Origin of the sequence: Mesorhizobium sp. B2-4-1 (genome assembly GCF_006442185.1) — a bacterium.
In the GTDB taxonomy this organism is placed as follows: domain Bacteria; phylum Pseudomonadota; class Alphaproteobacteria; order Rhizobiales; family Rhizobiaceae; genus Mesorhizobium.
Genome location: NZ_VFVN01000003.1, coordinates 388,065 through 444,221 on the forward strand (window position 1 = coordinate 388,065; position 56,157 = coordinate 444,221).

At 63.7% G+C, this 56,157-nt stretch carries 54 protein-coding genes (2 of these 54 running past the window's edge); 20 read left to right on the plus strand and 34 right to left on the minus strand.

Going from position 1 to position 56,157, the window contains the following annotated elements; all coding sequences use genetic code 11:
• The 11 genes from FJ949_RS10415 to FJ949_RS10470 all read right to left on the minus strand — a co-directional run.
• Positions 1-1,411 carry the 5' portion of an ASKHA domain-containing protein gene (locus tag FJ949_RS10415; RefSeq protein WP_140495647.1) on the minus strand. Its footprint begins 719 nt before the window's first position, so only the first 1,411 of its 2,130 coding nucleotides appear in the window; its start codon is at positions 1,409-1,411; its stop codon lies off the left edge, out of view.
• Positions 1,362-2,336, minus strand: a complete 975-nt coding sequence (locus FJ949_RS10420) for a methyltetrahydrofolate cobalamin methyltransferase (protein ID WP_140495648.1) — start codon at positions 2,334-2,336, stop codon at positions 1,362-1,364. Before FJ949_RS10420 ends, FJ949_RS10415 begins: the two co-directional genes overlap by 50 nt.
• A gap of 80 nt (positions 2,337-2,416) precedes the next feature.
• Positions 2,417-3,508, minus strand: a complete 1,092-nt coding sequence (locus FJ949_RS10425; RefSeq protein WP_140495649.1) for a methylenetetrahydrofolate reductase — start codon at positions 3,506-3,508, stop codon at positions 2,417-2,419.
• Positions 3,505-4,125 carry a methylenetetrahydrofolate reductase C-terminal domain-containing protein gene (locus tag FJ949_RS10430; RefSeq protein ID WP_140495650.1) on the minus strand — a complete coding sequence of 207 codons (621 nt, stop codon included), beginning with the start codon at positions 4,123-4,125 and terminating at the stop codon, positions 3,505-3,507. Before FJ949_RS10430 ends, FJ949_RS10425 begins: the two co-directional genes overlap by 4 nt.
• Positions 4,118-4,420, minus strand: a complete 303-nt coding sequence (locus tag FJ949_RS10435) for a virulence factor (protein WP_140495651.1) — start codon at positions 4,418-4,420, stop codon at positions 4,118-4,120. The genes FJ949_RS10430 and FJ949_RS10435 overlap by 8 nt, the downstream gene beginning before the upstream one ends.
• A gap of 142 nt (positions 4,421-4,562) precedes the next feature.
• Positions 4,563-5,093, minus strand: a complete 531-nt coding sequence (locus FJ949_RS10440; RefSeq protein ID WP_140495652.1) for a GNAT family N-acetyltransferase — start codon at positions 5,091-5,093, stop codon at positions 4,563-4,565.
• Entirely contained in the window at positions 5,081-5,347 is a 267-nt protein-coding gene (locus tag FJ949_RS10445; protein ID WP_140495653.1) for a DUF6290 family protein, read from the minus strand. The genes FJ949_RS10440 and FJ949_RS10445 overlap by 13 nt, the downstream gene beginning before the upstream one ends.
• A 56-nt stretch (positions 5,348-5,403) precedes the next feature.
• A complete protein-coding gene (locus FJ949_RS10450) occupies positions 5,404-6,186 on the minus strand; it encodes a formyl transferase (protein WP_140495654.1) in 783 nt (260 codons plus the stop codon).
• A 93-nt stretch (positions 6,187-6,279) separates the two neighbouring features.
• Positions 6,280-6,855 (minus strand): DUF4893 domain-containing protein, encoded by a 576-nt coding sequence (locus tag FJ949_RS10455; RefSeq protein WP_140495655.1) that lies wholly within the window; start codon positions 6,853-6,855, stop codon positions 6,280-6,282.
• Positions 6,856-7,110: 255 nt separating this feature from the next.
• A complete protein-coding gene (locus tag FJ949_RS10460; RefSeq protein WP_140495656.1) occupies positions 7,111-7,737 on the minus strand; it encodes a DUF1638 domain-containing protein in 627 nt (208 codons plus the stop codon).
• A 285-nt stretch (positions 7,738-8,022) separates the two neighbouring features.
• The gene (locus FJ949_RS10470; protein ID WP_140495658.1) at positions 8,023-8,721 is read right to left on the minus strand and encodes a B12-binding domain-containing protein; all 699 of its coding nucleotides are present in this window, start codon (positions 8,719-8,721) and stop codon (positions 8,023-8,025) included.
• Positions 8,722-9,010: 289 nt separating this feature from the next.
• Here FJ949_RS10470 and FJ949_RS10475 point away from each other — a divergent pair, with 289 nt between their 5' ends.
• From FJ949_RS10475 to FJ949_RS30315, 6 genes are all read left to right on the plus strand, one after another.
• Positions 9,011-10,585 carry a trimethylamine methyltransferase family protein gene (locus FJ949_RS10475; RefSeq protein WP_140495659.1) on the plus strand — a complete coding sequence of 525 codons (1,575 nt, stop codon included), beginning with the start codon at positions 9,011-9,013 and terminating at the stop codon, positions 10,583-10,585.
• 89 nt (positions 10,586-10,674) lie between these two features.
• A complete protein-coding gene (locus tag FJ949_RS10480) occupies positions 10,675-11,364 on the plus strand; it encodes a 4Fe-4S dicluster domain-containing protein (RefSeq protein ID WP_140495660.1) in 690 nt (229 codons plus the stop codon).
• A gap of 105 nt (positions 11,365-11,469) precedes the next feature.
• A complete protein-coding gene (locus FJ949_RS10485) occupies positions 11,470-12,207 on the plus strand; it encodes a dienelactone hydrolase family protein (RefSeq protein WP_140495661.1) in 738 nt (245 codons plus the stop codon).
• A 147-nt stretch (positions 12,208-12,354) separates the two neighbouring features.
• On the plus strand, positions 12,355-12,915 hold the full coding sequence (locus FJ949_RS10490) for an RNA polymerase sigma factor (RefSeq protein ID WP_140495662.1): 561 nt from the start codon (positions 12,355-12,357) through the stop codon (positions 12,913-12,915).
• 2 nt (positions 12,916-12,917) lie between these two features.
• Positions 12,918-15,032 carry a VWA domain-containing protein gene (locus FJ949_RS10495; protein WP_140495663.1) on the plus strand — a complete coding sequence of 705 codons (2,115 nt, stop codon included), beginning with the start codon at positions 12,918-12,920 and terminating at the stop codon, positions 15,030-15,032.
• A 208-nt stretch (positions 15,033-15,240) separates the two neighbouring features.
• The gene (locus FJ949_RS30315) at positions 15,241-15,504 is read left to right on the plus strand and encodes a hypothetical protein (RefSeq protein ID WP_181165302.1); all 264 of its coding nucleotides are present in this window, start codon (positions 15,241-15,243) and stop codon (positions 15,502-15,504) included.
• A 16-nt stretch (positions 15,505-15,520) separates the two neighbouring features.
• On the opposite strand, the gene bmt is transcribed toward FJ949_RS30315, so the two are convergent.
• Both bmt and FJ949_RS10510 read right to left on the minus strand, forming a co-directional pair.
• Positions 15,521-16,543, minus strand: a complete 1,023-nt coding sequence (gene bmt, locus FJ949_RS10505) for a betaine--homocysteine S-methyltransferase (RefSeq protein WP_181171974.1) — start codon at positions 16,541-16,543, stop codon at positions 15,521-15,523.
• Between the two features lie 115 nt (positions 16,544-16,658).
• Complete coding sequence (locus tag FJ949_RS10510; RefSeq protein ID WP_140495665.1) at positions 16,659-17,516, minus strand: helix-turn-helix transcriptional regulator; 858 nt, start codon at positions 17,514-17,516, stop codon at positions 16,659-16,661.
• A 228-nt stretch (positions 17,517-17,744) separates the two neighbouring features.
• Here FJ949_RS10510 and FJ949_RS10515 point away from each other — a divergent pair, with 228 nt between their 5' ends.
• Both FJ949_RS10515 and FJ949_RS10520 read left to right on the plus strand, forming a co-directional pair.
• The gene (locus tag FJ949_RS10515) at positions 17,745-18,752 is read left to right on the plus strand and encodes a fatty acid desaturase (RefSeq protein WP_140495666.1); all 1,008 of its coding nucleotides are present in this window, start codon (positions 17,745-17,747) and stop codon (positions 18,750-18,752) included.
• Positions 18,753-18,843: 91 nt separating this feature from the next.
• Entirely contained in the window at positions 18,844-19,674 is an 831-nt protein-coding gene (locus FJ949_RS10520; RefSeq protein WP_140495667.1) for a PhnD/SsuA/transferrin family substrate-binding protein, read from the plus strand.
• Here FJ949_RS10520 and FJ949_RS10525 read toward each other — a convergent pair.
• The 4 genes from FJ949_RS10525 to FJ949_RS10540 form a co-directional block, all read right to left on the minus strand.
• Entirely contained in the window at positions 19,639-20,994 is a 1,356-nt protein-coding gene (locus tag FJ949_RS10525; protein WP_140495668.1) for a Xaa-Pro peptidase family protein, read from the minus strand. The genes FJ949_RS10520 and FJ949_RS10525 overlap by 36 nt on opposite strands.
• Before the next feature lie 9 nt (positions 20,995-21,003).
• Entirely contained in the window at positions 21,004-23,586 is a 2,583-nt protein-coding gene (locus tag FJ949_RS10530) for an FAD-dependent oxidoreductase (RefSeq protein WP_140495669.1), read from the minus strand.
• Complete coding sequence (locus FJ949_RS10535) at positions 23,583-24,068, minus strand: DUF559 domain-containing protein (RefSeq protein WP_140495670.1); 486 nt, start codon at positions 24,066-24,068, stop codon at positions 23,583-23,585. Before FJ949_RS10535 ends, FJ949_RS10530 begins: the two co-directional genes overlap by 4 nt.
• Positions 24,069-24,232: 164 nt before the next feature.
• Positions 24,233-25,810 carry a trimethylamine methyltransferase family protein gene (locus tag FJ949_RS10540; protein WP_140495671.1) on the minus strand — a complete coding sequence of 526 codons (1,578 nt, stop codon included), beginning with the start codon at positions 25,808-25,810 and terminating at the stop codon, positions 24,233-24,235.
• Between the two features lie 216 nt (positions 25,811-26,026).
• On the opposite strand from FJ949_RS10540, the gene FJ949_RS10545 reads away from it, so the two are divergent.
• From FJ949_RS10545 to FJ949_RS10575, 7 genes are all read left to right on the plus strand, one after another.
• Entirely contained in the window at positions 26,027-27,916 is a 1,890-nt protein-coding gene (locus FJ949_RS10545) for a phospholipase D-like domain-containing protein (RefSeq protein WP_140495672.1), read from the plus strand.
• Between the two features lie 165 nt (positions 27,917-28,081).
• A complete protein-coding gene (locus FJ949_RS10550; protein WP_140495673.1) occupies positions 28,082-29,257 on the plus strand; it encodes an MFS transporter in 1,176 nt (391 codons plus the stop codon).
• Positions 29,258-29,351: 94 nt separating this feature from the next.
• Positions 29,352-30,512, plus strand: coding sequence for an MFS transporter (locus FJ949_RS10555; RefSeq protein WP_140495674.1), 1,161 nt, complete (start codon positions 29,352-29,354; stop codon positions 30,510-30,512).
• A 104-nt stretch (positions 30,513-30,616) separates the two neighbouring features.
• Complete coding sequence (locus FJ949_RS10560) at positions 30,617-32,677, plus strand: prolyl oligopeptidase family protein (RefSeq protein ID WP_140495675.1); 2,061 nt, start codon at positions 30,617-30,619, stop codon at positions 32,675-32,677.
• A 67-nt stretch (positions 32,678-32,744) separates the two neighbouring features.
• A complete protein-coding gene (locus FJ949_RS10565; RefSeq protein WP_140495676.1) occupies positions 32,745-32,885 on the plus strand; it encodes a capsid protein in 141 nt (46 codons plus the stop codon).
• Between the two features lie 49 nt (positions 32,886-32,934).
• A complete protein-coding gene (locus tag FJ949_RS10570; protein ID WP_140495677.1) occupies positions 32,935-34,314 on the plus strand; it encodes an aspartate aminotransferase family protein in 1,380 nt (459 codons plus the stop codon).
• Positions 34,315-34,436: 122 nt separating this feature from the next.
• Complete coding sequence (locus FJ949_RS10575) at positions 34,437-35,081, plus strand: cytochrome c oxidase assembly factor Coa1 family protein (protein WP_140495678.1); 645 nt, start codon at positions 34,437-34,439, stop codon at positions 35,079-35,081.
• Positions 35,082-35,352: 271 nt separating this feature from the next.
• On the opposite strand, the gene mmsB is transcribed toward FJ949_RS10575, so the two are convergent.
• Together mmsB and FJ949_RS10585 are read right to left on the minus strand one after the other, a co-directional pair.
• A complete protein-coding gene (mmsB, locus tag FJ949_RS10580; RefSeq protein ID WP_140495679.1) occupies positions 35,353-36,237 on the minus strand; it encodes a 3-hydroxyisobutyrate dehydrogenase in 885 nt (294 codons plus the stop codon).
• A gap of 26 nt (positions 36,238-36,263) precedes the next feature.
• Positions 36,264-37,430: an isobutyryl-CoA dehydrogenase gene (locus tag FJ949_RS10585; protein WP_140495680.1), complete on the minus strand. Its 1,167-nt coding sequence runs from the start codon at positions 37,428-37,430 to the stop codon at positions 36,264-36,266.
• A gap of 144 nt (positions 37,431-37,574) precedes the next feature.
• Here FJ949_RS10585 and FJ949_RS10590 point away from each other — a divergent pair, with 144 nt between their 5' ends.
• Positions 37,575-38,189, plus strand: coding sequence for a dimethylsulfonioproprionate lyase family protein (locus FJ949_RS10590; RefSeq protein ID WP_140495681.1), 615 nt, complete (start codon positions 37,575-37,577; stop codon positions 38,187-38,189).
• Between the two features lie 3 nt (positions 38,190-38,192).
• Positions 38,193-39,668, plus strand: coding sequence for a cobyric acid synthase (locus tag FJ949_RS10595; protein WP_140495682.1), 1,476 nt, complete (start codon positions 38,193-38,195; stop codon positions 39,666-39,668).
• Here FJ949_RS10595 and FJ949_RS10600 read toward each other — a convergent pair whose 3' ends face one another.
• The 4 genes from FJ949_RS10600 to FJ949_RS10615 all read right to left on the minus strand — a co-directional run bounded on the left by FJ949_RS10600 (position 39,669) and on the right by FJ949_RS10615 (position 42,111).
• Positions 39,669-40,091 (minus strand): VOC family protein, encoded by a 423-nt coding sequence (locus FJ949_RS10600; protein ID WP_140495683.1) that lies wholly within the window; start codon positions 40,089-40,091, stop codon positions 39,669-39,671. It abuts the gene before it with no gap.
• 85 nt (positions 40,092-40,176) lie between these two features.
• The gene (locus FJ949_RS10605; RefSeq protein ID WP_140495684.1) at positions 40,177-41,016 is read right to left on the minus strand and encodes an AraC family transcriptional regulator; all 840 of its coding nucleotides are present in this window, start codon (positions 41,014-41,016) and stop codon (positions 40,177-40,179) included.
• Between the two features lie 82 nt (positions 41,017-41,098).
• Complete coding sequence (locus tag FJ949_RS10610; protein ID WP_140495685.1) at positions 41,099-41,269, minus strand: hypothetical protein; 171 nt, start codon at positions 41,267-41,269, stop codon at positions 41,099-41,101.
• A gap of 56 nt (positions 41,270-41,325) precedes the next feature.
• Entirely contained in the window at positions 41,326-42,111 is a 786-nt protein-coding gene (locus tag FJ949_RS10615; RefSeq protein WP_140495686.1) for a TSUP family transporter, read from the minus strand.
• A 185-nt stretch (positions 42,112-42,296) separates the two neighbouring features.
• Between FJ949_RS10615 and FJ949_RS10620 the strand changes: the two genes are divergently transcribed.
• Positions 42,297-42,728: a TerB family tellurite resistance protein gene (locus tag FJ949_RS10620; protein WP_140495687.1), complete on the plus strand. Its 432-nt coding sequence runs from the start codon at positions 42,297-42,299 to the stop codon at positions 42,726-42,728.
• Positions 42,729-42,823: 95 nt separating this feature from the next.
• Here the strand turns inward: FJ949_RS10620 and FJ949_RS10625 are convergent, their stop codons facing one another.
• From FJ949_RS10625 to FJ949_RS10650, 5 genes are all read right to left on the minus strand, one after another.
• Positions 42,824-44,446 (minus strand): ABC transporter ATP-binding protein, encoded by a 1,623-nt coding sequence (locus FJ949_RS10625; RefSeq protein WP_140495688.1) that lies wholly within the window; start codon positions 44,444-44,446, stop codon positions 42,824-42,826.
• Positions 44,443-45,312, minus strand: a complete 870-nt coding sequence (locus tag FJ949_RS10630; protein WP_140495689.1) for an ABC transporter permease — start codon at positions 45,310-45,312, stop codon at positions 44,443-44,445. Before FJ949_RS10630 ends, FJ949_RS10625 begins: the two co-directional genes overlap by 4 nt.
• Positions 45,309-46,256 carry an ABC transporter permease gene (locus FJ949_RS10635; protein WP_140495690.1) on the minus strand — a complete coding sequence of 316 codons (948 nt, stop codon included), beginning with the start codon at positions 46,254-46,256 and terminating at the stop codon, positions 45,309-45,311. Before FJ949_RS10635 ends, FJ949_RS10630 begins: the two co-directional genes overlap by 4 nt.
• 301 nt (positions 46,257-46,557) lie before the next feature.
• Entirely contained in the window at positions 46,558-48,036 is a 1,479-nt protein-coding gene (locus tag FJ949_RS10645; RefSeq protein WP_140495691.1) for an ABC transporter substrate-binding protein, read from the minus strand.
• 158 nt (positions 48,037-48,194) lie between these two features.
• Positions 48,195-49,469 (minus strand): acetylornithine deacetylase/succinyl-diaminopimelate desuccinylase family protein, encoded by a 1,275-nt coding sequence (locus tag FJ949_RS10650; RefSeq protein ID WP_140495692.1) that lies wholly within the window; start codon positions 49,467-49,469, stop codon positions 48,195-48,197.
• Between the two features lie 217 nt (positions 49,470-49,686).
• Here FJ949_RS10650 and FJ949_RS10655 point away from each other — a divergent pair, with 217 nt between their 5' ends.
• On the plus strand, positions 49,687-50,115 hold the full coding sequence (locus FJ949_RS10655; RefSeq protein ID WP_140495693.1) for a L,D-transpeptidase: 429 nt from the start codon (positions 49,687-49,689) through the stop codon (positions 50,113-50,115).
• A gap of 46 nt (positions 50,116-50,161) precedes the next feature.
• On the opposite strand, the gene FJ949_RS10660 is transcribed toward FJ949_RS10655, so the two are convergent.
• The 6 genes from FJ949_RS10660 to FJ949_RS10685 form a co-directional block, all read right to left on the minus strand.
• Positions 50,162-51,130 (minus strand): lipid A biosynthesis lauroyl acyltransferase, encoded by a 969-nt coding sequence (locus tag FJ949_RS10660; RefSeq protein ID WP_224519172.1) that lies wholly within the window; start codon positions 51,128-51,130, stop codon positions 50,162-50,164.
• Positions 51,131-51,142: 12 nt separating this feature from the next.
• Positions 51,143-52,171: a zinc-binding dehydrogenase gene (locus FJ949_RS10665; protein WP_140495695.1), complete on the minus strand. Its 1,029-nt coding sequence runs from the start codon at positions 52,169-52,171 to the stop codon at positions 51,143-51,145.
• 37 nt (positions 52,172-52,208) lie between these two features.
• Positions 52,209-53,480 (minus strand): beta-ketoacyl-ACP synthase, encoded by a 1,272-nt coding sequence (locus tag FJ949_RS10670; protein ID WP_140495696.1) that lies wholly within the window; start codon positions 53,478-53,480, stop codon positions 52,209-52,211.
• Positions 53,481-53,521: 41 nt separating this feature from the next.
• Positions 53,522-54,709: a beta-ketoacyl-ACP synthase gene (locus FJ949_RS10675; protein WP_140495697.1), complete on the minus strand. Its 1,188-nt coding sequence runs from the start codon at positions 54,707-54,709 to the stop codon at positions 53,522-53,524.
• A gap of 17 nt (positions 54,710-54,726) precedes the next feature.
• Entirely contained in the window at positions 54,727-55,008 is a 282-nt protein-coding gene (locus FJ949_RS10680; protein ID WP_010909964.1) for an acyl carrier protein, read from the minus strand.
• Positions 55,009-55,310: 302 nt separating this feature from the next.
• The gene (locus tag FJ949_RS10685; RefSeq protein WP_140495698.1) at positions 55,311-55,859 is read right to left on the minus strand and encodes a histidine phosphatase family protein; all 549 of its coding nucleotides are present in this window, start codon (positions 55,857-55,859) and stop codon (positions 55,311-55,313) included.
• A gap of 263 nt (positions 55,860-56,122) precedes the next feature.
• On the opposite strand from FJ949_RS10685, the gene FJ949_RS10690 reads away from it, so the two are divergent.
• Positions 56,123-56,157 carry the 5' end (the start) of an AEC family transporter gene (locus tag FJ949_RS10690; protein ID WP_140495699.1) on the plus strand. 916 nt of this gene lie beyond the right edge of the window, so only the first 35 of its 951 coding nucleotides appear in the window; the start codon lies at positions 56,123-56,125; its stop codon lies off the right edge, out of view.

The window sequence follows — 56,157 nt, forward strand, 5'->3', positions numbered from 1 at the left end:
CAGAGCCGATGACGCGGTATTTCGGCTCGAGCGTGTCGGGATCGATGCGCACGCGCTCGATGGCGCCGGGCGCGGCGCGCTGGCCGCCGGAGATTTCGGCGCCTTCGAAGGCCGGACCGGTGGGCGAGGAAGCAGCCACGACCCGGGCACGATTGCCGAGCACGATCTCGGCGTTGGTGCCGACGTCGACGATCAGCATCATCTCGTCCTGACGATGCGGGCCCTCCGACAGCGTCACCGCCGCGGCGTCGGCGCCGACATGGCCGGCGATGCAGGGCAGCATGTAGAGACGTGCGCCCGGGTTGAGCTTGAGACCGATATCCGAGGCCTTGATGCGCACCGCGCCCGAGACGGCGAGCGCGAAGGGCGCGCCGCCGAGCTCGGTCGGATCGATGCCGAGGAACAGATGGTGCATGATCGGATTGCCGACGAAGACGGAATCCAGGATGTCGTTGCGCTGGACACTGCCTTCCGCGCAGACCTTGTCGACGAGGCCCGAGATCGCCTCGCGCACCGCGACCGTCATGCCTTCGCGGCCATCCGGGTTCATCATCACATAGGAGACGCGGCTCATCAGATCCTCGCCGAAGCGGATCTGCGGGTTCGACGTGCCTGACGAAGCGGCGACGCGGCCCGACAGCAGCGACACCAGATGCATGGCGATGGTGGTCGAGCCGATATCGCAGGCCAGCCCATAGGCCTCGTTCTTGAGGCCGGGCCACAAAGCGATGACGCGCGCGATATCGCTGTCGGCATCCTTGTGGATGGCGGCGGTCGCGGTCCAGTTGCCCTTGCGCAAGATGCCCTGCACCTGCGGCAGCAAATAGAAATCGAATTCGAGGTTCTTGAAGTTCCAGTCCTTCATCAGCGCGATCTTGAGCCGGTCGAGATCGCCTGAAGGATTATGCATGTCGGGTTCTTCGATTTCGACATAGCACATGCGGATTGCCGTATCGCGCGCGATCACCCTGGTGTCGGCATCCTTGCGGATGGTCTGTGCGTTGATGACCGTGTCCTGCGGCACGTCGATGACAAGGTCGCCGAGGATCTGCGCCGAGCAGGAGAGGCGGCGCCGTTCCGGCAGGCCGCGCACGCGCTCATAGCGCTCTTCCTTGGGCCCCTTGGGCGAGATGTGGTCGTTGGAGGAGACGATCTTGTGCTTGGCGAAATTGCCTTCCTGCACCTCGATCTGGCAGCGCCCGCAAGTGGCGCGCCCGCCGCACACGCTCTCGACATAGACGCCGAGCTGGCGCGCGGCGTCGAGCACCGGCGTGCCGACCGGAAACCGCCCGCGTTTGCCCGACGGCATGAACAGCACGAGCGGATCGGTGATGTTGGTATGCGAATTCACGATTGCGCGCTTATCCCCTTGCCATGCGGGCTTCACGACCGCCACGACGGCGACCGCCATTGCCGCCGCCTTCGCCTGGTGCATTGACCGCCGTCGGAGCGGCGACCGCTTGGCCGCCTTCGGCCGGCTTGTAATCCTTATAGGTGCGAATCCAGTTGGTGCAATTCTCGTCGGTGCCGTTCAGAACGTTGGCGCCGCGCACGGCTTCCATTTCCTGCGGACGCACCGGGTTCATGATGGCCGATGTCATGCCGGCGCCGATCACCATCGGGATGAAGGCGGCGTTGATGCCGTGGCGGTGCGGCAGGCCGAAGGAGATGTTGGACAGGCCGCAGGTGGTGTTGACCTTCAGTTCCTCGCGCAGGCGCCGCAGCAGGGCGAACACCTGGCGGCCGGCGTCGCCGAGCGCGCCGATCGGCATGACCAGCGGGTCGACGACGACGTCATGCGCCGGAATGCCGAAATCGGCGCAGCGCTGCACGATCTTCTTGGCGACGGCGAAGCGCACATCCGGATCCATCGAAATGCCGGTCTCGTCATTGGAGATGGCGACGACCGGCACGTTGTATTTCTTGATCAGCGGCAGGATGGCTTCGAGTTTTTCCTCCTCGCCGGTGACGGAGTTGACCAGCGGACGGCCCTTGGCGACCTTGAGCGCCGCCTCGATCGCGGCGGTGACCGAGGAGTCGATCGACAGCGGCAGGTCGACCAAGCCCTGGACGATCTCCAGCGTCTGTACCAGCAATGCCGGCTCGGTCGCGTTGGGGTCGACGGCGGTGACGCCGGCATTGACGTCGAGCATGGTGGCGCCGCAAGCGGCCTGTTCCAGCGCGTCCTTGATGACGGTTTCGAAATTGCCGGCGATCATCTCGGCGGCGAGCTTCTTGCGGCCGGTCGGGTTGATGCGCTCGCCAATCACGCAGAAGGGCTGGTCGAAGCCGATGATGATTTCTCGTGTCGCCGAGGCAACGATGGTCCGGGTCATGAAATCTCTCCGTCGTGATATAAAGAGTTCTTTATATCGTTATCTCTTGTCGATCAAGCGAATGGTGGCTGTCCCGCAAGTCAATGCGCGGTCTTCACCATGTCCACCTGGGTTTCGGTAACATCGTCGTGCAGGATATGGTCGAGCCGGTCGGCGACCATCTGGTCGTCGCGGCGGATTTCGCGCTTCCACGGCTGGCGGCCCTTCAGCACGCCCGATTCATCGACGATCTCGGCGACATACTCCTCCTGGCGGTAGGCCATCACATGGACGCCTGAAACGCCTGGGATTTCCTTCACCTCGTTGATGATGTCGATGCAGAGCTGCTTGCCTTCCTTCTTCTGGTCCTGGGCGCCTTCCAGCCGCTTGATGACGGTATCGGGAATATGTATTCCCGGCACGTTGGAGCGGATCCATTTGGCGGTCTTGGCCGAGGCGAGCGGTCCGACACCGCACAGGACGAACACTTTCTCCGTGTGGCCGAGATCGCGTGCCTTTTGCATGAAGGCCTTGAACATCGGTACGTCGAAACAATACTGCGTTTGGACGAACTGAGCGCCCGCGGCGATCTTCTTGCCGAGATGGATCGGGCGGAAGTCGAAGGGTGGTGCGAACGGATTGACGGCCGCGCCGAGGAACAACTGCGGCGGCGTGGTGAGCTTGCGGCCGGACAGGAACTTGCCGTTGTCGCGCATGATGCGGATGGTTTCGAGCAGCGACATGGAATCGAGGTCGAACACCGGCTTGGCGCCGGGCTGGTCGCCGGCCTGCACGCCGTCGCCTGTCAGGCACAGCATGTTGGCGACGCCCATGGCAGCCCCGCCCAGCACGTCGCCCTGGATGGCAATGCGGTTCTTGTCCCGGCAGGCGATCTGCATGATCGGTGCGTAGCCCATGCGGGTCAGGAGCGCGCAGATGCCGACCGACGACATATGGCAATTGGCGCCCGACGCATCGACGGCGTTGATGGCATCGACCCAGCCGTCGAAGATCTTCGCCCTGTTGTAGACGTCTTCGGGATCGGCGCTGTCGGGCGGGTTGAGCTCGGTGGTGACCGCGAATTCACCGCGTCGCAGGACGCGTTCGAGCCGGCCGCGCGAGGTGTGGCCGGGCAAGGGGTCGAGCGGCAGATGGATGCCGGCCGGGTTCTCGTCACGCTGGCGGGCGATCATGCGGCCGCTCCGGTCTTCGCATCGGCCGCGGCTTCACGGGCGGCTGCCGCCTGAGCGGTGACGCGCAGCCAGGCGGACGTTTCGCGCAGCGACTGGTCGACCGGCTTCTGCACCGCAAGAATCCTGTCACCGTGCTCCATGTTGCGCGCCCCTTCCCAGGCCTTGACCCAGACGCAAGGCATGTCGGGCTCGACCTCGCAATTGCCGTTGGCGCGCACGCCGCCACAAGGGCCGTTGCGCAGCTGCTTGGGGCAGTTCATCGGGCACGACATGCCGGTCGAGGACAGGATGCACTGACCGCACATGCGGCAGTCGAACATGAAGCCCTTGACGCGCTTTTCGACAAACTTCACCGGGGCCTCGACACGGCTGTAGCCTATGCCTTTCCACAAGGGATGCAGCAGGAGGAACGTGTCGGCGAAGCGGGCATAGAACCATTCGAGCAGGCGCGAGTGCCGGACCGACCATAATCTCACCGCGAAAGAACGCTGCACGCGGCGCTGCGGCGACACATCGGCCGGCTTGTAGTCGGATTTCGGTGCTGCCTTCTTGACCAGGGTGGCCTGGGTGACCGGCTGGAGAGCCGGGCTCTCCTTGGCGGGAATGGTTTCAGACATTTTCTTTGCCGCCCGCCTTCACCAGAGCGATCAGCCGCTCGCGGTCATATTTCGCGTCGATGTCCTGGAATGCCTTCTCGACCTCGGCTTCGAGGTCGTCGCCGACCGGAACCGGATCGGCCTTGCGCCATTCGGCCAGATAGTCGTCGGTGCCGCCGGCGCCGGTGCGCATGGCGCACATGTCGATCGCCTCGGTGAAGCGCAACGGCAGTTCGCGCTTGGCGTTCTGGCGGCCTTTCCTAACGATGACCTGGGCAGGGATGTCGCGCCAGTAGACGACGATCAGATCGGCCATGAATTCTCACTCCTCGATCTGCGAGCATTGCCGCATGCGCAATTGGGCCGCTTGTTATGGGACGACGCGCGCGCATTCAAAAGCGACGCATTTGGATGTCGTAAAATGAAAGGCAATCTTCAATGTCGGCCTGAGGCAGAAATCAGCAGGAATGATCGATGCTGCCATCGAAGCCATTGTGCCTCAGATCGGCAATGCGGACGATCATGCTCCGTTTGGGATCGAATGGAAGATCCTGAAAAGCGAAGTCGCGATAGAAGTCTCTTACGCCTTCGTCCAGCGGGTGTGTGATAACGCCGAAGCAGCCGATATTGCTGGAAAACCGCACCGCCGTCCTGAGCGCAAACAGGAGAAGGGAGCGCCCGCAGCCGCGTCCCTGATATTTGCGATCGACGGCCAACTGGCCGAGCAGGATTACCGGAATAGGATCAGGCCGATTACGCTGCGCCGATTTGGGCAGGTATGCGCGTTCGATCTGGCCAGCGCTCAGCGCAACGTAAGCCGCTATCCCACCGGTTTCGGAATCACAGACGAGGCTCGTCCGCGACAATCCATCCTGCTGGTTGCGCCATGCATGACGGCGAAGCCAGTTGTTCAACGACTCGCGACCGCAATCGAAAGCGTCCCAGTCGTCATCCCCGGCGAGCGGACGGGGTGGCGTCAGTCCCGCCATACTGGCCTGGACGCAGCAAGCCTTTGCAGTCTGGGCTCGGTCTTTGGTGTCGATTTCGCCCAGGCCTCGAATTGTTCCCAATCGACGACGGGAATAACGACGACACGACCGCCCAAAACCTCCATCTCGGCGGCCTCAACAGCCTTGCGCCGAATGAAGTCGCTCAGATTTGTATGAGCCTGCTTGGCGGCGGCCTCGAGAATGTCACGCTCGTCCGGGGTGACGCGAACGCTGACAGGCGCCATGCTGGACATCGATAGGGCTCCATATTTTGTATGACAATAGCATACGATCGCCCGTATCGCCAGCGCTACCAGATGCCGGTTCTGAGCCCGGTCCGGAGATAGAACCAGATCGTCGGGTGGTACCACTGTTTAGATGGCAGGCTTGGATCGAACGTCACGAGTTTTCCGGCCAGAGCATCGCTGACCGCCTCGACGCAGATGTCGCGCGAAAACGCCGTTTGGCGCAGCGCATAGCTTGAGATCGTGTCGCCTGGTTTCGGCTGGCCGTATGCCTGTTTCAGCACGCCGCCCGTGTCCACGCCGGCATCGACCAGATGCACAGTGGTGCCGAAATTCGCGGAATCGCCTGATGCCAAAGCCCAGTAGCCTCCATTCATGCCGCGATATTTCGGCGTGATGCCTGCGTGATAGTTGAGCACCGGGCAAGGCATCCTGGCCAAGAGGTCCCTCGACAGGAGTCGGCAGCCGTTAAGCAGGACAACGCCTGGCTGGATTCTCTGGATCGCCGCGAGACATTCCGGCCCGTTGGCCGAGGCAACATGGATGATCTCCTGACTCGGCCGCGGCTCGGTCTCGAGCTTCTCCTGCGCAATCAACCGGGCGGCATGGCTGGCGTAGAGCCGCTTGCCCAGCCTGCTCAGCACCATCGTGCCGAGCTGGCCGGTGGCCTGCAGCCAGCCCTGGCGCCGGGCACGGCCAAGCAGCAATCGCTTTTTGGATTCAGGGACTTCCAGGATCACGATGACTGGGCCGACACGGTCGGCGATGGCGTTGACCATTGCCCATACGTGCTGGCCGCCTCCGGTGACGACCACGATCGGTCTCGGATCGGTTTCCGGTATTGCCATTGATCTTGCCACCCCTGGGACCAACTGCCACGGCCGGAGCTTAGACGAGGCGGGTTAATCCTTGGTATGCCGGAGCCGTCAGGAAGGCTCCGCTCAGCGCTTGAACTCCATGATGTCGAGCTTCGATTCGTAATAGGGAGCGGGGAACTCGATGCGCCATTCCCCGGCGCTATTGCGGAAGGCGTAGCCGACCTGGTCTGTTTGAGAGCCGCTGCCATAGGGTTTTGCTTGGTCGTTGTTGACGGAACCGGAACCGAGATAGATCGCGCGCTTTTCGCCGTCCTCGAAGAAGCGGCCCTTGGTGCGCTGCGAGCCGGTGAGCTTTTCCAGCCGCCAGCCGGAGCCATCGTCGGTCACCCGGCATTTGAACCAGCCATAGATAACGAGCGGGCTCAGCCCGCCCACCTTGATGGTGCGGCATTGCCATTTGCCGGTGAGGTCCTTCTCGGAGAAGGCAACCAGCGGCTTGGCAAGCAAGGCGTCGAGCTGCCTGACCTCGCCAGGATTGCCCGCCTTCGCCTCGGCAAGAGCCGCCTTGCGCGTCTCGCCATATTTGTCCAGCCGCGCCTTGTCGGCGGCGGTGATCAGCTTCTGCACCTCGCCGTCAGCAAGCGCGGGCAAGGTGCAGCAGAGAAGGCCGGCAACGGCAAGCATCGGGCGAAGGGTCATCGGCATTCCTCGTCGGTGTCCGGCAGCCGACCACTGGACGGCGCCTTTGCATGGCTTGCGCGCAATTTACCCATTCGCGGCAGGCTGTCATCCGTGCTTAACAACGAAACCACGCCGCGATCCAAATTAAGGCAATTGGCCTGGGAACAGATCAAGGCCATTCTCCAGTAGAAGGCGGCGATCCGTCCTGTCTTCGCCTTCGGAAAGGGCGATAATCGCCAATCGCCGCGCAAGAGGGCCGCAGCCCGGCCAGCGTCAGACGTCAGCCGCGGCCTTGGCCAGCCCGGCCGTCAGATCGCCATAGCCTGTCGCGCGCCGCTCATAGACGAGGCCAAGCAGTTTCGCGGCCTTTTCCGCGACCTTGTCGAGCTCCGGATCGTCGGTCTGGGCCAGGTAGATCAGCTTCTCGTAATTGCCGAAATAGTCCTTGATCAGCTCCGGATGCCTGTCGAGACCGAGCGGCTTCATGAAGAAGGCATCGAATTGGCGGCAGAGGAAATCGGTCATGTAGAAGGACATCATGTCGTTGTCGGCGACCTTCGCATAGGCATCCATGCCCTGGTAGAAGGCGAAGCAATGCGGACCGGCCATGCGTTCGACGCCATGCTTCTCGCAGACCCGATCGAGCAGGCCGCCGGTGCCGCAATCGGCGTAACCGACGAAGATGTTGCTGTAGCCTTCCGCCTTGGCCTTTTCGATGGCCTTGTCCATCGCCGGCGCGATGCGGTCCGGATAAAAATGAAACTCGGCCGGAAGGCATGTCAATTCGAGGTGATGGAGCCCGAGCTGTTCCTTGACGGCCAACACCTCGCGCGCAATCATCCCGCAGGCGATGATGAGCAGCTTGTCCGCTTGATTCTGCTTGGGTCTGGGCATCTTCATGAAACCAGCCGAGCCGGCTTTCGTTGCTGTGGGGCGATCTACCGAGAGAGGGATAAACCGTCGATGAAACTGTTACGCATTGCGCCAATCGCAATCCTGGCTTGTGCCCTGGCCCTTTCGGCCTGTGCCAACACCGTTCGCGGCGTCGGCAGGGATATCAAGTCTACCGCGAAAGCCGTTGACGATACCGTCAAGAAACCCTGACCGCCGCTCCCGACATCTGGGAACAAAAAAGCCGCGCTGCAAGGCGCGGCTTCGTCTGTTGAGCGTCCGCCTTGCCTTGTATCAGGCGGAAGCGCGCACATTGTGCTTGCGCTTCATGTAGTCCTTGGCGGTCTCGACCGCCACAGCGGCGTCGCGGCAATAGGCGTCGGCGCCGACCGCCTTGCCGAATTCCTCGTTCAGCGGCGCGCCTCCGACCAGGACCACGTAGTCGTCGCGGATGCCCTTTTCCTTCATCGTGTCGATGACGACCTTCATGTAGGGCATGGTCGTGGTCAGCAGCGCCGACATGCCGATAATGTCCGGCTGGTGCTGCTCGATGGCATCGAGATATTTCTCGACCGCATTGTTGATGCCAAGATCGATGACGTCGAAGCCGGCGCCTTCCATCATCATGCCGACGAGGTTCTTGCCGATGTCGTGGATGTCGCCCTTGACGGTGCCGATCACCATCTTGCCCTGCTTGGGCGCGCCGGTGGCGGCGAGCAGCGGGCGCAGGATGAACATGCCGGCCTTCATCGCATTGGCCGACAGCAACACTTCGGGAACGAACAGGATGCCGTCGCGAAAATCCTCGCCGACGATGCGCATGCCTTCGACCAGCGCTTCCGTGAGCACCTTGTAGGGTGCCCAGCCGCGCTCGAGCAGGATGCGCGTGCCTTCCTCGATCTCTTCCTTCAGACCGTCGTAGAGATCGTCGTGCATCTGCTGCACCAACTCGTCGTCGGAAAGCTCGGAGAGGATAATCTCGTCGTCGGACATTGTTTCTCAGGCTCCTTGCTGCCGGGAACGACCATGGCAGCTTAAAATCAACGCGCCAATACCTAACCCGCAAGGGGCGGGTATCCATAGCTGATTTGCGACTTCCCGCAAAAGGAAAGCGACTGAAAAATCTATCGGTTTTCTTGTCGATTTTGCGACAGGCGTTGGCGCGGACGGGCCGTTTCGAATAGGGTGCATGGCTACGATCCGCCGGAAGCCGCGATAGGCGGCCACAACGGTTCCGGGCCGGGCGCTAGTCAAGCCGGTCCAAATTCAGGGAAGAACGATCATGAGCGAACACGCGGCAGTGGACCAGGAAGCGTCAAACGCGCGACGTGGACGCGGCGCCAGCGGCGGAGCGGCGGCAAGGCGGGCAGCGCGGTCGGGCGGCGGTCCCGGCACCCAGCTCACCTACATCAAGCGCAAGATCAACGTCTATGAAGTGCTGGACGAGGAAGGCCTGGCGCTGATCGAGAAGAACACCGACACGGTGCTCGAAGAAATCGGCATCATCTTCCGCGACGATGCGGAGGCGTTGCAGCTGTGGAAAGAGGCGGGCGCCGACGTCAAGGGCGAACGCGTGCATTTCCCGAAGGGGCTCTGCCGTTCGCTCTTGAAGACCGCGCCCCCCATCTACACCCAGCATGCCCGCAATTCCGAACGCTCGGTGCAGATCGGCGGCAATGCTACCGTCTTCGCCCCGGTCTATGGCCCGCCCTTCGTGCGCGACCTCGACGGCGTCAGGCGTTACGCGACCATCGAGGATTTCCAGAATTTCGTGAAGCTCGCCTATATGGCGCCTTCGATTCACCATTCGGGCGGCACCGTGTGCGAGCCGGTCGACGTGCCGGTCAACAAGCGCCATCTCGACATGATCTACGCGCACATCAAATATTCCGACAAGCCGTTCATGGGCTCGGTCACCGCACCGGAACGTGCTGAAGACACGGTCGCCATGGCCAAGCTGGTGTTCGGCGACGACTTCGTCGAAAACAACACGGTCCTGACCAGCCTGATCAACGCCAACTCGCCGATGGTCTTCGACGAGACCATGCTTGGCGCGCTGAAGGTCTATGCGCGCCACAACCAGGCCTGCATCGTCACGCCGTTCATCCTCGCCGGCGCGATGAGCCCGGTGACGGTGGCCGGCACGCTGACCCAGGTGCTTGCCGAGGTGCTTGCCGGCGCTTCGTTCACGCAGCTGATCCGGCCGGGCGCGCCGGTGCTGTTCGGCACGTTCGCCTCGTCGATCTCGATGCAGTCGGGCGCGCCGACCTTCGGCACGCCGGAGCCGTCGCTGGTATCCTACGGCGCCGCACAGCTCGCACGGCGCCTCGGCCTGCCGTTCCGCACCGGCGGTTCGCTCTGCGCCTCGAAAATCCCCGACGCGCAGGCAGCTTATGAAAGCGCCAACACGCTGAACTCGACCATTCTGGCCGGCACCAATTTCGTCCTCCATTCGGCCGGCTGGCTCGAGGGCGGGCTGGCGTCCTGCTACGAAAAATTCATGATGGACATCGACCAGCTCGGCATGACGCAAAAATTCTCCGAAGGCGTCGACCTGTCGGAAAACGGCCAGGCGATGGACGCCATCCGCCAAGTCGGGCCGGGCAGCCACTATCTCGGCTGCGACCACACGCAGGCGAATTTCCAGACTGCCTTCTATCGCTCCAACATCGCCGACAACAATTCATACGAGCAGTGGCTGGCCGAAGGCGAGAAGACCGCGCCGCAGCGCGCCAACGAACTCGCCCGCCGCTGGCTGGAATCTTATGAGGCGCCGCATCTCGATCCGGCGATCGACGAAGCGCTGAAGGACTTCATCGCCAAGAAGAAGGGGTCGATGCCCGACGCCTTCACGTGAAAGGAGCCCGAGTCAGGCGGGGCTAAAGTCGCCAACATCATCCACAAGGAAGTCTGGCGGAGCGCCTTCTCCGATCCGGTCAAGAAGGGATGATTCCTTCGCGCGGCAGGATGGAGGAGATTGCGGCCGCGCTTGGCGCCGACGGCCTCATCCTGCGTGGCGGCTTCACCTTTGGGGACGGCGAGGCGGCGCCTTGTGGCCGCTCCGGTGCACCAACCAGGTCGGCGCTGCTGGTGGGACAGGCGGGGGCAGCACCCTGGCCGCATTTTCTGCGCTGGCGTGAAAAGCAGCCGCGAGCAATCGCCAATCCGCTCGACACCTGGTCCCGGCAGGTCATAGGCGCGGTCGCGGAAGAATTCGGCGCACGCGCCGTGTCGCCGTCCGACAAGCCCTATCTGCCGTTCCAGCGATGGGCGATGCGGGCCGAGGGCCTGAAGCCGTCACCGCTCGGCATCCTCATGCATCCGCGATATGGGCTTTGGCATGCCTATCGCGGCGCGCTGCTGTTCGAGGACGAGATCGCGCTCCCGGAGGCTCGCGAGGCGGTCCATCTTTGCGACACCTGTGTCGACAAACCGTGCCTGAAATCCTGTCCGGTCGATGCCTATTCCATCCAAGGCTTCGCCTACCAGGCCTGCCTGGCGCATGTGCGCGGGCCGAGTGGCGGGCCCTGTTGTGACGGCGGCTGCCTTGACCGCAACGCCTGTCCCTATGGCACAGCCTATCGCTACCCCTCAGAGGTGCAGGCCTTCCACATGGCAGCGTTCGCGGGCCGGTAAGCTCGTCGCGCTGCCGCACGAAATGTTGACTGCCAAAATCAGGCAACAGCTTGCCCTGTCGGCGTGCCCGGATATGTATCGCCCAGCAACCGAACGGAGCTGGCGATGGCGAAACAAGACCTTCAGATCAAGACCAGGGACGGTATGGCGAGGGCGGGGCTGTTCCGCCCGGCCAACGCTTCCCCGCCCAAGGCCGGCATCATCCTCTATATGGATGCCTTCGGCCCGCGCCCCGCGCTCGACGGCATGGCCGGGCGGCTGGCGGACGAGGGCTATCCGGTGCTGGTGCCCGATCTCTTCTATCGCAACGCGCCCTACGGTCCGTTCGATGCCAAAACCGCGTTCGTCGAGGAAAGAACCAAGGTGCCGCTGATGGCGCTGATCAGCGGCACGACGCAGGAGATGACGATTGCCGACAGCGGCGCCTTCCTCGACGCACTCGCTGCCGAAGGCGTCACCGGGCCGATCGGCGTTGTCGGCTATTGCATGGGCGGCGCGCGGGCGCTGAACGCAGCCGCCTCCTATCCGGATCGCATGAGGGCGGCGGCCAGTTTCCATGGCGGCAATCTCGCCACCGACGCGGCCGACAGTCCGCACCGCAAGGCGGGGTCGGTCAAGGCACGCGTCCATGTCGGCATGGCCGGCGTCGACAGGAGTTTTCCGCCCGAACAATCAGCGCGGCTGGCCGAGGCGTTCAGGGCGGCGGAAGTCGATTACGTGCTGGAGAATTATGTCGGCATGGCGCATGGCTGGTGCGTGCCGGACCACAGCGTCTACAACGAAGATGGCGCCGAGCGGCATTGGAACCGGTTGATCACCCTGTTTTCCGAGACGCTCGGGTAAAGCCAATCTTCGAGAGGTCGGCGCCGCCCCTCATCCGCCCTTCGGGCACCTTCTCCCCGTAGAACGGGGAGAAGGAAGAGGTACCAGTAAAAAAATCTTTCCCTCACCCCAAGGATTGGCCATTAGCCTTCGTCCAACAGGCAAATGATGGCGATGATGCTGGATGAGAGCGAAGCCTCCGACGCCGAACTGATCGGGCGGGCGAAGGGCGGAGACAGGGGAGCTTTCGGCGCGTTGCTCGAAAGGCACTATGACTTCGTCTATCGCGCCGCCTACCGCTGGTGCGGTCGGAAGGCGGATGCCGAAGACATCGCCCAGGAAGTCTGCGTCCGGCTCGGCAAGGCGATCCGCGACTATCGCGGCGGCAGCGCCTTCACCACGTGGCTCTATGCCATGACGCTGAACGCCGCGCGCGACATGATGCGCAAGAGCGCCCGCGAGACGGTCAAGACCGAAGCCTATGGCGTCCATGCGCTGATTTCGGGCGAGGATCCTGCCGAGAACGAGGATCCTGCCGAGGCGATGTGGGTCGCGGTGCGGCAACTGCCCGACAAGCAGCGCGACGCCGTGCTGCTGGTCTATGGCGAGGGCTTGAGCCACGCCGCCGCCGCCGAGGCGATGGCGATCTCGGAGACGACGGTTTCCTGGCACATCCATGAAGCGAAGAAACGGCTGAAGACGCTCATGCGTTCAGCCGGGGAAGTGTGACCATGGTCGACGAGAACGAACTCAAGAGGCTGCGCGACATAGTGATCCCGGCTCCCGGCGAGAGCGCGAAGGCGCGCGCCTTCGAGGCCGCCTTGCGCGCCTATGATGAGGAAAATATTTCCGCCGTCAGCCAAGGATCGGCCGGCGGCCTTCGTCTCACAGAGCGAGCACGAAAGCTCTGGAGCGAAATCATGCAAAAGAAACTCATTGCCACGCCGGCTATTGCCGGGCTCGTCGCGCTGCCGATCGCCGGATACGCCACTTTCCATATGCTGAGGGAACAGCCGTCCACTTTCGGCGGCGGCGAAAAGATCACCGAGACGCTGGCCGACAAGCCCGCCACGGTGAAGCCGCTGGCTAAACAGGCCACGGGCGATCAGGCGATCGACAAACCGCTCGCAACGAGCGCGCCTGAGAAAGACAAGAAGACCGACGCGGAAAGCCGCGACGAAACGGAGGCCTTGGCGGCGCCGAGCAGATCCGAATCGGCCGTTGCTGGAGGCCTGGCGCCGCAGAATGCGCAGGAACAGGTTGCGCCGGCGGAACCTGCGCCACCTGCGCCAACGGGCGCGTTCGCCCTGGATAGCACTGCCGCGCCCAGCACGTCGCGAGCCGCACGCATGTCCAAAATGATGGCACCGCAGCAGCCGGCCATGGCGCCGGCGGACCAGATCGCACCACCGGAGGAAAATCGCGACCGCGTCCAGGATTTCAAGACCAATCCGGTGCATTCGGCACTCGAGGACCCGGTCTCGACCTTTTCCATCGACGTCGACACCGCCTCCTATTCCTTCGTGCGTCGTTCGCTGAAGGAGGGTTTCCTGCCGCAGGCCGACACGGTGCGGGTCGAGGAGATGATCAACTACTTCCCCTATGACTGGAAGGGGCCGGATGCGGCGTCGACGCCGTTCAATTCGACCGTCAGCGTCATGCCGACGCCGTGGAACGCGCACAGCAAGCTGATGCATGTCGCCATCAAGGGTTTCGACGTCAAGCCGGCCGAGCAGCCCAAGGCCAATCTGGTGTTCCTGATCGACGTCTCGGGCTCGATGGACGAACCGGATAAATTGCCGCTGCTCAAATCGGCATTCCGGCTTCTGGTCAGCAAGCTGAAGACCGACGATACCATCTCGATCGTCACCTATGCCGGCGATGCCGGCACGGTGCTGATGCCGACAAAGGTTGCCGAGAAGGACAAGATTCTCAACGCCATCGACAATTTGCAGCCGGGTGGCTCGACGGCCGGCGAGGCCGGCATCAAGGAGGCCTACAAACTGGCCGAGCAATCCTTCATCAAGGACGGCATCAACCGCGTGATGCTCGCCACCGACGGCGACTTCAATGTCGGCCAGAGCGACGACGACGATCTCAAGCGCCTTATCGAACAAGAGCGCAAGACCGGTGTCTTCCTGTCGGTGTTCGGCTTCGGCCGCGGCAATCTCAACGACCAGATGATGCAGACCATCGCGCAGAACGGCAACGGCACCGCCGCCTATATCGACACGCTGGCCGAGGCGGAAAAGGTGCTGGTCGAGGATGCCTCGTCGACGCTGTTCCCTATTGCCAAGGACGTGAAGATCCAGGTCGAGTTCAATCCCGCCAAGGTCTCGGAATATAGGCTGATCGGCTATGAGACCCGCGCCTTGAACCGCGAGGACTTCAACAATGACCGCGTCGATGCCGGCGACATCGGCTCGGGCCATTCGGTCACCGCGATCTACGAGATCACGCCCAAAGGCAGCGGCGGCGAACAGATCGAACCGCTGCGCTATGGCCAGGCCGCGGTGAACAATGGCGGCGTCGCCAATGCGGACGAATACGCCTTCGTCAAGATCCGCTACAAGCTGCCCAACGAGGACGTCTCGAAGCTGATCACCACGCCGGTGACGTCGGCCAACGAGGTTGCGTCCTTCGACCAGGCCAGCACCGACCAGCGTTTCTCCGTCGCCGTCGCGGCATTCGGCCAGAAACTGCGCGACGAGGATGCGACGGCGAAGTTCGGCTATGACAGGATCATGGAGATCGCCACTGCCGCCCGGGGAGCCGACCCGTTTGGGTACAGGTCCGAGTTCCTCTCGCTTGTGCGCCTTGCCTCGGCGCTGGGCGGCAATCGGTAATGATGACGGCCGGTTTCTTTCAGATGAGATCGTTCTGACGTGAGAAACCGAACCACGGGCGGGTGAAGCAGGCCGGCGAGGGGACATTCCCTGCCGGCCCTTTTTCTTGCGGAATTTGCGATCGTTAAATTGCGCGGCATTTCCGGTACCGGATCGCAATTTCCTCTTGTTACGCCGGATAGGTGTGTGGGGCTTGAGGGAGTCGGAATTGCAGATCAGGACTACCGCCAACTCGACACCGCCGGCACGGGACGCTTCGGCGGCCGCCCAATCAGCCGAATCCAGGCGCATCGGCGACGATGTCGCGCAGGCGCGCCACACCGCCATGTCGGCTCTGACCAACGATCGTTTCCGCATCATGCTGGAGCAGATCACCGATCCGGTTTCATCCGGAGCGCTGATGACGATGCGCGGCGCCAATGTCGTCGATCTTAAATCGGCGCAGTCGAGCTACGCCGACAACAGCGAATAATTAGAAAGCGGTGGCTTCAGGCCCGGCTGCGACGACGCTCGCGTCGGGCCTCACTGGTCTCGGCGGTGTTCGCCGTGGCCACCTTGTTGCGCATCGGACCGATGCGCTCGACGATCGTCTCGACGGTCGGACGATCCGCCTTGGTGTGGGCGTCGAGCGCCTTGCGCATGGCGGCCAGGTGCTGGAACGAGGTACCGCAGCAGCCGCCGATGATTTTCGCGCCGCCGTCGACGGCAAGGCGCACATAGTCGGCCATCAATTCGGGCGTGCCCGAATAGTGGATTTCGGTGCCGCGGAATTCGGGGATGCCGCAATTGCCCTTGACGATCACGGTTGCCTCCGGCTTCGCCTGCGTCATGTCGAGCAGCGAAGCGAGGATGTCGGAAGCGCCAACCCCGCAATTGGCACCGACGCCGAGCGGGGCTTGCGACAAGCCGTCGGCGACGCCGTGTATGTCCTTCGGCAGCAGGCCCATCATGGTGCGGCCGGCTGTGTCGAAGGACCCGGTATAGGTATAGGGCAGGCCGACGCGGATCGCCGCTTGGGCGGCGGCACGGATCTCGTCGGGCGCCGACATGGTCTCGATCCAGGCGACCTCGGCGCCGCCCTCCTTGAGGCCTTCGATCTGCTCGGCGAAGGCGTCGACTGCCTCGTCATAGGTCATGGCGCCGAGCGGCACCAGCAACTCACCGGTCGGGCCGACGGAGCCGGCGACGATCACCTTGCGCCCGGCCTTGTCGGCAACGGCGCGGGCGATCTCGGCGGCGCGCTTGTTCAGAGCGTGCACGCGGTCCTGGGCATGATGCAGCTTCAGCCGGTGACGGGTGCCGCCGAAGGAGTTGGTCAGGATGATGTCGGCGCCGGCATCGACGAAATTCTGGTGCAGGCTGGTGATGGTGTCGGGCTTGGTCTCGTTCAGCAGCTCCGGCGCCTCGCCAGCCTCCAAACCCATTGCGAACAAATTGGTGCCCGTGGCGCCGTCAGCCAAAAGCACGCCTTTTTGCGCCAGCAGCGCGTCGATCGGGTTGGTCGTCGTCATCGGATTGGCTTTCATGTTCTGAATTCGGATAAGGATATAAAGAAGTCTTTATGTCCAGTCAATGAAATAGCGACGGCGGAGTCGCAGTTGAAGGGCGCGGTTACGGGTGCCGCTGTCATGCGGAACCTGATGGAAACGACAGGCCGGCCAGATTGCGCGCGAAGCTTGCTGCCTCATGCGGGTTGACGTCGGCGGCCCGGATCAGATTGTCGAAATGCCGGGTCAAGGCCTGGACCGGCTGGGTGGCATTCAGCACGACGTACATGTCGCCGACATAGATGGCGGCGCGGTAAGGTCCGAAGATGGTGAGCGGGATCGAATAGCGCATGCGGCCGTCGTAGAGAAACAGCCGGAAAGTCGGATAGAGATCGTCAAGCAGCGTCGCCATATGGGCGAGTTGCTGCCGACGGTCGGCCTCCGGAAAGCGGTCCCAGACGCCGAGGCCGCGTGCGAAAATCTCCAGCGTGTGTCGCGGCATGCAGACTTCCATGTCGGTTTCCGGGCGCCGGTTGTATTCGATGCGGTATTGGGTCTCGCTGGCCTGTGCGAGCCTGCTCCTGTTGGTGATGTTTGCCTCATAGTCGACCAGCGCGTGCGTCCGCAGAAGATCGGGGATGCCGGCCGGCACATAGCGGATCTTGGTGCCTGCGGCCTCGGCGAACCATCTGGCCAGAAGCGTGCGGTCGAAACCGTCGGGGGCTTCCTCGATTTCCAGGCTTTCGCGGATTTCACCAGTGACGCCCTCGTCCTGGCTGAGGCCGAGCAGCCAATCCAGCGACACCTTGAACTCGGCCGCGATGTTGAGCAGCGTTTCGGCCCGCGGCAAGCGCGTCGACGCGCCCGACATCAGCTGCGACAGCGCCGACCGATCGATGCCGACGGCGGTGGCGAAGGCGGACTGGTTGAGGTCGGACCTTGTCAGGAGCAACTTGAGACGCTCCCGAAAGATCGCTGACAGATCTCGTTTGTCCATCTTCCAAGTCTCCGAATCATGAGGAAAAATTTTCGGCGAGACGTCCTGACGAGGCGCTCCAGGCGTAAATGAATCCCTAGGTCTGTTTACAATCTGTAACATGTGCGGTTGAAAATGCGCAATCGCAACATTTTGTACACTTTGTCTCGTTGAGTGGAATCGTTTCTCCTGACACTATGCTGTCAGGAGCCACTGGGTTCCGGCGACTGAGGGGCAGTGGTCGATAGCATGACTGGCAAGAGCATAAGGCGACGCAATACACCGGCCATCGAGTGGCCAACCGTAGCCCTCGCTTTCTTCTGTTACGGAGCATGGCTCGCCACCGGTCTACTGCTCTGGCCGTCCTATCCGATCCCCGCGCTCGCCATCCTCGGTTTCATCCTGGCACTTCAGTCGTCGATCATGCACGAAGTGCTGCACGGCCATCCGACGCGCAATGCGCTGATCAACGAGGCTTTCGTCTTCCTGCCGATCGGTCTGGTCTGGCCGTTCCGCCGTTTCAAGACGCTTCATCTGCGCCATCATGCCGACGAGCGCCTGACCGATCCGCTCGACGATCCGGAGAGCTATTACCAGGCGCTGTGGCAGCATGACGACTTGCCGCGGGCAATGAAATTCCTGCTCAGGGTCAACAACACCATGGCCGGCCGGTTCTTCCTCGGTCCCTGGCTGTCCTGCATCGGCTTCTTCATCGACGACGCCAAACATATGATGGCCGGCGACAAGGCCATCCGCAAAGCCTGGCTGCTGCATGCGATCGGCCTCGCCGTCGTGGCGCCGATCGTGCAGTTCGGCTTTGGCATTCCGCTTTGGCTCTATATTCTCCCGGTGTGGCTCGGCCAGTCGCTGATCGCGATCCGCACCTTTGCCGAGCATCAATGGTCCGAGCATCCCGAAGGCCGCACGGTGATCATCGAGCGCTCGCCGCTGTCGTTCCTGTTCCTCAACAACAATTTGCACTTCGTCCACCACAAGACCCCGACGGTGGCCTGGTACAGACTGCCCCAGCTGTTTCGCGAGCGTCGCGAGGAATGGCTGCGGATGAACAATGGCTATGCCTATCCCAGCTATTTCGCGCTGATCAGGTCCTATGCTTTCAAGGCCAAGGAGCCGATCGTGCATCCGGTGTTGCGGCGCCAGCCGGAGCCGGGCAGGGCGTTCAAGCCGCGCGTCAGGGCGCGCAGCATCAGCGGGCTCGGCACCGCGCCAGTCCCGGCCGAGCCGCCCAAGGAATGAAGCCCGCGACACGACGGACGGTGTCGGCTAACTCAAATCCGACGCCGCGTTTTTGCGAACCTCTCTCCAGATTTAATGGTCAGATCCCGGCATGAGCGAATTCGTTGCAGCGCTGCCGATGTATGACTGGCCGGAAGTGCGCCGCGAGGTCGACGCCCAATGGGCACTGCTGCGCGATGCCTTCCGTCAAGGGGGGATAATCGATGCGCCGGAGACCGTCATTCGCCGCAACGGCGATCTGCCGCCGGTGCCGGGCGGCATTCATAGTGGCACCGGCGTTCTGATCGCGCCCGACCCCGCGACATTGCCGCCGGACGCGCTCGATTTTCACCAGCTCTGGCTGCATCCCGCACTGCTGTTCGCGCAGACTTGCTGGGGGCCGATGGAGCTTGGCCTGGCCGGCCATGTGCAGGTTGTCGGCCAGCCGAGCTATGATGTCTACGAAGGCGGCCAGGGCGAGCTTTATTCGAGCGCGCTGGTGATGCGGGCGGACGGCAAGGCGTCGGTGCCTGCGCCTGGCAATGGCAGGCCCGTCATCCCGCTCGATCTGATCCGGGGCAAGCGCTTCACCTTCAACAGCCTCGATTCCATGTCCGGTATCATCGCGCCGACGCGCGACCTGGAGGCGTTGGGCGAAAGCCTTGATGTGTTTTCCTCGCGCAGCGAAAGCGGCGGACATCGCGCTTCGATCGTCGCCGTGGCCGAGGGCAGGGCCGATGTCGCGGCGATCGACTGCGAGAGCTGGGCGCTGGCGCAGCGCTTCGAGCCGGCGGCCAGCCAGGTGAAGGTCGTCGGCTGGACGGGCCTGCGCAAGGGCCTGCCCTTCATCACCGCGAAAGCGACGCCGGAAAAAACGGTTGCCGCGATGCGCGAGGCCCTTGCCGGCTTAGCCGAGCAGCCTCGCATCCAGCGGATAGGTTGAAAGCTTTTCGTTGCCGGTGCCGGTGACCAGGATCTGTTCTTCGATCTTGACACCCTCGCGCCCGCCGAGCCTGCCGATATAGCTCTCCACGCACAGCACCATGCCTGGCTCGATCACGCCGTCGGGCGTGTCCGATGTCCAGTCGTCGGCATGCGGCAAGGTGGGGTATTCGTCGGCCAGCCCGACGCCATGGTAGAGCACACCATAGCGGGTCGGGAAACAGTCGCCGGGCGGCACCGCCGAGCGGTCGACAAGGTCGCGGAAGGCGGTGCCCGGCTGTATCAATTCGGTGTTGTGCGCGATCTGGTCGGCGGCGATGCGGAAAAGATCGCGCTGTTCGTCGGTTGGCTTCACATCCCCGCACAGCCAGGTGCGCGACAGGTCGGCGCAGAAGCCGTAGGGGCCGATCAGGTCGGTGTCGAAGGCGACGAGATCGCCCGCCTCGATGAGGCGCGAGGAGCATTCCTGGAACCATGGATTGGTGCGCGGGCCGGATGCCAGCAGCCGCGTCTCGATCCATTCGCCGCCGCGGGCAATGTTGCCGCGGTGCAGTTCGGCCCATAATTCATTCTCAGAGATGCCGGGCTTCAGCGCCTGTTCCATCTCGCCCATTGCCGCCTCGCAGGCGACGATGGCGCGGCGCATGGCAAGGATCTCGTCCGGCGATTTGACCAGCCGGGCATTCTCCATCACCGCTTCGCCATTGCCGATGGAAATGCCGCGGCGCGCAAGTTCCTCGGCGCCTTCCGGATCGATGTGGTCGACCGCGATGCGGCTGTTGCCGCCGCCATGTTCCCGCACCAGATCGGCGATCCCGGCCGCCCAGCGGCGGACCTTCTGCTCGGTGAGTTCGCCGCTGTAGAGATACATCCACGAGACGGCGGGGCGAACCTCGTCGACGACGCCGGAATGGTCCGACAGATGTTCGCAGGAGAAATAGTCGAACAGCACCACCGGCCCTTCGGTGGCGACGAAACAATGCCGTGTCGGGTTGTGCGCCACCCAAAGCTGCATGTTCGTGGAATCGGTCGCATAGCGGATGTTGATGGGATCGTAGAGCAGCGCGCCGGCGTAGCCCCGGCGCCTCAGCTCGGTGCGGATGCGTTCCAGCCGGTATTTGCGCATTTCGGCCAGGTCGGGGGCGGCAATGCCTGCCGCCGCCCATTCCGCTTCGGCTGTCGCGCCGTAGCCCAGCACATGCTGGTTGAGATCAGCCGCCTTCTGGCGGGAGGCCTCGCGCAGCGCCTCGATCGAGCCCGGCACAAACGGCATGATCTTGCGGTGGCGGCCGAAGCTCCCCTTTGGCGCCGCGCTGTCCATGGCGAAACCTCAGCTCCGCATCTTCTCGCCGCTCGGGTCGAACGGCGCCTCGACATTGATGCGGGCCGGACGGCGATGGCCGAGGATTTCGATCTCGAACAGGCCGGCACTTTCATCCTCGGCCAGCGCCGCCGGCACGTAGCCCTGCGCCATCGACTTCTGGATATAGTGGGCATAGCCGCCGGAGGTAACCCAACCGACCACGCGCCAGTCGCCGTCGACGATGCCGCGCACGGCGGATGCGCCTTGTGCCGCCTTGGAGCCCCGCACTTCCTTGCCGGCCGCATCGAAGCGCGGCGCGCCAAAGCCATGCGGCTTTTCCACCGTACCGTAGTCCTTGCCGACCTTGGCCCAGATCGGCTCGTCACCCATCACGTCGGCGTCGGCCGCCTCGACGATAAAGGACACGCGGCGCAGCTTCGGTCCTTCGGCCCGTTCCCTGGCGGCCGCGTCGCGGCCGATGAAGTCGTTCTTCTCCAGCTTGATGAAGCGGTCCATCGAGCCTTCGAACGGTCCGTAGATCGGCCGCAATTCGCGGAACCAGGTCGGGAAGTTCTTTTCCAGGCGCATCGAGAGCAGGGCGCGCATGCCGAAATCGACCAGCCCGAATTCTTCGCCTGCGTCCTTGATCGCCTTGTAAACCAGGCGCTGATAGGCTGGCGCCATCCAGATCTCGTAGCCGAGGTCGCCGGTATAGGTAATGCGGTTGACCATGCAGGGGGCGCCGCCGACCGCCATTTCGCGGAAATCCATGAAGCGGAAGGCCTTGGTCGAGATGTCGACATCGACCAGCTTCTGCAGGAGGTCCCGCGACTTCGGTCCGGCAATCGACAGGCCGACAAGCGTCTGGTCGAAGCGGTGGATGCGCACCTCTGACGCCCTTGGACCATCTTTCGGCAGGTGCTTTTCGAACCAGCGCATGTGATATTTCTGCGCGGCCGACGAGCCCCAGATCATGAAGCGGTCTTCCGCGGCCTTGGCGATGGTGAAGTCGCCGATCAGCTTGCCGAATTCGTTGATCATCGGGGTCAGCACGATGCGGCCCGCCTTCGGCATGCGGTTGGTCATCAGCCGGTTGAGGAAATCCTCCGCCCCTGGTCCGGAGACTTCGTATTTGGCGAAGTTGGCGATTTCGGTGACGCCGACGCGCTCGCGCGTGGCGCGCACTTCCTCGCCGATCGGCCCAAAATCGTTGGAGCGGTGGAAGGACACGATATCCTTGGGCTCCTTGCCCTTCGGCGCGAACCATAGCGGGGTCTCAAGGCCCCAGGAGTCGCCCATGACGGCGTTGTTGGCGAGCATGGTGTCGTAGAGCGGCGTCGTCTGCGCCGGGCGTGCTGCCGGCAGTTCCTCATTGGGGAAGCGGATCGAGAAGCGGCGCGAATAGTTCTCGCGCACCTTGGCGTTGGTGTAGCGCAGGCTCGCCCATTCGCCGAAGCGGGCGACGTCCATGCCCCAGACGTCGAAGCCGGGATCGCCATGCACCATCCAGTTGGACAGCGCCAGGCCGACACCGCCGCCCTGGCTGAAGCCGGCCATGACGGCGCAGGCGCACCAGAAGTTGGTCAGGCCCTGCACCGGGCCGACCAGGGGATTGCCATCCAATGCGAAAGTGAAGGGACCGTTGATGATCTGCTTGATGCCGGCCTTCTCGATGCCGGGGAAATGCTTGAAGCCGACCTCCAGCGACGGCGCGATGCGGTCGAGGTCGGGCTGCAACAGCTCGTGGCCGAAATCCCAGGGGGTGTTGACCGGCGACCACGGCTTGCACGCCTTTTCGTAAGTGCCGAGCAGGATGCCGTTGCGCTCCTGGCGGGTGTAGATCTCGCCCTTGAAATCCATCACGCCGATCATCTCGCGGCCGGTCGATTTGTTGAATTCCTCGACCTCCGGCATGGGCTCGGTCAAGAGATACATATGCTCCATGGCGAGCACCGGCAGCTCGAGGCCGACCATGCGGCCGATCTCGCGCGCCCACAGGCCGCCGCAGTTGACGACATGCTCGGCGTGAACCGTGCCTTGTTCGGTGATGACGTTCCAGGTGCCGTCGACCTGCTGCGTCAGTTCGACGACGCGGTTGCGCAGCACGATCTCGGCGCCGAGTTTCTTCGCCGCTTTCGAGTACGCAATCGTGGTGCCGGACGGATCCAGATGGCCTTCGACCGGATCCCACATGGCGCCGACGAAATTCGTCTCGTCCATCAGCGGGAACATCGCCTTGGCCTCGGATGGCGTGATCAGCTCGGTATCCATGCCGAGGTAGCGACCCTTGGCGTGGGCAAGCCGCAGGAAGTCCATGCGCTCGGGCGAATCGGCCATCATCACGCCGCCGGTCAGGTGCAGCGAACAGGACTGGCCGGAAAGCTCCTCGATCTCCTTATAGAGCTGCACGGTGTAGGCCTGCAGCTTGGCGACGTTGGGATCGCCGTTGAGCGTATGGAAGCCGCCCGCCGCGTGCCAGGATGAGCCGGAGGTGAGCTCCGAGCGCTCGATCAGCATGATGTCTGTCCAGCCGGCCTTTGCCAGGTGATAGAGCACCGAGCAGCCGACGACGCCGCCGCCGATGACAACCGCTTTTACATGGGATTTCATGAAGATAGGTCCGTTTTTGAAGAGATTGAATCGGGTGAGTGCGGTGTGAAAACAAAGCGGAGGTCGGATGCAGCGATGTTTTCGGTCAGCCTGCCGTCGAGCGCGGCAAGGACGGTTTCACAAACGGGAGTACAATGTTTCAGGACGTCATAGCTCCAGAGGCGCAGGATCGAATAGCCTTGGGCGCGCATGAAATCGTCGCGGCGGCGGTCATAGGGACTGTCGGCGTGCTGTGAGTCGTCGAGCTCGACGACCAGCCATTTTTCGCGGCAACAGAAGTCGGCGTAATATGGTCCGATAGAGAACTGTCGCGTGAACTTGTAGCTACCAAGTTTGCGGGTTTTCAGCTCGAGCCAAAGCAGTGCTTCGGCCTGATTGTTGCCTTGCCTGAGTTTCCTGGCTCTCTGGGTTGTAACTGACTTTCGGCGACTGCGGGTTTTACGAGCGGCTTCCCCCACTCCGTCGCTGCTTCGCAGCGCCACCTCTCCCCCCTCCGGAGGGAGAGGAAGGGAGCCAGCCCGGCCAAGCTCACGCCCTTCCTCTCCCCCGTCGATCGGGGGAGAGGTGTCGAGCGCAGCTCGACGGAGTGGGGGTCGACCGTTCATCGAATCCATACGCGTGATCAGTTCATCGAGAACGCAGACGATCAAAAATCGGTCGGCGCGCCGCCTTCGGCGCGGCGCTTCTGGACGAAGGCGTTGAGCTCTTCGCGGATCGCCGGGTCCATGTAAGGCTCCTCATAGGAGGCCAGCCGCTCCTTCCACACCTTGTTGGCCTTTTCGAGCGCCGTCGGCGAGCCGGCTTCCGCCCAGGTCTCGAAATTGCGCCAGTCGGACAGGATCGGCGAGTAGAAGGCGGTCTTGTAGCGGTCCTGCGTGTGCTGTGTGCCGAAGAAGTGGCCGCCGGGGCCGACCGACTGGATGGCGTCGAAGCCAAGCGCCTGTTCGGACAGGTCGAGCGGGGTCAAGAATTCCGCCACCATCTGCAACAGGTCGATGTCGAGGATGGTCTTCTCGTAGGAGCAGCGCAGGCCGCCTTCGAGCCAGCCGGCGGCGTGCATCATCAGATTGCCGCCGCCCTGGATGGCGCCCCACAGCGAGAACACGCTTTCATAGGCGGCCTGTGCGTCGACCGTGTTGGCCGCGCAGGTGTTGGAGGTGCGGTAGGGGATGTTGTAGCGGCGGGCGAGCTGGCCGCCGACGAGCTGCGCCTTCATGTATTCGGGCGTGCCGAAGGCGGGCGCACCCGACTTCATGTCGACGTTGGAGGTGAAGCCGCCATAACCGACCGGCGCGCCCTTCCTGACCATCTGGGCAAACGCGATGCCGGACAACGCCTCGGCGTTCTGCTGCACCAGCGCGCCGGCAATGGTCACCGGCGCCATGGCGCCCGACAGGGTGAACGGCGTGACGATGACGACCTGGCCCTTGCTCGACATCTGGATGATGCCTTCCATCATCGGCACGTCGAGTTTCAGCGGCGAATTGGTGTTGATGATGGTGAAGACGGACGGTTCTTCGAGCAACTGCTCGTGGCTGATGCCGCGCGCGATACGGGTGATCTCGATGCCGTCGACATTTCGTTCCTTGCCGAGCGAATAGATGTGGAACACCTTGTCGGTCAGCGTGGCGAGGTCGCGGATGCATTCGAGGTGGCGGACGGAGGGATGGATGTCGATCGGCTCGACCGGATAGCCGCCCGTGCAGTTCAGTATGTTGTGCATCTGCGCCAGGCGCAGGAAATTGCGATAATCCTGCTGGTTGCCGGGCCGGCGGCCACGATCGATGTCCGAGCAATTGGGCGCCGAGGCCATCATCGAGATGATTAGGTTGTCGCCGCCGAAGCGCACATTGTGCGCGGGGTTGCGGGCATGGATAGTGAATTCAGGTGGGCAGTGCGACACCAGATCGAGGATCATGTCGCTGTCGAAGCGCACGCGCTCGCTGCCTTCGCGCACGTCGGCGCCATGTTCCTTCATGATGCGGCGGGCTTCGTCATGCAGGACGTCGACACCGATCTCCTTCAGCACCCGCAGCGAGGCCAGGTGGATCGATTCCAGCTCGTCGTCGGAAACCAGCTTGGTCGGCTGGAGCGGGATTTTCAGCTGGCGGAACGGCGGCTGCTCGAACGCGGCCGAGCCGCCTGCGCGTTTTCCGGCGCGGCCGCCGCGGCGGGCACGATCGGTTGCCAATGCCGGTTCGGCGGGTTGAAGGGCGGCGGTCATGAGGGGCCTCGTACGATGCGAAAGTGGGCGGCATAATGGACCGGCGGCTGTCCGGCCATTGCGGAGGCGGCGACCACTAGAGCGAGGGAAGCGACATGCCGGAACGGCAGCTGCGTGGTCCCGAGGCAGGCCGGCGGATGTGGGTGCGCCATTCGTTGCAGTATCGTCTTTTGCTTCTGGTAAACTTGTGCGTCGAATATCTCCGGAGGGAGAGCCATGCCTGACGTCGTCAAAGTGCGTGCCGCCACCAACAACGAAGTCGCGTTCCTCTCCTGGGACCTCGACGCGATGATCCCGGGCTGCCTGGGCTTCGAGATCGTCCGCCTCTATACCGACACCGGCGAGGAGCGTTGCCTGGCTTCCTGGGTGCCCTTCAAGGGACAGCGAAACAAGGATTGGATCCCCCAGGATACCGGCGTCTGGCCGGTGCAGAAGACATTCTGGCGCGATCTCACTGTCCGGCGGCGCCGCGACAGCCTCGATGTCAGGCCAGACGGCGAAATGATCGCCTACCGGGTGCGTCCGGTCGGCGATATGAAGGCGGGGCTCGATCCCGTGCCGGTGCGCCCGGAAAAGACCTATACCGGCCCAGCGCGGCCGCTGGGCTATCTCGGCCGGGGCGCGGTCAGCCCGCCGATCTTCCTCGGCCAGATGTTCGGCAAGGCGCGCGTCGCCTTCACCAATGGCGTATTGTCGACGCAATGGATGTCGCGCGCGCTGGCCGAGGCCGGCATCAAGCTCGGGCAGCGCGACAAGATCAGGGCTGTGCTGCAGGATCCGACCAGCAAGATACGCGCCTACCTGCATGGCGACGTGCCTGATGTGCTGATCAGCCTGCTGAAGCGGGCCAAGGCCGAAGGCGGCACGGTCAGGCTTGCGCTCTACGAGCTTGGCGACGACGAACTGTGCGACGCAATCATTGCCGCCAAGGATGTCGTGGAGGTCATTCTTTCCAACTCGGGCAGGGATGACCAGACGAAGGCCTGGGACGCTGGCAACGCGCCTTACAGGAAGCGGCTGCACGACGCGGGCGTCGCGGTGACGGATCGCCTGTTCAACAACAACCATATCGGCCACAACAAGTTCGCCGTCTATCGCGATGCCCAGGGCAAGCCACAATCGGTGATGACGGGCAGCACCAACTGGACCTCGACGGGCATTTGCGGGCAATCCAACAACGCCTTCATCCGCGACGACCCGGCGATGGCCGAGATATTCGACGCCTACTGGCAGCGCATGAAGGCCGACCTGTTCCCGCCGCCGGCCACGGAAAGCGCCGCCGGCCATGTCGCGCAGACGCAAGGCGTGCCGTTTCGCAGGGAAAACCACAGGCCAAACCCGCTCAACGGCGCCACGGCGGCGCTGGACGGCATGACGGTGTGGTTCTCGCCCAATGATCCCGAGCGCAACAAGAAGGACATCTCGGTGCGGCCGGTCGATCTCGAGGACCTCTTCGTCCGCATCAAGGCAGCCAAGCGCGCCGTGCTGTTCCTGGTGTTCAATCCTTCGCGGCTCGGCGACAATTCGATCGTCGACCAGGCGGTGGCGGCGGCAAGGGCCGATCCGAAGCTGATCGTGCAAGGGGCAATCAGCGATGAGACCGCCATGCCCAATTATGTCGCGCCGACCAAGGATCCGGTCACCCATAAATCAAACAGGGACGGCAAGTCGCCCTTCGTCTATCCGGAGAAGGTCTGGGAGGCGCCGAACGTTTCCATCGTGCGGGCGGCGAACCTGACCGGCGCCACGATCGCCCGCGATTTCCAGGCGGAGGTGCTGACCGTCGGCCATGCCATCGTGCACGACAAGATCGTCATCATCGATCCGATGGAGGACAACGCAACGGTCGTCACCGGCAGCCACAATCTCGGCTACAAGGCTTCCTACGAGAACGACGAGAACATGGTGATCGTCGAAGGCGACAAGACCTTCGCCGCGGCCTATGCCGTGCATATGCTCGACGTGTTCGACCACTACAAGTTCCGCGCCTGGCGCAGGACCATCGGCAAAGGCCCTTCGGATGACGATGGGCTCTCCATCGACGACAAGTGGCTGAAGCCTTACGCGCAAGGCAGGAAAGGCGCGATCGCACGGTATTTTCCATAGTGCTGCCGGCAGGTGCTGACGGCTTTTGACGCAAGCCTTCCGGTGCACGGCGCCGGCCGTTGGCGCAAGCGGATTTCGCTGTCCGGCCCTTCCTTTCCCGTGATCGAACCGGTAGCTGATGGCTTGCCGATCCGCAGGTCGGCGATTCACTCATGGAACGGCAGCATGGTCGCGACCGGCTCGAGCCAATGCGAAGCGGCAACGCAGTGGGCAGCGCTCGCCGGCGTCACCGCAGCGCTGGCGATGTTCGGCGCCGCGCAAGGGCTGAGCTCGCCGCTGTTCACGCTGCTGATGCAGAAGCAAGGCATGTCGCCGGGCCTGATCGGCCTGTCGGCGGCGATGATGCCGGTTGGCTTGATCCTGTCTGCCTCGTTCGTGCCCGCCGCCGTGCGGCTGGTCGGCGCCCGCACGCTCGCCGTCGGCTGCTCGCTGATCGGTGCGCTGTGCTTCCTGGGCATCGGCTATCTGCAGGATTGGGTGGCGTGGTTCGTCCTCCGTTTCATCATCGGCGTGGTCATCAACCCGCTCTATATCCTCGGGGAGGTGTGGGCGCTGTCGCTGGCGCCGCCGGCGCGACGCGGCCGGGTGATGGGCGTGTTCAACACGCTGATGGGGGCCGGCTACGCGGCCGGGCCTTTCACACTGACCCTGCTCGGCACGTCGGGCTGGGCTCCCTTCAGCGTCGGCATTGGCGGGTTCGTGCTCTGCGCCGTCATTCTGCGCCTTGTCTCCTCAAAGCTCACCGGTTTCGAGGATGACGGCCAGCCAGCCGGCAGCTTTATCGGTTTTGCCCGGCTGGCGCCGGCGCTGCTGCTGGCGGTGCTGGTCTCGGCAGCGGTCCAGCAAAGCACCTATGCGCTGGTTCCGGTCTTCGGCGCCGGCTATGGCTTGCCGGAAGCCGTGCTCGCCGCTCTGGTGATGGCGTTATCCCTGGGCAATATCCTGCTGCAGATCCCGCTCGGCCTGCTCGCCGAACGCTTCGGCGGCCGCCCCATGATCCTGGCCTGTGCGGTGGCGACCACCGTTTGCGCGCTTCTGCTGCCGCTGCTGATCACGACGCCGCTGATCTGGGCGGTGCTGCTGGTGATGGGAGCGGTCGGCTATGGCGTCTACACGATGGCGTTGGTGGAACTCGGCAGCCGGTTCAAGGGCTCGCTGCTGGTCACCGGCAACGCCGCTTTCGCCTTGTTGTGGGGCGTTGGCGGCATTGTCGGTCCGCCCAGCGCCGGTCTGCTGATGCAGGCGATCGGACCTTTGGGATTGCCGGCGGTGATCGTCGGCCTGGACGCGCTGCTGGTCGCCTTCGTGCTCTACAGATCGGCCAGCCGCAGAGGCTCCTGACAGGCTTTGGCCGGAACAAGCGTGGGTTCGGGCTTTGGGGCTTACGGCTATCGGGTCGAAACGCTAAGCCTGCAGCCGAGAGGCGATGTGGATCATGGACCGGGTGGAACCGAAGCGCGACGAGACGATGCAGTGGGCAGCGATCACCGGTGTGATCGCGACCGTGTCGGTGTTCGCCATCGCGCAGGGACTGTCCTATCCGCTCTTGAGCTTCATCCTGCAGCGGCAGGGCGTTTCGCCTGTCATGATCGGCCTGTCGGCGGCGATGACGCCGATTGGCTTCATCGTCTCGTCGCCGCTCATACCGTCACTGGCGCGGCGGTTCGGGGCAGGGCGCACGGCGCTGACCTGCGCGGCGCTTTCGGCGGTCGTGCTGGCGCTGATCGGCTGGACACAGAACGTCTATCTCTGGTTTCCGCTGCGGTTCCTGAACGGCGCGGTGACCAATCCGCTCTATGTCTTAAGCGAAATCTGGGTGATCGCGCTGGCGCCGCCGGCCCGGCGCGGCCGCATCATGGGCGTCTATTCCACGATCATCTCGGCCGGCTTCGCCGCCGGGCCGCTTTGCCTGCTGGCCGTCGGTACGGAGGGCTGGCCGCCATTCCTGGTCGGCATTTCCGCTTTCATCTTCTGCGGCGGCTGCCTGGCCCTGGTGGTCGGGCGCCTGCCTAAGGTCGACGAAGCCGGGCATCGGCTTTCGGTGATGGGCTTCATGCCGCTCGCCTGGCTGCTTTTGTCGGCAGTAATCGTGGCTGCCGGCTTCGAGCAGGCGGTGCTGGCGCTGCTGCCCGTCTACGGCACGCATTATGGCATCGCCGAGAACCGCATGTCGGCGCTGTTGTCGACGATGATCGCCGGCAACATTGCCATGCAGGTGCCGCTCGGCCTGCTGGCCGAGCGGCTGACGGCGCGCCTGGTGCGGTTCATCTGCCTGGTGCTGACGCTGCTCGGCTGTCTGCTGCTGCCGCTGTTGATCGAAACGCCGCTGGTTTGGCCGATGATCTTCGTCTGGGGCGCGGTGTCCTACGGCATTTATACGATGGCGATCATCGAACTCGGCGAGCGTTTCAGCGGCTCGGCGCTAATTGCCGGCAATGCCGCTTTCTCCCTGATGTGGGGCGTCGGCGGCATCCTCGTCCCGCCGCTTGCGGGCGGCGTGATGGACGGGATCGGCGCGAGCGGCCTGCCGGTGACGCTCGGCGCGATCTGCCTGGCGCTGGCGGCTGCGACCGTCATCCGGCGGCGGATCGTGTGACGGCCTGAAGCGATCTGCCGCGATGACGCGGCTTCAACACCTTGAATCCGGCGCCCTTTGACGCGATGTAGGCAGGGCCGCCCCCCGATTTCCCGGAGACCCGCATGACCATTTCGACGACAAAGCCTGGCTTGGCGACCGATGATCCCTTTCTTTGGCTGGAGGAAAGGACGAGCAAGGAGGCGCTCGACTGGGTACATCGCCAGAACGAAGTCACGGTGGCGCAATTGCAGGGCGATCCGTCCTACCAGGCATCGTTCGAAACCGCGCTCGATCTGATGACCGCCGAGGACAACATAGCCGTCGGCTCCGCGCTCAACGGCTACGTCTATAATTTCTGGCAGGACAAGACCAATGTGTTGGGCCTGTGGCGCCGCACGACGGTGGCTTCCTACAAGACCGACAGACCGGACTGGGAAACCATCATCGACTTCGACCAGCTCGCGGCGAAGGAGGGAGTGAAGTGGGTGTTCGGCGGCGCCAGCCGGCTCTACCCCGATTTCAACCGCTGCCTGGTTTCGATGTCGCCTGATGGCGGCGACGCCAGCGAGATGCGCGAATTCGACATCGCCGCCAAATCGTTCGTCGAGGACGGTTTTCGCGCGCCCGCTTCCAAGTCCGGCTTCGGCTGGCTCGACAAGGATACGGTGATCGTCTCGGCAGCCTTCGAAGAGGCCGACAAGACCGAATCCGGCTACCCGCGCGTCGTCAAATTGTGGACGCGCGGCACGGACCTTGAAGACGCGACGCCGATCTTCGAAGCGCAGAAGGAAGACCTCGCCGTCGGCGCCGGCCTGGAGTTCGATGGCGAGAAGCGGCATTTGTTTCTAACGCGGACGCTCAACTTCTTTGCATCGCACAGTTTCCTGCGTCTCCCGTCAGGTGAAAACAGACGCATTCCGTTGCCCGACGACGTTACCGACACGGCGCTTTTCAAGGACCAGATGGTGTTTGGCGTGCGTACGCCTTGGACGGCGCCGGATGGCACGTCCTGCCGGCCGGACGGGCTCTATTCGTTCGATTTCGCGCATTGGATCGAGACCGGCAGTTTCGGCGTCATCGAGACCTTGCTCGCGCCGGCGCATCGCGTGTCCATCGCCGCTCTTGCCAGGACGCAGGACCGCCTGTTCATCAGCCTGATGGACAATGTGCGCGGCAAGGTTGTGGCCTGCGAACGCAGGGACAGCGCCTGGTCGCTGAAACCGGTCGCATTGCCGGAAAACGGCACGGTAGGCATCAGCCATGCCGAACATTTCGGCGCCAGCGTCTCCTTCTCTTTCACCGATTTCCTGACGCCGAGCTCGATCATCTGGTCCGACGACAATGGCGAGACGCTCGCCACAGTGAAGTCGCAGCCGTCGCGATTCGATGCTTCGCAGCTCGTCTCGGAACAGTTCGAGGCGCGCTCGAAGGACGGCACGATGATTCCCTATTTCGTCGTCAGGCGGCGTGACCAGAAGGGCCCGGTGCCGACGCTGCTCTACGGCTATGGCGGCTTCGAAGTGCCTTTGCTGCCTGGCTATGCCGGCGTGCGCGGCAGGCTGTGGCTGGAGAAGGGCAATGCCTATGTGCAGGCCTGCATCCGCGGCGGGGGCGAGTTCGGCCCGGCCTGGCACCAGGCAGCGCTCAAGGGCAACCGGCAGAACGCTTTCGACGATTTCGCGGCGGTCGCGCAGGATGTCGTCAGGCGCGGCATTGCGACAGCTGCCTCGCTCGGCATCCAGGGCGGCTCGAATGGCGGCCTGCTGACGGGCGTCTCGTTGACGCAGCATCCGGAGCTGTTCGGCGCCGTGATCATCGAGGTGCCGCTGCTCGACATGCTGCGCTACACCGAATTGCCGCCCGGCGCGTCGTGGATGGCCGAATATGGCGATCCGTCGAAGCCGGAAGATGCGACCTGGCTGGCCGCCTACTCGCCTTACCAGCATGTCGAGGCCGGTGCCTATCCGCCGGTGCTGCTCACCACCTCGACCGCCGACGACCGGGTGCATCCCGGCCATGCGCGCAAGATGGCCGCCCGCCTGCAGGAGGCCGGCCACGCCGGGACGCTCTTCTTCGAAGAGACCGAGGGCGGCCATGGCGGCCGCGGCGACCGCCGGCCGCAGGCGGCACAGGCCGCGATGAAGTACGTTTTCCTGCAGAGGACGCTGGACGGGAAGGGCTGAACCGAAAGCCTTCGGACCGGAGCGAAGGGTGGTTCACCTCGAACCTTCTTTGCTCTAAGGTGCCTTCATGGCTCCCGTGGTGACATTGGCCGGCCTTTTCGGGGTTCGGGCATTTGGGGGCGCGGTGACGCCGTCGCTGCGCACGTTGCGCGCCGAGCTTTTGCGGCTTTGCGCCCGCATAGGCTATTCGCCACCCGCTATCCTCTGAAGAATCCGCCCCGGCGCAGCCGGATTGGTTCCAGAGGAAGATCAGATCCATGACCTATCAAAATTATTCGCTGAAGCAGCTTCAGCAGATCGACGCCGCGCATCATCTGCATCCGTTCACCGACCATAGGGAATTGCGCGAGGCCGGATCGCGCATCATCACCCACGCCAACGGTCCCTTCATCTACGATTCCGAAGGGACGGAACTGCTCGACGGCATGGCGGGGCTGTGGTGCGTCAATATCGGCTATGGCCGCGACGAACTCGCCGAGGCTGCCTATGCGCAGATGAAGGAGCTGCCTTACTACAATTCTTTCTTCAAATGCTCGACGCCGACGCCTGTGCTTCTGTCGAAGAAGCTGGCGGAGATCGCGCCGAAGAATGTCAACCAGGTGTTCTATGGCTCGTCCGGCTCGGAAGCCAACGACACTGCGCTCAGGCTCGTGCGCCACTATTGGGTGCTCGAAGGCAAGCCGCAGAAGAACCGCGTCATCTCGCGCAAGATGGCCTATCACGGCTCGACCATCGCCGGCACGTCGCTCGGCGGCATGGACGCCATGCACAAGCAACTCAACGGAGAGGTGCCCAACATCGTCCATGTGATGACGCCGTACGCCTATGAGCTGTCGCTGCCGGGCGAGAGCGATCATGATTTCGGCCTGCGCGCGGCAAAGGCGGTCGAGGGCGCCATCCTCGAAGCCGGCGCCGACAAGGTCGCCGCCTTCATTGGCGAGCCGGTGATGGGAGCTGGCGGCGTGAAGATACCGCCGGCAAGCTATTGGCCCGAGGTACAGCGCATCTGCCGCAAATACGATGTGCTGCTGATGCTAGACGAGGTCATCACCGGCTATGGCCGCACGGGCGAATGGTTTGCCGCGCAGACGCTTGGCATCCAGGCCGACACCATCACCACCGCCAAGGCGCTGACGTCGGGCTACCAGCCGCTGTCGGCGCTGCTGGTCGGCGATCGCATTGCCTCGACGCTGATCGAGAAGGGCGGCGAGTTCAATCACGGTTATACCTATTCCGGCCACCCCGTGGCTTGCGCCGTGGCGCTGAAGAACCTGGAGATCATGGAGCGGGAGGGTCTGGTCGACCGCGTCAGGAGCGACACCGGGCCCTATTTCGCCAAGGCGCTGCAAGAGCGCATCGCCGGGCACGAGCTGGTCGGCGAGGTGCGTTCGATCGGGCTGATGGGTGCGATCGAGATCGTCAAAGACAAGGCGACCAAGGAGCGGTTCCTGCCGGCTGGAAGTGCCGCGGTGACCGTGCGCGACCATGCGATCGCCAACGGCATGATGCTGCGCGCCACCGGCGACACAATGATCCTGTCACCGCCGCTGATCTGGACCCGCGACACGATCGATATGGCCTGCGAGCGTATCGGCAAGGCGCTCGACCTGGCGCAAGCGGATCTGCGCAAACGGTAAAAGAAATGGCCGGGCGTTCGTGATCGAGACGCCCGGCCGCTGGCCCCAGACAGACTGAGGGTTCCGGTCGCCGGCGCTATCGGTTACAACCCGCCAAGGCAGTTTTGCCGACGGGGAACGCGATGGCCGGACAACCGCTCAACCAGCCCGCCGAAATCCCGGCTGAGCTCGATCGCTGGAATTGGGGCGCCTTCTTCCTCAACTGGATCTGGGGCATCGGCAACTCCACCTTCATCGCCCTGCTGGCGCTGATCCCGATCGTCAACATCGTCATGATCTTCGTGCTCGGCGCGCGCGGCAGCCGCTGGGCATGGCGGAACCGGGTGTGGCGCGATGCCGAGCAGTTCCGCAGAACGCAGCGCAACTGGGCGATCGCCGGTCTTGCCGTCTGGGTGCTTAGTATCGGGGGCTGCGCGACGATGGTCGGTGGCATCCCTTTCATGATCAAAGGCAGTGACGCCTATCACATGACCATGGAGGTCGTTCGCGCCGATACCCGGGTGAAAGCCGCCATCGGCGACGACGTGACCGCCAATTTCTGGGTCGGCGGCCATCTCAACGTCAACGCAGATGGGACGGGTGACGCGCAGTTCAGCATTCCCATCCACGGCGCCAAGGGAAAGGGCACGGTGTTTTCGCATCTTGTTCGCAATGCAGGCACGTGGAGCACGCACCTGCTCGTGGTCCGGGTCGAGGGCGCCGATGCGCCGATCGTGCTGACCAATGAAGATCACGTGCCGATCCCGAACGCGGCAATCGGAATATGAGGGATGTCGGATCCTGGAACGCAAAAACCGCGCCCCACCGGGAACGCGGCTTTGCCAGATACGCTTGGCGTTTCGCTACGCAAACACTTGGCGAAACTTACGGGCTCCGGTACGCGAGACCTGATCCGGAGCGCCGGGCGGACGCGATATCCGCCTCGCAGTCCGTTTTATAGGGACATCGTTACCGCGGAGTTATCGAGAGCTTAAGCAAACCTAAATTTTGCGGTTCTCCGGCGAGGCGTACGAAAGAAAAACGAGCTTTATCAATTGCTTATTGATTGGCGCCGCGCAGAAAATTTATGATCCCGGAAAAATCGGCGCCGGCATTCCCTTGCGCGTTGAACAGGCCGTAGAGCTGTGTCGCTTCGGCGCCAAGCGGTGTCACCGCGCCCGCGGCTTGTGCGGCTTCCTGCGACAGCTTCAAATCCTTCAGCATGAGCGCGGCGGCGAAGCCGGGCTTGTAGTCGCGGTTGGCGGGCGAGGTCGGCACCGGGCCGGGCACCGGGCAATAGGTGGTCAGCGACCAGCACTGGCCTGAAGAGGTCGAGGCAACGTCGAACAGGGCCTGGTGCGCCAGGCCGAGCTTTTCGGCCAGCACGAAGGCCTCGGCGACGCCGATCATCGAAATGCCGAGAATCATGTTGTTGCAGATCTTGGCCGCCTGGCCGGCGCCGTCGCCGCCGCAATGGACGATGCGCCCGGCCATGGGGTTCAGGATCGGCTCGGCGGCGGCGAAGGCGTCGTCCGAGCCGCCGGCCATGAAAGTCAGCGTGCCGGCGGCGGCACCGCCGGTGCCGCCCGAGACCGGCGCATCAACCGACAGCAGGCCGTGCTTTGCGGCGATGGCATGCGCCTTGCGCGCCGATTCGACGTCGATGGTCGAGGAATCGATGAAAAGCGCGCCCTTCTTTGCCTTGGACGCGATCTCTTCGTAGACCGACAGGACATGCTTGCCGGCGGGCAGCATGGTAATGACAACATCCGCATCTTTCACTGCGGTCAAGGCATTGGCCATGATCGTAACGCCATGTTCTTTGGCGACGGTGAGGTTTTCGGACATTAGGTCGTAGCCGTGCACGGCATACCCCGCTTTGACCAGGTTCGCCGCCATTGGATTGCCCATATTCCCAAGGCCGATGAAGGCGATTGTGGTCATTGTGTCTCTCCCGGAGTTTGCACGCTTCAGCGACCGATCAACGCGCGGGCGATGATGACGCGCATGATCTCGTTGGTGCCTTCGAGGATCTGATGCACACGCAGGTCGCGCACCAGTTTCTCGATGCCGTAATCGTGCAGGTAACCGTAGCCGCCGAGCAGCTGCAGCGCATCGTTGGCGACGTTGAAACCGGTGTCGGTGACGAAGCGCTTGGCCATTGCCGACCATTTCGAGGCATCCGGTGCCTTGCGGTCGAGCTTGGAAGCGGCGGCATAAAGAAAGATGCGCGCCGCCTGCAATTCGGTCTCCATGTCGGCCAACTTGAACTGCAAAGCCTGGAACTGGTTGATCTTCGAACCGAAGGCCTTGCGCTCGGCTGTGTAGGACAGCGCCTTGTCGAGAGCCGACTGCGCGCCGCCCAGCGAGCAGGCGGCAATGTTCAGCCGGCCGCCGTCAAGCCCGGCCATGGCGATGCCGAAGCCGGCGCCTTCGCCTGACAAAAGGTTTTCAGCCGGCACCTTGCAATCCTCGAAAATGACCTGGCGGGTCGACTGCATATGCCAGCCCATCTTGTGCTCATTGGCGCCGAAGGAGAGTCCCGGCGCATCTTTCGGCACGACGATGGTGGAAATGCCTTTTGGTCCCTCGGCGCCGGTGCGCACCATGACGGCATAGATATCGCTGTCGCCGGCGCCGGAGATGAACTGCTTGGCGCCGTTCAGCACGTAGTCGCCGCCGCTCTTCACCGCCCGCGTCTTCAGGGCAGCGGCGTCCGAGCCGGAACCCGGCTCGGTCAGGCAATAGCTCGCCAGCCATTCCATGGAGGTGAGCTTCGGCAGAAAGCGCTGGCGCTGGCCGTCGTCGCCGAAACGATCGATCATCGAGGCCACCATATTGTGGATCGAGATGAAGGAGGAAAAGGCCGGGTCGGCGTGGGACAGCGCTTCGAAGATCAGCACGGCGTCGAGCCGGCCGAGCGCGGAGCCGCCGACATCGTCCCTGACATAGATGCCGCCGAGGCCCAGCGGGCCAGTCTCGCGGATCACGTCGGCGGGGAAATGCTTGTTGCGGTCCCAGTCTAGCGCATTCGGCGCGACGCGATCGGCGGCGAAGGCCTGAGCCATTTCCTGGATGGCGCGCTGGTCCTCGTTGAGTTCGAACTGGCTGGTGCTCGCATCGACCGCGGCGTCCATGGCGTGCTCCCTATATACCGGCCAGCTGGCTCGCTGGCCTGTCGTTTTTGGCTTTGCGCGCGCACCAATCTAGACCAATGATGCCGCCGCGCAACCCGAGCCGCCGCGGAGCGGCTGTGCGTCAATGCATGTCCGGAGCAAGATGTGACGACAAAATTCGATGAGCTGCTAGAGCGGTTCCACGCCTATCTCGCTTCAGTGGGTGACTTCCTGGTGCAGGATGCGGTGGCGCGCATAGGGTGGGATATGCCCGCCCGCGAGCTTGAACCGCACTCACTCGGCTGCCTGCGCCATCTCGATCGTGCCGCCGAATTGACACCGGCGCGGACCAAGCAGCTGGTGCAATTTCTGGCGCAGGAGCGCGGCGAATTGCGCTGGGGCCAGACCTACGGCGAGTCGGATTTCGGCAAGGCGTTCATCGACAATTATGGCTGGCTCGAAGTATTCGGCACCCGCGGCCACTTCGCCAACGACGAGGTCGCCGCCGGCGTGCTGATCCTTGGGCCTGATATCGTCTATCCCGACCACCATCATGTCGCCGAGGAGATCTATATCCCGCTGACCGGCGGCACCGAGTGGCGCATGGGCGAGGACAGCTTTCACAAGCGAGAGGCCGGCGAGGTCGTGTACCACGCTTCCAAGGTCAATCACGCCATGCGCACCGGCAAGGAGCCGTTGCTGGCGCTCTATATCTGGCGCGGCGGGCCGCTGGCGCAGAAATCCACGATCACCGGGACCGTGACGCAGGGCAGGGGCTGAGCCATGGCTAAAGCCATTATGCTGCAAGGCACGGGTTCGGATGTCGGCAAGACCGTGCTGGTCGCAGGGCTGTGCCGCGCCGCAAAAAAGCGTGGGCTGAAGGTGCGTCCGTTCAAGCCGCAGAACATGTCGAACAATGCCGCTGTCGCCGATATTCCCGGCGACAACAGGGCTGGCGGCGGCGAGATCGGCCGCGCGCAATGGCTGCAGGCGATCGCCTGCGGCGTGCCGCCATCGGTTCACATGAACCCCGTGCTGCTCAAGCCGCAGACCGATGTCGGTGCGCAGGTCATCGTGCAAGGCAAGGTGTTCGGCGAGGCGCGGGCGCGCGACTACCAGGCGCTGAAGGGCCGGCTGATGGACGCGGTGCTGGACTCCTGGGGCAAGGTCGGCGAGGGCGCCGATCTCGTCATCGTCGAGGGCGCGGGTTCGCCGGCCGAGATCAACCTCAGAAGCCGCGACATCGCCAATATGGGTTTTGCGACGCGTGCCGATGTGCCTGTCGTGCTGGTCGGCGACATCGATCGCGGCGGCGTCATCGCCTCGGTCGCGGGCACGCATCTGATCCTGCCGGAGGAAGACCGGCGCATGATCGTCGGCTACCTCATCAACAAGTTCCGCGGCGACGTCTCGCTGTTCGACGACGGCATCAAGGCGATCGAAGGGTTCACCGGCTGGCGCTGCTTCGGCGTCGTGCCGTGGCTGAAGGCCGCTGCCCGGCTGCCCTCGGAAGATTCGGTGGTGCTGGAACGGCTTGCCTCCGGGGAGGCGCGTGCGCTGAAGGTGGCGGTGCCGATGCTCGGCCGCATCGCCAATTTCGACGATCTTGACCCGCTCAAGGCCGAGCCGCAGGTGGAAGTGGTGTTCGTGCCGACTGGAAAGCCGTTGCCGCAGGATGCGGGACTGGTGGTCATTCCCGGCTCGAAGTCGACGATCGGGGATCTGCTGAAATTTCGCGAAAATGGCTGGGACCGTGATCTTCTCGCCCATCGCAGGCGCGGCGGCCATGTCGTCGGCATTTGCGGCGGCTTCCAGATGCTTGGCCGCATCGTGCGCGATCCCGACGGCATCGAAGGCAGCGTCACCGAAGCGGAAGGGCTTGGCCTGCTCGACATCGAAACGGTGATGGAACCGGAAAAGACGGTGCGCAACGTCAGCGCCCGCTCGGTGTCGTTCGACCTGCCGCTCGAAGGCTACGAGATCCATCTCGGCCGCACCACCGGCCCGGACATGCTGCGGCCGGCCGCAATCATCAATGGCGCCGAGGACGGTGCGGTCTCGGCGGATGGCAAGGTGGTCGGAACCTATATGCACGGGCTGTTTGGCGCCGACGCCTTTCGAGGGAGGTTCCTCGAAAGCCTCGGCGTCAAGGGCGGCGGCATCGACTATCGCGCCGAGGTCGAGAGGGCTCTCGACGAGGTCGCGGCCCAGTTGGAGAGCCAACTCGACTGCGACGCGATCTTTTCGCTGGCGCGGTAGCTAGTTGGCCATTTCGCCTGCCTTCGGCCAATAGGTGCCGAAGGACCAGACATTGCCCTCCGGGTCGCGGCAGATGAACTCGCGACTGCCATAGTCGCGGTCAGTCAATTCCTGGAGGATTGTGGCGCCTGCCCTCTTCGCCTTGGCGTAGGCGGCGTCTGCGTCGTCGACGGCGATGTAGATTGACTTGCCGCCGCCTGTGCCGGGTTCGCCAACCATTTTGCCGTAGTCGTCGTCGCGCGCGCTGCCGAGCATGATCATCGAGGAGCCGAAGACCAGTTCGGCATGGTGCACGACATCGCCTTCGCCGTAGCGGGCACGGATGCTGAAGCCGAAGGCTTCGCAGAGCCAGTCAATCATTTTTGCGGCGTTCCTGTAACGCAAGGCGGGGTAGAGGCGAGGGGCTTCAGGTGATGCAGGCATGGTAACCTCCTTCATTCAGGCTGGTCGATGAACCCAGTCTGAGCGACAGCCGTTCCGGCGTCTTGAAGAAATGTTACCCGAGGCTTCAGGCCTGTGCCGGAACCGAGAGCGCTGTCGGTGTCTCGCCGGCAAGGACGCGGAACTCACGCACCAGATGCGCCTGGTCGGCATAGCCGCAATCGGCCGCGATGTCGGCCCAATCGCCAGCTTGCTGCCTCGACAGGCCAAGCGCGCGGTTGAAGCGGACGATGCGCGACAGCGTTTTCGGGCCGATGCCGGTCGCGTCCGCGAATTTCCCCGCCAGATGCTTGCGGCTCCAGCCCAGCCTGTCGGCCAGTGACGAGACGCGCACGCGGCCGCCGGAGGCGAGAATCCTGTCATAGGCCCAGGCAACCCCGGCCTGCGTTTCCGGCGCATCGGCCAGCCGGGCGGCGACGAACATCTCGACAAGGGCAAAACGTTTGCTCCAGTCCGCCGCGTTGCCAAGCCGCTCGCGCAAGGCGACGCCTTCGATGCCGAGCACATCGTCCAGGCTGACCATGCGGTCGGTCAACCCGCTCATCGGCTGGTCAAAGAACCGGCGTGCGCCAAGTGGGGTGAAATTGACCTGGACGCAGCAGGCGCCGCCGAAGGATTCGATCATCACGGGTCCGGCATAGAGGCCGGCGGCGAAACTGGCGAAGCGATCATTGTCGCCGGGCGGCTTGCCAAGGCCGATGGCGAAAGGTTCGGCGAAGCTGATGACCAGAGGCACGGTAAGGGAGGCATATTCGACATTGCGGTAATGGCCGGGCGCCGTTTCGCGATAACCGCAAATGTCTGACACAATGCCCGCGAGGGCAGGGCTGGGAAGGCGCCGCCGCATCTCGAACAGCCCGGGGACTGACCGGTCCTGTTCCTCCTGACATGGCATCTCGATTGGCATCGACAGGACTCTAGCAGAGCCCGGACCCGAATCAAAAGCGCCCGGCTCGGCCGGGCGCTCCGAATTGCCTGAGATTTGAATGTCAGGCGCCGCGCATCAGGCAGCCGCCGGCACGCACGAGGTAAGCAATGAGCACGATCCACACCGATGCGAGTGGGATGAACGAAAGAAGGCCGAGGGCGGCGAGAATGCCGATGAGGGCGATGACAAGGGAGATGATGAAAACAATCTCGGTGGGTGTGCTGAGATTCATGTGCGGGTCCTCTCCTCGACATGATTCGAACAGCGGCATTCCATCAGGCGCGCGGGTCACACACCAATCAGGACGCGCAGGGGGTTCGCCGGGTCGGCCAGGAGCTTCGCCGCCAGAGCGACGCAGACGATGACAAGCAGCGGCTTGATCAGCCTGGCGCCGATGCGCATGGCCAGGCTGGCGCCGAGGCGGGCGCCGAGGAACTGGGCGACGCCCATCATCAGGCCGATCTTCCAGGAGATGACACCGACCGCGGCGAAGACGACGAAGCCGCCGATATTGGAGGCGAAGTTGAGCAGCTTGGTGTGGGCCGTCGCCTTGAGTACGCCGTAGCCGGCCAGCGCGACGAAGGCCAGCATGTAGAAGGAGCCGGCACCCGGCCCGAACAGGCCGTCGTAAAAGCCGATGGCCGGCACCAGCGTTATCCCGAACAGGAAGGGCGTCATACGTTCGGCGCGGTCAACGTCGGTCATGTTGGGCTTCAGGGCGAAATAGAGCGCGATGGCGATCAGCACCAGCGGCAGAAGCGCCCGCAGCAGATCGCCGGGCACGACCGTTGCCAGCAAGGCGCCGACGGCACCGCCGGCAAGCGCCAGCAGCGCAGAAGGCAGTTGCCGGCGAAGGTCGACATGGCCTTTCGCGGCATAGTGGATGGTCGCAGATCCCGAGCCGAACATGCCCTGCAGCTTGTTGGTTCCCAGCGCCTCGACCGGCGAGAAGCCGGCCAGCAGCAGTGCGGGAATAGTGATCAGCCCACCGCCGCCGGCAATCGAGTCGACAAAGCCCGCGGCAAAACCGGCGAAGGCGAGCATGGCGACGGATTCTAAGGTGAGGTCGATCATCAGGGAGAAATCAAGCCAGAGATGCTCCGGCTTCGATCACGAACACCCCGTTTGCGCAAGACCGATTTCACGCTACTTCTATCCAAGCGCGTCGCGCCTGGATTTCGCATTGTGCTGTCATTATCCCAAAACCGCTCCGCTTTTTTGGGCTACATGGATTAGAGGAATCGGCAAAGGGGCTCCCGATGGCATTCGAACTGCTCGACCAGATACGCTCGATCTTCGATGGCGACCCCGGGGTGCGCAAGGTGGCGGACGACCCCGTGTTGTCGGCGGAACTTCTGATGCTGTTCCGCATGATCCTGGCTGACGGAACGGTCAGCGAGAGCGAGATGGTTGCCTTCCGGCGCATCTGCAAGGATGCCTTCGGCATTCCGGAAACCAGCATCGACGCCGTCATCGAATATCTCAACGAATTCGGCTACGAAACCAATGGCTCACAGGCCATCGCGCTGTTCCGCGACCTCGATGTCGAGCGGCGCAAGCAACTGGCGCAGCATATGGCCGAGATCGCCAAGGCGGACGCGCAATTGGCCGAGACCGAGGTGCGCCTGCTGCGCCGCACGCTCGACCTGCTCGACATCAGCCCGGTCGACGTGGTGAAATCTGAGCAGTAGGTTGATGGGATCCCAGCCGGGCCGGCTGTCTACGGCAGCCTCCGGCATTTGCGGCCTTTCACTCACACGGCGGATTCGCTTCGCGAACCGATCGCTCACCCCTGCTCCTGCATACGGCGTGCAATTGCCCTGTGCAGGTCCGGCGCTGCGGCGACAAGCGTCTTGGCCGCCTCGGATTGCGGGTGATCCAGCACCTCGCTCGTCCGGCCACGCTCGACGATCTGGCCGTCATGCATGACCAGCACTTCGTCCGTTATGGCGCGGGCGACGGTGAGGTCGTGGGTGATGAAGAGATAGGCGATGCCGAGTTTCTGGTTGAGCTCGGCGAACAGGTCGAGGATCTGAGCGCGGATCGAAACATCGAGCGCCGAAACCGGCTCGTCGGCGACGACCAGTTTTGGGCGGGTGATGATGGCGCGGGCGATCGACAGGCGCTGGCGCTGGCCGCCGGAAAATTCGTGCGGATACTTTTCCATGTCGTGCTGGTCGAGGCCGACCTCGTGCAGCGCCTGCGCCACCATCTCGCGGCGCTCGGCGCGCCCCGGTTTCCTGTCCAGCACGTGCAGCGGCTCGGCGACCAGTTTCTCGACCGTCTGGCGCGGATCGAACGAGCCATAGGGGTCCTGGAATACCACCTGCATGTCGCGCCGCGCCGGCTTCAGGTCCGCCTCGCTCTTGCCGGTGAGGGGCTCGCCGCGAAAGCGGATGGTTCCCGAACTCGGCCGGTCCAGCGCCAGGATCATGCGCGCCAAGGTAGACTTGCCGCAGCCGGAGCGGCCGACCAGCGCCACCGACTGGCCCGGCGCCATGGACAGCGACACGCCGTTGACGGCGCGGATGTCAGGCGCGCGCCGGAACAGCGAGGTGCGCCGGCCGGGATAATCGCGCGTCACGCCCTCAACCTCGAGCAACGGCCGGGCTGCCGAGGGGCCATGCGGCCGGGCGCGGGCCGGCACGTGCATCGAGGCCAGCGCCAGCTGGCGGGTATAGGGGTGGAGCTGTTCAGAGAGCGTGCGGGCCGTATCGCCGGCTTCCATGACTTCGCCCCGACGAAGGATGGTGATGCGGTCCGCCATCTCGGTGACCACGGCGAGGTCATGCGAGATCAGGAGCAGGCCCATGCCGCTCTCCGCGACAAGGTCGCGCAAGAGGGTGAGGATTTGCGCCTGGAGCACAACATCGAGCGCCGTCGTAGGCTCGTCGGCGATCAGCAGCTTCGGCTTCAGCGCGCAGGCCATGGCAATGACGACGCGCTGGCGCTGGCCACCGGACAGCTCGTGCGGATAGCGCGACAGCGGGAATTTTGCCGATGGCAAGCCGACCCGGTCGAGCATTTTTCGCGCCCGCTCTTCCGCCTCGGCGCGGCTCGCCTTGGCATGCCAGCGTATGCCTTCGGCGACCTGCTCGCCGATGGTCTTGAGCGGGTTCAACGCGGTCATCGGTTCCTGGAACACCATGCCGATATCGTCACCGCGCAGGGCGCACATCTGATCCTCGCTTGCCGCGAGGATGTCGATGCCGTCGAAGGTGATGCGCCCGCTGGCACGCGCGGCATATGGCAAGAGCCGCATGACGCTCAGAGCCGTCATCGATTTGCCGGAGCCGGATTCGCCGACCAGCCCCATTACCTCGCCGGGCGCGATGGAGAACTCGATGCTCCGGAGGATCGGCGTGTCGCCGATCGCCAGCGACAGATTGTCGATTTCCAGAAGGCTCATCGTTGCCGCCGCGATTTCGGATCGAGGATGTCGGCGATGCCGTCGCCCAAAAGGTTCAGCCCAAGCACGGTGATCACGATCGCCATGCCGGGAAAGATCGCCATCCAGGGCGCCACCACCATGCGGGTCTGGGCGTCGAACAGCATGCGGCCCCAGCTCGGCATCGGCGGTTGGGCGCCAAGGCCCAGATAGGAAAGCCCGGCCTCGGCCAATATGCCGAGCGCGAACTGGATAGTGCCTTGCACCAGGAGCAAGGTGGCGATGTTGGGCAGCACATGTTCGATGGTGATCAGCGCCTTGCCCTTGCCCGCGGCGCGGGCGGCGAGGATGAATTCGCGCGGCCAGATCGCCAGCGCGCCGGCGCGGGCGACGCGGGCAAAGACAGGGATGTTGAAGATGCCGATGGCGATAATGGCATTGATGGCGCCGGGGCCGAAGATGGCGGTGATCATGATGGCCGACAAAAGCGCAGGGAAGGCGAAGACCAGATCGTTGACGCGCATCAGCGCCTCGTCGACGAGGCCGCCGCGCGCCGCGGCGAAAGCACCGAGCGGCACGCCGATGCCCATGCCGATGCCGACCGCGACCAGCGCTACCGCGATCGAATTGCGGGCGCCGACCATGATCATCGACAGGATGTCGCGGCCGAAATGGTCGGTGCCGAACCAGTGCGCCCAGGACGGCGCCAGCGTCTTGTCGGATATCACCAGCCGGGTCACGTCATAGGGCGTCCAGAGATAGGAGAGGATCGCCACCGCCGCCACGAACAACGTGACGGCGAAGCCGGCAAGAAACGAGCGGTTGCCGAACGCGTTGACGAGGATGCCGCCCAGCGTCTCTTCGGGGATGTCCGGATGCAACATCATTGCCGGCTTCGGAGGCGCGGATCGACGACGGCATAAGAGAGGTCGACGACGAGGTTGACGGCGATGACCGCGGCGACCAGCAGCATGACGACGCTTTCCACGACGATCAGGTCGCGCTGGGTGATCGCCTGGAACACCAGCCGGCCGAGGCCGGGCAGGTAGAAGACGTTCTCGATGATGATGGTGCCGGCGAGCAGGAAGGCGAATTGCAGGCCCAGAATGGTCAGCACCGGGATCATGGCGTTGCGCAGTGCGTGCCGCCACAGGACCGCGCGATAGGGCAGGCCCTTGGCGCGGGCGGTGCGGATATAGTCCTCGTTCAGCACCTCGATCAGTGCCGAACGGGTGACGCGTGCCAGGATCGCGGCCTGCGGCAATGCGAGCGCCACAGCCGGCAGCAGCAGTGATTTCAGCGCCGGCCAGGCACCGGCCCCCCAACCGGGAAAGCCGCCGGCCGGAACCAGCCGCAGCCAGACCGCGAAGAGATAGATCAGCATCAGCGCGAACCAGAAATTGGGAATGGCGACGCCGAGCTGCGCGGCGCCCATCGCCGCTGTGTCACCTATCCGCCCGCGATGGTTCGCTGAAAACAGGCCGACCGGGATGGCGATGAGGGTGGATAGGGCGAGCGCGATCAGCGCCAGCGGCAGCGAGACGACGAGACGCTCGCGCACGAGGTCGATGACCGGCACCGAATAGGTGTAGGAGCGGCCGAAATCCAGGCAGAGCAGGCCGCCGGCCCAGTGCAGGTAGCGCCAGGGCAGGGGCGCGTCGAGGCCCATCTGGTTGCGCAGCAGCTCGACCTGGTCGGCGCTGGCATTCATGCCCAGCATCAGCCGCGCCGGGTCGCCGGGCAGGATCTCCAGCACCGCGAAGACGACCATGGAGGCCAGCGCCAACGTGGCGGCGGCGATCGCGAGACGCCTGAGGAGGTAGGCGGTCATCGCTTGATCGGCCAACAGTCGAAATCGGCGCTGCCCCTCATCTGCCTGCCGGCATCTTCTCCCCGTATAGAGACGGGGAGAAGGACGCCTTCGCAAAGGATTTCGCCAATCTTCAGCGTTGCAGAAAGGGTGCCGAGGTTGCGGCCAGCCCCCTTCTCCCCGTCACTATACGGGGAGAAGTGCCCGGCAGGGCGATGAGGGGCGGCGCAAACCTGAAGCGATCGTCCTGCGGCTCGGGTCAGGCAGCCCGGCAGGGCAGAGGGGGGTGAGGAGCGCAAGCGTCGCCTCTTGGCCAACGGCTTCACTCGTTCCACTTCACCTTGGTGAGATCATTGGCCTGGATCGGCGCGTTTTCCCACAGGCCCTGCAGCTTGGCGTCCCAGACGCCGACCTTGGGCAGTTCGTAGAGGAAGCCGACCACGGCGTCGTCGGCCAGGATCTTCTGTGCCTGCCCCAGCAATTCCTTGCGCTTGGCTTCATCGGAGGTGACGTCCAGATCGGCGATCACCTTGTCGAAGGCCGGATTGTCGTAGTTGAAGTAATAATCCTTACGCGCATAGATACCGATGTCGTTGGGCTCGGTATGGGAGACGATGGTCAGGTCGTAGTCCTTCTTGGTGAACACCTGGTCCAGCCACTGCGCCCATTCAACCGGGATGATCTCGAGGTTGATGCCGACGTCACGGAGCTGCGAGGCGATGATCTCGCCGCCGAGCCTGGCATAGGTGGGCGGCGGAAGCTTCAGCGTCGCCTTGAAACCGTTCTCCAGGCCTGCTTCCTTCAAGAGTTCCTTGGCCTTGGCGACATCGTGCGGATAGCGGCCGGTGAGGTCGACGTAGTCCTTGTTGGCCGGCGACATATGCGAGCCGATCGGCAGGCCGAGGCCGGCCGAGGCACCGTCGATGATCGCCTTGCGATCGAGCGCGTAGGAGATCGCCTGCCTGACCTGCAATTTGTCGAAGGGCGGCTTCTTGTTGTTGATCGACAGGATGGTTTCGCCTTCGGTCGAACCGATCACCACCTTGAAACGCGGATCGTCCTTGACCTGCGCGAGACTGTCGGGATCGAAGAATGGGAACGCCTGGATATCGCCGGAAAGCAATGCCGGTACGCTAGCGGCGGCATCGGGCACGATGCGGAACTCGACTTTGTCGAGGTAAGCCGGCGTGCCCCAATAGCTGTCGGATTTCACCAGCGTGATCGAGGATCCCTTGGCCCAGCTCTGGAATTTGAACGGGCCGGTCCCGACCGGCTTTTCCTTGTTGGCGTCAGCGGATTTCGGCGAGACGATGACAGCATCGCCCCAGCCCATATTGTAGAGGAAGGATCCCTGCGGGTTCTTCAACGTCACCTTGACCGTTGCCGGGTCGACCACGTCGACCATATCGATGGCTGCGAACAGGGCTTTTTGCGCATTGACCGAATTGTCGGCGCGGGCGCGGTCGAGCGAGAATTTCACGTCGTCGGCGCTGAAGCCGGCGCCGTCGTGGAATTTCACGCCGGGGTGCAGCTTGAAAGTGTAGGTCTTGCCGTCGTCGGAGATGGTCCAGCTTTCGGCCAGGTCCGGCAGCACTTCGCCGTTTGGCCCGATGCGGGTCAAGCCTTCGAACACATTGGCGTAGAGAACCTCGTCGATTGCGGCGGCGGCGCCGGCGGTCGGATCGAGATGCGGCGGTTCGAGCGGGATGCCGATGACCAGATCGGTTCGCGCCGCCAGCGCGGGAGCGCCGGCGATCAGCGCCAGGACGGCGGCTGCCAGGATGGTTTTCCACAATTTCATCGTGCTACTCCCCGTGTGGTCAAACATGCGCTCAAACCGGGCGAATAGAAGCGTGATTTCGCACGGGAGTAAATTGCGTTTCGTGCCGCGCGGCGGCGTAGCCGGGAATGTTTTTCTCCGGACGGCCGCATCGATCGTTGGCTCTTGCCCGTGCGGCGCTATCGGGCGCCGCGCAGCAGCACGTTGAGCCCGAACGCCATCACCTTGGCCGATTCCACCATATCCGAGATGCCGACCCATTCGTCCGGCCGGTGGGCGAGATCGAGAATGCCCGGGCCATAGGCGATGCAATCATAGACATGGCCGATGCGGGCAATGTGCTTCTGGTCGTAGGTGCCGGGTGAAATGACGTAGTCGGGCTCGCGATCGAAGATCGCGTGGATGCCTTGCGCGATTGCCTTGACGACCGGAGCGTCGCGCTCGGTCATCAGCGGCAGCACCTCCATCAGGTCACGGATCTCGTAGTCGAACTTTTGCCGATCACGCTTCAGCCGCTCGAGAATGCCGGTCACCTCGCCCTTGACCGTGGCGAGATCCTCTTCGAGCAGGAAGCGGCGGTCGATGGTCAGCCGGCAGGAATCGGGCACGTTGGGCGAGGGCAGGCCGGGCCGGAAATCCTCGGTCTGGCCGCCATGGATGGAGTTGATGTTCATGGTGGAACGCTTCGCCCCTTCGGGCACGACCGGCATGCGCGTCATCTTGCGGTCAAGCGCGGGGAACAATTCGTCCTCGAATGCCTGCAGCACGGCGCCCATATGGCGCACCGCATTGTCGCCGAGGAACGGCATCGAGCCATGCGCGATCTCGCCCTTGGTCTCGATCTCGGCCCACCAGACGCCGCGATGGCCAAGGCAGATGCGCTCCTTGTTCAGCGGTTCGGGAATGATGACGTGGTCGACCCTGGGTTTCGAGAAATAGCCGAGCCTCGCCAGATGCGCGACACCGCCGAAGCCGCCAGATTCCTCGTCGACCGTGCCTGATATCTCGATGGCACCGGGAAAATCGGGAAATACCTCCATGAAGGCTTCGGCCGCGATGATCGAGGAAGCCAGGCCGCCCTTCATGTCGCAGGCGCCGCGGCCGTAGACCTTGCCGTCCCTGACGATGCCGGCGAAGGGGTCGACGGTCCAGCCGTCGCCGGCCTCGACGACATCGATATGCGAGTTGAAATGGACGCAGGCGCCAGGCGAGCGCCCATCGAAGCGAGCGACGACGTTGACGCGCGGGTAGCGGTCGGTGTCGCCGGGCGTGCCCTCGGCACGGATGAACTCGGTCTGAAAGCCGCTCTTCTTCAGCCGCGCGGCAAGAAATTCGGCGCATGGCCGGTACGCTTCGCCGGGCGGGTTGATGGTGGGAAAACGGATCAACTCGGCGGTCAGCGCGACGAGATCGTCACGCCGGTCATCGATCGCTTGGAAGAGTCGCTCGTTCATGGCCCGAGTTGAGCAGCGATCGGCGTCGTTTTGCAAGTCCGCTGGCAATTGGGCCGTTGCGGCGTGTCGTTACGGCAACTCTTGCGGGAATTCGTTCAAATTCGCTGCTTTGGATTGGCGAATTGGTCAAGGGTATATGTTATGCCGTTCACCTGTCATTAAAGAGATGAAAAACGACGTGAAGGCAGGCAAGGGGCAATCAAAGGGGTTTGATCGCATGAAAAAGACAGTTCTCATGGCAGCAGCACTTGTCACGATGCTGTTGGGTGCTTCGGTGCAGAGCTGGGCAGCCAGCCTCATTGCAAATATAGACGTGTCGTCGCAGACGATGACGGTCAGGTACGGCCAGGAGGTCTACCGGTGGAGCGTGTCCACGGCTCGGTCCGGCTACTTCACGCCACGCGGCACCTACCGACCGCAGCGAACGGCCCGGATGTGGTATTCGCGCAAATACGACATGTCGCCGATGCCTTATTCCGTGTTCTTCCACGGCGGCTATGCCATCCACGGAACGGGCGCGGTGAGGCAGCTCGGCCGACCGGCGTCGCATGGCTGCGTGCGGCTGCATACGGCCAATGCGGCGGCTTTCTACTCGATGGTGCGAGAAGTCGGCTTCGGCAACACGCGCATCGTCGTGAGGAACTGACTGCTAAGCCGGCCACTGTGCCGGAGGCGCATCGGACGGATTCAGGCTAGGCGCTTCGGGTCTTTGCCTTGCGTCGCTTGCGGCTGATGTCCCATCTCTTGTGGAACCACATCCACTGGCCGGGATCCTCGCGCACCCAGCGCTCGACCACGTCGTTGAGGAGCTGGGTGGTGGCGCGCACGTCGACACTGCCATCGGCGGTGCGGGGCAATGTCAGCTTCTCTTCTATCTCGAGCCTGAAGCGGTTGCCCGGCAGCCTGACGCAGCGCGCCGGGTAGACGTCGCAATCATAATGACGGGCAAGTGTGCCGAGCACGCGATTGCTCTGGCAGGGGCGGCCGAAGAATGTCGTTTCCAGGCCGCCCGTGAACTTCTGGTCGACGAGGACCCCGATATTGCCGCCGTTTTCCAATACCGAGGCGAGCGCGAACGAAGCGCCCGCCATCGAGGGCAGCAACGATCCCATGGTCGCGCGGCGCGTCGAGAGGATGTAGTCGGCCAGGTACGGATTGTTGGGCGGGCGAAACAGCGCGGTGATATTCATGCCGAAAGTAGCCGCCGCCACCGGCAGCAATTCAAAATTGCCGAGATGTCCGGTGAAGACGATGTGCGGCTTCTTTTCGGCCGCGATCTCGACGAAATGGTCTACTCCCCTGACCTCGACACGGCCGGGACTGGTGGCGGCTGGATCGTAGTCGAACAAGGCGTCGAGAAAGATGTATTCGGCGGCGAGACGCGCCATGTTGCCCCACATGTCGGAGGCGATGGCCTGGATCTCGGCTTCGCTCTTGTGCGGATAGGCCTTGCGCAGATTCTCGACGGCCACATTATGGCGTCCGACCCATGGACCGATGCGGCGGGCGACGCGGTCGGCGAAATTCAGCGCGCTGTCGGGGGGCAGCAGGCGCAGCACCGAGATGATGATCATCGCAATGCGCGCGACCAGCCAGTGCTCGAACCGGCGCAATTGCCGGCCGTAGCGGAACATCAGGTCGCGGCGAAGCTTCTTCAACACAGAAGTCAGGGCCTAGACGACGCGTAGGATGATTTTGCCAAAGACGTCGCGGCCTTCCATGCGCTTCAGCGCGGCGTCGATGTCGTCGAAGCCGACTTCGGTATCGATGACGGGTGCGACCTGTCCCGCCGCCATCTTCTGCATGGCGTTAGCCATGTTCTCCATGCGGCAGCCGAAGGAGCCGAGCAGCTTCAACTGCTGCTGGAAGAGCTGCATCAGATTGACCTGCGCCGACACGCCGGACGTCGAGCCGCAGGTGACGAGCCGGCCACCGCGCTTCAGGCACAGCATCGAGCCGGCAAAAGTGTCGGCGCCGACATGTTCGAAGACGACGTCGACGCCCTTCTTCTTGGTCAGCTTGCGCACGACGCCCTCGAACCGGTCGTCACGGTAGTTGATGACATGATCGGCGCCGAGCGCCTTGGCCTTGTCTATCTTGTCGTTCGAGCCGACCGTGGTGATGACCGTGCAGCCCCTCCGCTTCGCCAGCTGGATGGCGGCCGAGCCGATGCCGGATCCGCCGGCATGGACTAGGATCGTCTCGCCGGGCTCGAGCCTGGCATTGTCGAACAGCATGTGTTCGACGGTGCCGAAAGTGACGGGGGCGACAGCCGCGCCGATCTCGCTCACGCCTGGAGGGACGGGGACCAGCAGGCGCGCCGGCAGGTTGATCTTCTCCTGCGCGAAGCCGTCGAGGTGGAAGCCATGAACGCCCGAGACGTGTTCGCAAAGATTGTCGCGGCCTTCGCGGCAGGCACGGCAAAGGCCGCAGGTGCGCGCGCCGTAGATCGAGACCAACTGTCCCGGCAGCAGGCCGGAAACGCCGGGACCGACGGTCTCGACCTCGCCGGAGGCTTCCGCGCCGACGACCAGCGGCAGCTTGCGCTTGGCGAAAGCCATGCCGCGCCAGCCCCAGACGTCAATGTGGTTCAGCGCCACTGCCTTGATGCGCAGCGTCACCTCGCCGAGCGCGGGCGGCGGCGGGGGCGGCAGGTCCACCGTTTCAAGACGGCGGTCCTCGATAAGTTGCAGTGCGCGCATGGAGCCTGTCGGTTCTGTTCTAGCGGAAGTGGCTCGCTTAGACCGGTTCCCGCGCCATGACAAGGCAAGTGTTCTGGCCGCCAAAGCCGAAGGAGTTCGAAAGCACGGTGCCAACCTGCGCATTGCGCTTCTTGTTGGGCACGACATCGAGCACGATCGCCGGATCGGGATTGTCGTAGTTGATGGTCGGCGGAATGACGCCTTCGCGCATGGTCATCAGGGAAAATGCCGCTTCCACCGCGCCGGCGGCGGACAGCGTATGGCCGATCATCGACTTGTTGGACGAGATCGGCATCGAGCCGATCCGCTCGCCGAACACCGTCGACAGCGACAGGTGCTCCATCTTGTCATTTTCCGGCGTCGAGGTGCCGTGCGCGTTGACATAGTCGATCTCGTCCTCGCCCAGGCCGGCATCGGCGAGGGCGGCGCGCACCGCCGCGATCGCCGGCGAACCATCCGGCTTGGAGCGGGTGCGGTGGAAATCGTCCGCCTTTTCGCCGCAGCCGCGCAGAATGCCCAGAACGCTCGCTCCACGGGCGAGCGCTGCTTCCAGCGATTCCAGCACCAGAGCGCCGGAACCTTCGGCCAGCACAAAGCCGTCGCGGTCCTTGGAGAAGGGCTTGGAAGCCTTTTCCGGGATGTCGTTGTGGGTCGAAAGCGCCGACAGCAGCGAAAAACGGATCAGCGCCTCGGCGGTCGCCGAGCCGTCCGCGCCGATCGACAGCGCCCGGTCGCATTCGCCTCTGCGGATTGCCTCGACCCCAAGCTGGATGGCCGTGGCGCCGGAGGCGCAAGCGGTCGACAGCGTGATCGGCAGGCCGCGCGTGCCGAAACGGTCGGCGAGCCGGTCGGCGATCGACCCGAACTGCGTGGTCTCGAAAGTATCGAGCTCCTTCAGGCCGCGCGCCACCCGAAGCAGCCTTTCGGCACCGGCGTCGTGCTTGTCGGAATTATAGAGCGCGAACCGCTCATGCCAGTCGAGTTCGACCGGCGGCGAGGCCAGAAACAGCGGTCCGCCGAAGTCGCTGGAATTGAGGCCGGCTTCGGCAACGGCTTCCTGCGCGGCCGTCTCCGCCAGTTCGTATGTGAGGGGGCTGGCGCCCTTCGAGCTCGACGCAAGGAAATCGACCATGCCGGAAATGCGGGTGTTGAGGTGGTCGACAGGGAAGCGGGTGATCGGGTGGATGCCCGATCTGCCCGAGGTCAGCGCCGTCCAGTTGTCTGATTTGCCGGCTCCAAGGGAAGTAACCACGCCGATGCCTGTGACGGCAACGATCGGCCTGCCCATGTGATCTCTGAGATTGGCCATCCGGAAGCCCTAACCTTTGTCGTTGTATGTGGCTGGCCGCTCTATGCGGCGTTGACCAGCGCCATGCCCTCGAATTGGTGGTAGCCGATCGCCGTTGCAAGGACGCTTCTTGGAATGCCTTCGAACGGTTTCTCGGCAGCGGCATCGAAAACGGGGTAGGCGGCCTTACGGTCGACGGCGAGCGCCGCCAGCGCCACGGCGAAGGGAAACTGCGCTTCCTTCATGTGGCCGGTCAGCGTCGCGAAGCCACGCGCCGCGATCGCGGGATTGGCGTCGAATGCCGACTTCTCGGCGGAGGTAGCCGCGTGAGCGCCTGAGGCGCCAGACATGGTCAGCAAGCCGCCATTCGGCACGGCGGTCTTCTTGAGCAGCGCGGCGATCTCGGAATCGAGCTCGCCCTGCCGCCGCCTGGCACGGCCGGAGACGACCGGGCCGAGCTCGGCATAGATCTTGCGCCCCCGGCTTGCCGCGTGTTCGCGCTGCTCCAGCACCAGGAAAGCGCCGCCGGATCCCGACACCACGCCGCCACCTTCGGCGCCTTGCCGCTGCCAGACGGGCTTCCAGGCGCCGCGATGCAGGTAGCCGGCAAGCTCATAGCCGAGCAACATATCGGAATGTTCGGTCTGGAAGGCGCCGCCCACCAGTATATGCGTCGACTGGCCGGAACGAATGCGCGCGGCAGCCGTCTCGACGGCGGCTACGCCGGCGCCTTCCTCGCCCATGAAGGTCCTGGACGATCCCGTCACCTTGTGGACGATGGAGATGTTGCCGGCGAGCAGATTGGAAAGCTGTGCCAGGAACAGGGTGGGGCGCAGTTCGGTGGTGAGCTTCTCGTTGAGCAGCACGTCACGGTCGTTGCGGCTTTCCGAGGCGGCCAGGATGGCGGCATCGACCGCTTCGTCGCGCTCGCCGCCGCCGGCGGCCACGACCATGTCCATGGTCGTGCAGAGCTCGTCATTGCCCTTGATGCCGGCATCGTCCAGCGCAAGACCCGCGGCATAGGTGCCGAGCCTCTGCCAGGTTTCCATCTGGCGCTGGTCGCCGCGCTTGGCGATCTGCAGGTTCCAGTCGATCTCCGGCAGCGGATGGACGGTGTAGGGCGCGAAACGCTCGGCTTCGAGCACCGGCTTCTGATCCGGCTGAGTGAGCTTGCGCCAGTGTTCATCGGGGCCTTCTCCCAACGAGGAGACAAGGCCAATGCCGGTGATGACGACGTCGCGGGGGCTCATGGATGATCGGGTACGGATCAGGCGGTCTTGGCGGCGACCAGTGCGTCGATCTTGGCGCACAGGTTCTTCATGACAAAGTAATCGTCCGTCGAAGCCTTGCCGTCATTGACTTCCTGGGTCCACTTTTCCAGCGGCACCTTGATGCCGAATTCCTTGTCGATGGCGAAGACGATGTCGAGGAAATCGAGGCTGTCGATGCCGAGATCGTCGATCGTGTGGCTCTCGGGCGTGATGGTGTCGATGTCGATCTCGCTGGTGTCGGCAATGATCTTGGCGACTTTGTCGAACGTGGTGGACAAGGGCTTTTCCTTCGGTTGCGGGCGGAATCTGTCCGCATCTTGTTTGGGCGCTGTCTAATCGGTTTTTCCCGGCAGGAAAAGGCCTGATACGCCGGGTGCAGATGGGTAGCGTGCCCAAGAAACGCAAGACGGACCGCCGGTCAACCCGGCGGCCCGTCCATGGCTGGCGGCGGCGGATGACGTTGGCCTCATTGTCGCGGCCCTAGCGCGGCATCTTTTTTTGGTGGTATTTTGGCAACATTACCTCTGTCGCAAGTCCTCATCGACGCGTGACTGCTCGCTTATGCGCCGCTCGGCCTCGATTAGAACGTAACGCGGCCGAGCACGCGCAGGCCATCGCCCTGCGGCTCGACGACAACGGCTTCGCCCTCGCGCGGCGAGACGCCCGTCAACGCAGCGATATTTTCCAGATGAGTGACCATGACCAGGTTGTCAGAGCCGGAATAGGCACGGATTTCCTTCATGATCGCGGCGAGTTGCGCCGCCTTCTGCACCGCGTCGCCCTTCAGCAGGTCGAGCGGCGCGAAAGGCTCCGGCTCGGTCTCGAAGGCGATGCGCGCGGTGTCGAGGCAGCGGCAATAGCGGCTGGACAGCACGCGCTCGATCGGCGCGGCGCGGGCGGCAAGCAAGGCGCCGATCTTGCTCGACTGCTGCTTGCCGCGTGCGGACAGATTGACCTGGGTGGCGCAGCTGTCGATATCAAAATTGGCGGGATCGGTGGTGCCGGTGACCATGGCATGGCGCAAAAGCACGACATGGCCGCCATCGCGCAGCAGCGCCCAGCCGGCATCCGTCGCATGCGCTGCAGCCGGAACGCCAAACAGGAACAACGCCAAGGCAAATCGGATCATCGTAATCCTTCCAGAAGCCGGGCACCGGCCACCCGCATATAGGGATCGGAAAGCAGGTACAAAGACAAGCGAAAGGCCTGCGGTCTCCGCGGTCTCACTTCTCCTTCGTCATCCGCTGCTTCACCAGATCGGTCTTCCGGTCGTGAGCGGGATGGGAAACGTCCAGCCGCCTTCGGCGATGCCCCCCTTGGCAGAACAAATTCGGGGTCGAAGAAATTCGGGCGCGATTGCACCGCGACCTTGGCTCGCCTATCCCTGGAAAAATGTCTCCGCTTACCGAAACCGTCCTTTTCGTCTT

What these genes read in the sequence shown, in the direction of transcription:
- FJ949_RS10420 (WP_140495648.1), bottom strand. Translation starts at nt 2,336, where the DNA reads ATGACCCGGACCATCGTTGCCTCGGCGACACGAGAAATCATCATCGGC.
- FJ949_RS10425 (WP_140495649.1), bottom strand. Translation starts at nt 3,508, where the DNA reads ATGATCGCCCGCCAGCGTGACGAGAACCCGGCCGGCATCCATCTGCCG.
- FJ949_RS10430 (WP_140495650.1), bottom strand. Translation starts at nt 4,125, where the DNA reads ATGTCTGAAACCATTCCCGCCAAGGAGAGCCCGGCTCTCCAGCCGGTC.
- FJ949_RS10435 (WP_140495651.1), bottom strand. Translation starts at nt 4,420, where the DNA reads ATGGCCGATCTGATCGTCGTCTACTGGCGCGACATCCCTGCCCAGGTC.
- FJ949_RS10440 (WP_140495652.1), bottom strand. Translation starts at nt 5,093, where the DNA reads ATGGCGGGACTGACGCCACCCCGTCCGCTCGCCGGGGATGACGACTGG.
- FJ949_RS10445 (WP_140495653.1), bottom strand. Translation starts at nt 5,347, where the DNA reads ATGTCCAGCATGGCGCCTGTCAGCGTTCGCGTCACCCCGGACGAGCGT.
- FJ949_RS10450 (WP_140495654.1), bottom strand. Translation starts at nt 6,186, where the DNA reads ATGGCAATACCGGAAACCGATCCGAGACCGATCGTGGTCGTCACCGGA.
- FJ949_RS10455 (WP_140495655.1), bottom strand. Translation starts at nt 6,855, where the DNA reads ATGACCCTTCGCCCGATGCTTGCCGTTGCCGGCCTTCTCTGCTGCACC.
- FJ949_RS10460 (WP_140495656.1), bottom strand. Translation starts at nt 7,737, where the DNA reads ATGAAGATGCCCAGACCCAAGCAGAATCAAGCGGACAAGCTGCTCATC.
- FJ949_RS10470 (WP_140495658.1), bottom strand. Translation starts at nt 8,721, where the DNA reads ATGTCCGACGACGAGATTATCCTCTCCGAGCTTTCCGACGACGAGTTG.
- FJ949_RS10475 (WP_140495659.1), top strand. Translation starts at nt 9,011, where the DNA reads ATGAGCGAACACGCGGCAGTGGACCAGGAAGCGTCAAACGCGCGACGT.
- FJ949_RS10480 (WP_140495660.1), top strand. Translation starts at nt 10,675, where the DNA reads ATGATTCCTTCGCGCGGCAGGATGGAGGAGATTGCGGCCGCGCTTGGC.
- FJ949_RS10485 (WP_140495661.1), top strand. Translation starts at nt 11,470, where the DNA reads ATGGCGAAACAAGACCTTCAGATCAAGACCAGGGACGGTATGGCGAGG.
- FJ949_RS10490 (WP_140495662.1), top strand. Translation starts at nt 12,355, where the DNA reads ATGGCGATGATGCTGGATGAGAGCGAAGCCTCCGACGCCGAACTGATC.
- FJ949_RS10495 (WP_140495663.1), top strand. Translation starts at nt 12,918, where the DNA reads ATGGTCGACGAGAACGAACTCAAGAGGCTGCGCGACATAGTGATCCCG.
- bmt (WP_181171974.1), bottom strand. Translation starts at nt 16,543, where the DNA reads ATGACGACGACCAACCCGATCGACGCGCTGCTGGCGCAAAAAGGCGTG.
- FJ949_RS10510 (WP_140495665.1), bottom strand. Translation starts at nt 17,516, where the DNA reads ATGGACAAACGAGATCTGTCAGCGATCTTTCGGGAGCGTCTCAAGTTG.
- FJ949_RS10515 (WP_140495666.1), top strand. Translation starts at nt 17,745, where the DNA reads ATGACTGGCAAGAGCATAAGGCGACGCAATACACCGGCCATCGAGTGG.
- FJ949_RS10520 (WP_140495667.1), top strand. Translation starts at nt 18,844, where the DNA reads ATGAGCGAATTCGTTGCAGCGCTGCCGATGTATGACTGGCCGGAAGTG.
- FJ949_RS10525 (WP_140495668.1), bottom strand. Translation starts at nt 20,994, where the DNA reads ATGGACAGCGCGGCGCCAAAGGGGAGCTTCGGCCGCCACCGCAAGATC.
- FJ949_RS10530 (WP_140495669.1), bottom strand. Translation starts at nt 23,586, where the DNA reads ATGAAATCCCATGTAAAAGCGGTTGTCATCGGCGGCGGCGTCGTCGGC.
- FJ949_RS10540 (WP_140495671.1), bottom strand. Translation starts at nt 25,810, where the DNA reads ATGACCGCCGCCCTTCAACCCGCCGAACCGGCATTGGCAACCGATCGT.
- FJ949_RS10545 (WP_140495672.1), top strand. Translation starts at nt 26,027, where the DNA reads ATGCCTGACGTCGTCAAAGTGCGTGCCGCCACCAACAACGAAGTCGCG.
- FJ949_RS10550 (WP_140495673.1), top strand. Translation starts at nt 28,082, where the DNA reads ATGGTCGCGACCGGCTCGAGCCAATGCGAAGCGGCAACGCAGTGGGCA.
- FJ949_RS10555 (WP_140495674.1), top strand. Translation starts at nt 29,352, where the DNA reads ATGGACCGGGTGGAACCGAAGCGCGACGAGACGATGCAGTGGGCAGCG.
- FJ949_RS10560 (WP_140495675.1), top strand. Translation starts at nt 30,617, where the DNA reads ATGACCATTTCGACGACAAAGCCTGGCTTGGCGACCGATGATCCCTTT.
- FJ949_RS10565 (WP_140495676.1), top strand. Translation starts at nt 32,745, where the DNA reads ATGGCTCCCGTGGTGACATTGGCCGGCCTTTTCGGGGTTCGGGCATTT.
- FJ949_RS10570 (WP_140495677.1), top strand. Translation starts at nt 32,935, where the DNA reads ATGACCTATCAAAATTATTCGCTGAAGCAGCTTCAGCAGATCGACGCC.
- FJ949_RS10575 (WP_140495678.1), top strand. Translation starts at nt 34,437, where the DNA reads ATGGCCGGACAACCGCTCAACCAGCCCGCCGAAATCCCGGCTGAGCTC.
- mmsB (WP_140495679.1), bottom strand. Translation starts at nt 36,237, where the DNA reads ATGACCACAATCGCCTTCATCGGCCTTGGGAATATGGGCAATCCAATG.
- FJ949_RS10585 (WP_140495680.1), bottom strand. Translation starts at nt 37,430, where the DNA reads ATGGACGCCGCGGTCGATGCGAGCACCAGCCAGTTCGAACTCAACGAG.
- FJ949_RS10595 (WP_140495682.1), top strand. Translation starts at nt 38,193, where the DNA reads ATGGCTAAAGCCATTATGCTGCAAGGCACGGGTTCGGATGTCGGCAAG.
- FJ949_RS10600 (WP_140495683.1), bottom strand. Translation starts at nt 40,091, where the DNA reads ATGCCTGCATCACCTGAAGCCCCTCGCCTCTACCCCGCCTTGCGTTAC.
- FJ949_RS10605 (WP_140495684.1), bottom strand. Translation starts at nt 41,016, where the DNA reads ATGCCAATCGAGATGCCATGTCAGGAGGAACAGGACCGGTCAGTCCCC.
- FJ949_RS10610 (WP_140495685.1), bottom strand. Translation starts at nt 41,269, where the DNA reads ATGAATCTCAGCACACCCACCGAGATTGTTTTCATCATCTCCCTTGTC.
- FJ949_RS10615 (WP_140495686.1), bottom strand. Translation starts at nt 42,111, where the DNA reads ATGATCGACCTCACCTTAGAATCCGTCGCCATGCTCGCCTTCGCCGGT.
- FJ949_RS10620 (WP_140495687.1), top strand. Translation starts at nt 42,297, where the DNA reads ATGGCATTCGAACTGCTCGACCAGATACGCTCGATCTTCGATGGCGAC.
- FJ949_RS10625 (WP_140495688.1), bottom strand. Translation starts at nt 44,446, where the DNA reads ATGAGCCTTCTGGAAATCGACAATCTGTCGCTGGCGATCGGCGACACG.
- FJ949_RS10630 (WP_140495689.1), bottom strand. Translation starts at nt 45,312, where the DNA reads ATGATGTTGCATCCGGACATCCCCGAAGAGACGCTGGGCGGCATCCTC.
- FJ949_RS10635 (WP_140495690.1), bottom strand. Translation starts at nt 46,256, where the DNA reads ATGACCGCCTACCTCCTCAGGCGTCTCGCGATCGCCGCCGCCACGTTG.
- FJ949_RS10645 (WP_140495691.1), bottom strand. Translation starts at nt 48,036, where the DNA reads ATGAAATTGTGGAAAACCATCCTGGCAGCCGCCGTCCTGGCGCTGATC.
- FJ949_RS10650 (WP_140495692.1), bottom strand. Translation starts at nt 49,469, where the DNA reads ATGAACGAGCGACTCTTCCAAGCGATCGATGACCGGCGTGACGATCTC.
- FJ949_RS10655 (WP_140495693.1), top strand. Translation starts at nt 49,687, where the DNA reads ATGAAAAAGACAGTTCTCATGGCAGCAGCACTTGTCACGATGCTGTTG.
- FJ949_RS10665 (WP_140495695.1), bottom strand. Translation starts at nt 52,171, where the DNA reads ATGCGCGCACTGCAACTTATCGAGGACCGCCGTCTTGAAACGGTGGAC.
- FJ949_RS10670 (WP_140495696.1), bottom strand. Translation starts at nt 53,480, where the DNA reads ATGGCCAATCTCAGAGATCACATGGGCAGGCCGATCGTTGCCGTCACA.
- FJ949_RS10675 (WP_140495697.1), bottom strand. Translation starts at nt 54,709, where the DNA reads ATGAGCCCCCGCGACGTCGTCATCACCGGCATTGGCCTTGTCTCCTCG.
- FJ949_RS10685 (WP_140495698.1), bottom strand. Translation starts at nt 55,859, where the DNA reads ATGATCCGATTTGCCTTGGCGTTGTTCCTGTTTGGCGTTCCGGCTGCA.